The organism is Arthrobacter sp. zg.Y820 (genome assembly GCF_030125555.1).
Classification (GTDB): domain Bacteria; phylum Actinomycetota; class Actinomycetes; order Actinomycetales; family Micrococcaceae; genus Arthrobacter_B.
In genome coordinates this window covers 517,159-571,197 of the sequence record NZ_JASKLX010000001.1, presented here as the reverse complement: position 1 = coordinate 571,197, position 54,039 = coordinate 517,159, and the positions used below count along the sequence as shown (strand labels likewise).

At 66.8% G+C, this 54,039-nt stretch carries 60 protein-coding genes and 4 tRNA genes (2 of these 64 cut by a window edge); 23 read left to right on the top strand and 41 right to left on the bottom strand.

Annotation, left to right across the window (positions count from 1 at the left end):
• The 5 genes from rplA to QNN99_RS02675 all read right to left on the bottom strand — a co-directional run.
• Window positions 1–257 carry the 5' portion of a 50S ribosomal protein L1 gene (gene rplA / locus QNN99_RS02695; RefSeq protein ID WP_229964865.1) on the bottom strand. 451 nt of this gene lie to the left of the window's left edge, so only the first 257 of its 708 coding nucleotides appear in the window; it begins with the start codon at window positions 255–257; its stop codon lies beyond the left edge, outside the window.
• Window positions 258–401: 144 nt separating this feature from the next.
• Window positions 402–833 (bottom strand): 50S ribosomal protein L11, encoded by a 432-nt coding sequence (rplK, locus tag QNN99_RS02690; protein WP_229964864.1) that lies wholly within the window; start codon window positions 831–833, stop codon window positions 402–404.
• 129 nt (window positions 834–962) lie between these two features.
• On the bottom strand, window positions 963–1,799 hold the full coding sequence (gene nusG, locus QNN99_RS02685) for a transcription termination/antitermination protein NusG (RefSeq protein ID WP_229964863.1): 837 nt from the start codon (window positions 1,797–1,799) through the stop codon (window positions 963–965).
• A 95-nt stretch (window positions 1,800–1,894) separates the two neighbouring features.
• Entirely contained in the window at window positions 1,895–2,161 is a 267-nt protein-coding gene (gene secE, locus QNN99_RS02680) for a preprotein translocase subunit SecE (RefSeq protein WP_229964862.1), read from the bottom strand.
• Between the two features lie 97 nt (window positions 2,162–2,258).
• A tRNA-Trp gene (locus QNN99_RS02675) sits at window positions 2,259–2,331 on the bottom strand.
• Window positions 2,332–2,644: 313 nt separating this feature from the next.
• On the opposite strand from QNN99_RS02675, the gene QNN99_RS02670 reads away from it, so the two are divergent.
• Window positions 2,645–3,865 (top strand): pyridoxal phosphate-dependent aminotransferase, encoded by a 1,221-nt coding sequence (locus QNN99_RS02670; protein ID WP_229964861.1) that lies wholly within the window; start codon window positions 2,645–2,647, stop codon window positions 3,863–3,865.
• 33 nt (window positions 3,866–3,898) lie between these two features.
• Here QNN99_RS02670 and QNN99_RS02665 read toward each other — a convergent pair whose 3' ends face one another.
• Together QNN99_RS02665 and QNN99_RS02660 are read right to left on the bottom strand one after the other, a co-directional pair.
• Window positions 3,899–4,570 carry a LuxR C-terminal-related transcriptional regulator gene (locus QNN99_RS02665; RefSeq protein WP_229964860.1) on the bottom strand — a complete coding sequence of 224 codons (672 nt, stop codon included), beginning with the start codon at window positions 4,568–4,570 and terminating at the stop codon, window positions 3,899–3,901.
• Entirely contained in the window at window positions 4,567–4,932 is a 366-nt protein-coding gene (locus QNN99_RS02660) for an ATP-binding protein (protein WP_331461754.1), read from the bottom strand. Before QNN99_RS02660 ends, QNN99_RS02665 begins: the two co-directional genes overlap by 4 nt.
• A 35-nt stretch (window positions 4,933–4,967) precedes the next feature.
• On the opposite strand from QNN99_RS02660, the gene QNN99_RS02655 reads away from it, so the two are divergent.
• The 4 genes from QNN99_RS02655 (at window position 4,968) to QNN99_RS02640 (ending at window position 7,359) form a co-directional block, all read left to right on the top strand.
• Window positions 4,968–5,153 (top strand): hypothetical protein, encoded by a 186-nt coding sequence (locus tag QNN99_RS02655; protein ID WP_229964859.1) that lies wholly within the window; start codon window positions 4,968–4,970, stop codon window positions 5,151–5,153.
• Window positions 5,154–5,212: 59 nt separating this feature from the next.
• Window positions 5,213–5,452, top strand: coding sequence for a PspC domain-containing protein (locus tag QNN99_RS02650; protein ID WP_229964858.1), 240 nt, complete (start codon window positions 5,213–5,215; stop codon window positions 5,450–5,452).
• 118 nt (window positions 5,453–5,570) lie between these two features.
• Window positions 5,571–6,599 (top strand): 6-phosphofructokinase, encoded by a 1,029-nt coding sequence (locus QNN99_RS02645; protein ID WP_229964857.1) that lies wholly within the window; start codon window positions 5,571–5,573, stop codon window positions 6,597–6,599.
• Window positions 6,600–6,639: 40 nt separating this feature from the next.
• Window positions 6,640–7,359 carry a GNAT family N-acetyltransferase gene (locus QNN99_RS02640; protein ID WP_229964856.1) on the top strand — a complete coding sequence of 240 codons (720 nt, stop codon included), beginning with the start codon at window positions 6,640–6,642 and terminating at the stop codon, window positions 7,357–7,359.
• Between the two features lie 18 nt (window positions 7,360–7,377).
• On the opposite strand, the gene QNN99_RS02635 is transcribed toward QNN99_RS02640, so the two are convergent.
• From QNN99_RS02635 to QNN99_RS02620, 4 genes are all read right to left on the bottom strand, one after another.
• Entirely contained in the window at window positions 7,378–7,776 is a 399-nt protein-coding gene (locus QNN99_RS02635; protein WP_229964855.1) for an ankyrin repeat domain-containing protein, read from the bottom strand.
• A 55-nt stretch (window positions 7,777–7,831) separates the two neighbouring features.
• Window positions 7,832–8,923: a CAF17-like 4Fe-4S cluster assembly/insertion protein YgfZ gene (ygfZ, locus tag QNN99_RS02630; protein WP_229964854.1), complete on the bottom strand. Its 1,092-nt coding sequence runs from the start codon at window positions 8,921–8,923 to the stop codon at window positions 7,832–7,834.
• 52 nt (window positions 8,924–8,975) lie between these two features.
• Entirely contained in the window at window positions 8,976–9,575 is a 600-nt protein-coding gene (locus QNN99_RS02625) for a heme-binding beta-barrel domain-containing protein (protein ID WP_229964853.1), read from the bottom strand.
• A gap of 272 nt (window positions 9,576–9,847) precedes the next feature.
• Complete coding sequence (locus QNN99_RS02620) at window positions 9,848–10,594, bottom strand: hypothetical protein (protein ID WP_229964852.1); 747 nt, start codon at window positions 10,592–10,594, stop codon at window positions 9,848–9,850.
• Window positions 10,595–10,737: 143 nt separating this feature from the next.
• Between QNN99_RS02620 and QNN99_RS02615 the strand changes: the two genes are divergently transcribed.
• From QNN99_RS02615 to asd, 8 genes are all read left to right on the top strand, one after another.
• Complete coding sequence (locus QNN99_RS02615; RefSeq protein ID WP_229964851.1) at window positions 10,738–11,448, top strand: winged helix-turn-helix transcriptional regulator; 711 nt, start codon at window positions 10,738–10,740, stop codon at window positions 11,446–11,448.
• Between the two features lie 111 nt (window positions 11,449–11,559).
• Window positions 11,560–12,543, top strand: coding sequence for a mycothiol synthase (gene mshD, locus QNN99_RS02610; protein ID WP_229964850.1), 984 nt, complete (start codon window positions 11,560–11,562; stop codon window positions 12,541–12,543).
• Between the two features lie 95 nt (window positions 12,544–12,638).
• Window positions 12,639–14,864 (top strand): RNA degradosome polyphosphate kinase, encoded by a 2,226-nt coding sequence (locus tag QNN99_RS02605; protein WP_229964849.1) that lies wholly within the window; start codon window positions 12,639–12,641, stop codon window positions 14,862–14,864.
• 5 nt (window positions 14,865–14,869) lie between these two features.
• On the top strand, window positions 14,870–15,919 hold the full coding sequence (locus QNN99_RS02600; protein ID WP_229964848.1) for an NUDIX hydrolase: 1,050 nt from the start codon (window positions 14,870–14,872) through the stop codon (window positions 15,917–15,919).
• Between the two features lie 92 nt (window positions 15,920–16,011).
• Window positions 16,012–16,539 (top strand): ferritin, encoded by a 528-nt coding sequence (locus QNN99_RS02595; RefSeq protein ID WP_229964847.1) that lies wholly within the window; start codon window positions 16,012–16,014, stop codon window positions 16,537–16,539.
• Between the two features lie 64 nt (window positions 16,540–16,603).
• Window positions 16,604–17,407 carry a thymidylate synthase gene (locus QNN99_RS02590; protein WP_284015512.1) on the top strand — a complete coding sequence of 268 codons (804 nt, stop codon included), beginning with the start codon at window positions 16,604–16,606 and terminating at the stop codon, window positions 17,405–17,407.
• 31 nt (window positions 17,408–17,438) lie between these two features.
• The gene (locus QNN99_RS02585) at window positions 17,439–18,122 is read left to right on the top strand and encodes a dihydrofolate reductase (RefSeq protein WP_442860464.1); all 684 of its coding nucleotides are present in this window, start codon (window positions 17,439–17,441) and stop codon (window positions 18,120–18,122) included.
• Between the two features lie 10 nt (window positions 18,123–18,132).
• Entirely contained in the window at window positions 18,133–19,272 is a 1,140-nt protein-coding gene (asd, locus tag QNN99_RS02580) for an aspartate-semialdehyde dehydrogenase (protein ID WP_229964846.1), read from the top strand.
• A gap of 17 nt (window positions 19,273–19,289) precedes the next feature.
• On the opposite strand, the gene QNN99_RS02575 is transcribed toward asd, so the two are convergent.
• Window positions 19,290–19,481, bottom strand: coding sequence for a hypothetical protein (locus tag QNN99_RS02575; protein WP_229964845.1), 192 nt, complete (start codon window positions 19,479–19,481; stop codon window positions 19,290–19,292).
• Between the two features lie 103 nt (window positions 19,482–19,584).
• Here QNN99_RS02575 and QNN99_RS02570 point away from each other — a divergent pair, with 103 nt between their 5' ends.
• Window positions 19,585–20,049, top strand: a complete 465-nt coding sequence (locus tag QNN99_RS02570) for a hypothetical protein (protein ID WP_229964844.1) — start codon at window positions 19,585–19,587, stop codon at window positions 20,047–20,049.
• A gap of 4 nt (window positions 20,050–20,053) precedes the next feature.
• Here QNN99_RS02570 and QNN99_RS02565 read toward each other — a convergent pair whose 3' ends face one another.
• From QNN99_RS02565 to QNN99_RS02525, 9 genes are all read right to left on the bottom strand, one after another.
• On the bottom strand, window positions 20,054–21,130 hold the full coding sequence (locus tag QNN99_RS02565; RefSeq protein WP_229965053.1) for a UDP-N-acetylmuramate dehydrogenase: 1,077 nt from the start codon (window positions 21,128–21,130) through the stop codon (window positions 20,054–20,056).
• Window positions 21,131–21,135: 5 nt separating this feature from the next.
• On the bottom strand, window positions 21,136–21,567 hold the full coding sequence (locus QNN99_RS02560; RefSeq protein WP_229964843.1) for a MaoC family dehydratase: 432 nt from the start codon (window positions 21,565–21,567) through the stop codon (window positions 21,136–21,138).
• 4 nt (window positions 21,568–21,571) lie between these two features.
• Window positions 21,572–22,021: an FAS1-like dehydratase domain-containing protein gene (locus tag QNN99_RS02555; RefSeq protein ID WP_229964842.1), complete on the bottom strand. Its 450-nt coding sequence runs from the start codon at window positions 22,019–22,021 to the stop codon at window positions 21,572–21,574.
• Entirely contained in the window at window positions 22,018–22,248 is a 231-nt protein-coding gene (locus QNN99_RS02550) for a hypothetical protein (RefSeq protein ID WP_229964841.1), read from the bottom strand. Before QNN99_RS02550 ends, QNN99_RS02555 begins: the two co-directional genes overlap by 4 nt.
• Before the next feature lie 61 nt (window positions 22,249–22,309).
• Window positions 22,310–23,236: a DUF2797 domain-containing protein gene (locus tag QNN99_RS02545; RefSeq protein WP_229964840.1), complete on the bottom strand. Its 927-nt coding sequence runs from the start codon at window positions 23,234–23,236 to the stop codon at window positions 22,310–22,312.
• Window positions 23,237–23,395: 159 nt separating this feature from the next.
• A complete protein-coding gene (locus tag QNN99_RS02540; protein ID WP_229964839.1) occupies window positions 23,396–23,962 on the bottom strand; it encodes a type 1 glutamine amidotransferase domain-containing protein in 567 nt (188 codons plus the stop codon).
• A gap of 142 nt (window positions 23,963–24,104) precedes the next feature.
• A complete protein-coding gene (locus tag QNN99_RS02535; protein WP_229964838.1) occupies window positions 24,105–25,559 on the bottom strand; it encodes a MinD/ParA family ATP-binding protein in 1,455 nt (484 codons plus the stop codon).
• 224 nt (window positions 25,560–25,783) lie between these two features.
• Window positions 25,784–25,857, bottom strand: a tRNA-Met gene (locus QNN99_RS02530).
• Window positions 25,858–25,936: 79 nt separating this feature from the next.
• Window positions 25,937–26,008: transfer RNA gene (locus QNN99_RS02525), tRNA-Thr, on the bottom strand.
• Window positions 26,009–26,470: 462 nt separating this feature from the next.
• Here QNN99_RS02525 and QNN99_RS02520 point away from each other — a divergent pair.
• The gene (locus tag QNN99_RS02520) at window positions 26,471–27,844 is read left to right on the top strand and encodes a protein kinase domain-containing protein (protein ID WP_229964837.1); all 1,374 of its coding nucleotides are present in this window, start codon (window positions 26,471–26,473) and stop codon (window positions 27,842–27,844) included.
• A gap of 185 nt (window positions 27,845–28,029) precedes the next feature.
• Here QNN99_RS02520 and QNN99_RS02515 read toward each other — a convergent pair whose 3' ends face one another.
• The 4 genes from QNN99_RS02515 to QNN99_RS02500 form a co-directional block, all read right to left on the bottom strand.
• Window positions 28,030–29,943, bottom strand: a complete 1,914-nt coding sequence (locus QNN99_RS02515) for a DEAD/DEAH box helicase (RefSeq protein WP_229964836.1) — start codon at window positions 29,941–29,943, stop codon at window positions 28,030–28,032.
• Window positions 29,944–30,298: 355 nt separating this feature from the next.
• A complete protein-coding gene (locus QNN99_RS02510) occupies window positions 30,299–30,961 on the bottom strand; it encodes an MOSC domain-containing protein (protein ID WP_229964835.1) in 663 nt (220 codons plus the stop codon).
• Window positions 30,962–30,987: 26 nt separating this feature from the next.
• Window positions 30,988–31,485: an NfeD family protein gene (locus tag QNN99_RS02505; protein WP_229964834.1), complete on the bottom strand. Its 498-nt coding sequence runs from the start codon at window positions 31,483–31,485 to the stop codon at window positions 30,988–30,990.
• Window positions 31,486–31,534: 49 nt separating this feature from the next.
• On the bottom strand, window positions 31,535–32,833 hold the full coding sequence (locus QNN99_RS02500; RefSeq protein WP_229964833.1) for a glycosyltransferase 87 family protein: 1,299 nt from the start codon (window positions 32,831–32,833) through the stop codon (window positions 31,535–31,537).
• 128 nt (window positions 32,834–32,961) lie between these two features.
• On the opposite strand from QNN99_RS02500, the gene QNN99_RS02495 reads away from it, so the two are divergent.
• Complete coding sequence (locus QNN99_RS02495) at window positions 32,962–34,143, top strand: amidohydrolase (protein WP_229964832.1); 1,182 nt, start codon at window positions 32,962–32,964, stop codon at window positions 34,141–34,143.
• Window positions 34,140–34,583 (top strand): hypothetical protein, encoded by a 444-nt coding sequence (locus QNN99_RS02490; RefSeq protein ID WP_229964831.1) that lies wholly within the window; start codon window positions 34,140–34,142, stop codon window positions 34,581–34,583. Before QNN99_RS02495 ends, QNN99_RS02490 begins: the two co-directional genes overlap by 4 nt.
• 27 nt (window positions 34,584–34,610) lie before the next feature.
• On the opposite strand, the gene QNN99_RS02485 is transcribed toward QNN99_RS02490, so the two are convergent.
• Together QNN99_RS02485 and QNN99_RS02480 are read right to left on the bottom strand one after the other, a co-directional pair.
• On the bottom strand, window positions 34,611–35,759 hold the full coding sequence (locus tag QNN99_RS02485) for a cystathionine gamma-synthase (protein WP_229964830.1): 1,149 nt from the start codon (window positions 35,757–35,759) through the stop codon (window positions 34,611–34,613).
• A gap of 13 nt (window positions 35,760–35,772) precedes the next feature.
• Window positions 35,773–37,152, bottom strand: coding sequence for a cystathionine beta-synthase (locus tag QNN99_RS02480; RefSeq protein ID WP_229964829.1), 1,380 nt, complete (start codon window positions 37,150–37,152; stop codon window positions 35,773–35,775).
• Window positions 37,153–37,277: 125 nt separating this feature from the next.
• On the opposite strand from QNN99_RS02480, the gene QNN99_RS02475 reads away from it, so the two are divergent.
• The gene (locus tag QNN99_RS02475) at window positions 37,278–38,267 is read left to right on the top strand and encodes a DNA-3-methyladenine glycosylase family protein (protein ID WP_229964828.1); all 990 of its coding nucleotides are present in this window, start codon (window positions 37,278–37,280) and stop codon (window positions 38,265–38,267) included.
• Window positions 38,268–38,284: 17 nt separating this feature from the next.
• Here QNN99_RS02475 and QNN99_RS02470 read toward each other — a convergent pair whose 3' ends face one another.
• The 5 genes from QNN99_RS02470 to QNN99_RS02450 all read right to left on the bottom strand — a co-directional run bounded on the left by QNN99_RS02470 (window position 38,285) and on the right by QNN99_RS02450 (window position 42,857).
• On the bottom strand, window positions 38,285–39,883 hold the full coding sequence (locus tag QNN99_RS02470; RefSeq protein ID WP_229964827.1) for an ammonium transporter: 1,599 nt from the start codon (window positions 39,881–39,883) through the stop codon (window positions 38,285–38,287).
• 313 nt (window positions 39,884–40,196) lie between these two features.
• Window positions 40,197–41,414, bottom strand: coding sequence for a formaldehyde dehydrogenase, glutathione-independent (fdhA, locus tag QNN99_RS02465; RefSeq protein WP_229964826.1), 1,218 nt, complete (start codon window positions 41,412–41,414; stop codon window positions 40,197–40,199).
• Window positions 41,415–41,685: 271 nt separating this feature from the next.
• On the bottom strand, window positions 41,686–42,084 hold the full coding sequence (trxA, locus tag QNN99_RS02460; RefSeq protein ID WP_229964825.1) for a thioredoxin: 399 nt from the start codon (window positions 42,082–42,084) through the stop codon (window positions 41,686–41,688).
• A gap of 182 nt (window positions 42,085–42,266) precedes the next feature.
• Window positions 42,267–42,348, bottom strand: a tRNA-Tyr gene (locus QNN99_RS02455).
• A gap of 125 nt (window positions 42,349–42,473) precedes the next feature.
• Window positions 42,474–42,857, bottom strand: a complete 384-nt coding sequence (locus QNN99_RS02450) for a hypothetical protein (RefSeq protein WP_229964824.1) — start codon at window positions 42,855–42,857, stop codon at window positions 42,474–42,476.
• Window positions 42,858–42,985: 128 nt separating this feature from the next.
• Between QNN99_RS02450 and QNN99_RS02445 the strand changes: the two genes are divergently transcribed.
• Window positions 42,986–43,477: a YajQ family cyclic di-GMP-binding protein gene (locus tag QNN99_RS02445; protein WP_229964823.1), complete on the top strand. Its 492-nt coding sequence runs from the start codon at window positions 42,986–42,988 to the stop codon at window positions 43,475–43,477.
• A 344-nt stretch (window positions 43,478–43,821) separates the two neighbouring features.
• Window positions 43,822–43,977 (top strand): hypothetical protein, encoded by a 156-nt coding sequence (locus QNN99_RS02440; protein WP_229964822.1) that lies wholly within the window; start codon window positions 43,822–43,824, stop codon window positions 43,975–43,977.
• Between the two features lie 118 nt (window positions 43,978–44,095).
• Here the strand turns inward: QNN99_RS02440 and QNN99_RS02435 are convergent, their stop codons facing one another.
• The 3 genes from QNN99_RS02435 to QNN99_RS02425 form a co-directional block, all read right to left on the bottom strand.
• Window positions 44,096–44,773, bottom strand: coding sequence for a histidine phosphatase family protein (locus tag QNN99_RS02435; RefSeq protein WP_229964821.1), 678 nt, complete (start codon window positions 44,771–44,773; stop codon window positions 44,096–44,098).
• A 45-nt stretch (window positions 44,774–44,818) separates the two neighbouring features.
• Window positions 44,819–45,691: a zinc metalloprotease HtpX gene (htpX, locus tag QNN99_RS02430; RefSeq protein WP_229964820.1), complete on the bottom strand. Its 873-nt coding sequence runs from the start codon at window positions 45,689–45,691 to the stop codon at window positions 44,819–44,821.
• Window positions 45,692–45,858: 167 nt separating this feature from the next.
• The gene (locus QNN99_RS02425; RefSeq protein WP_229964819.1) at window positions 45,859–47,130 is read right to left on the bottom strand and encodes an MFS transporter; all 1,272 of its coding nucleotides are present in this window, start codon (window positions 47,128–47,130) and stop codon (window positions 45,859–45,861) included.
• Between the two features lie 122 nt (window positions 47,131–47,252).
• Between QNN99_RS02425 and QNN99_RS02420 the strand changes: the two genes are divergently transcribed.
• On the top strand, window positions 47,253–47,996 hold the full coding sequence (locus QNN99_RS02420) for an MBL fold metallo-hydrolase (RefSeq protein ID WP_229964818.1): 744 nt from the start codon (window positions 47,253–47,255) through the stop codon (window positions 47,994–47,996).
• Window positions 47,997–48,011: 15 nt separating this feature from the next.
• Here QNN99_RS02420 and QNN99_RS02415 read toward each other — a convergent pair whose 3' ends face one another.
• Together QNN99_RS02415 and QNN99_RS02410 are read right to left on the bottom strand one after the other, a co-directional pair.
• Window positions 48,012–48,809 carry an esterase/lipase family protein gene (locus tag QNN99_RS02415; RefSeq protein ID WP_229964817.1) on the bottom strand — a complete coding sequence of 266 codons (798 nt, stop codon included), beginning with the start codon at window positions 48,807–48,809 and terminating at the stop codon, window positions 48,012–48,014.
• On the bottom strand, window positions 48,806–49,561 hold the full coding sequence (locus tag QNN99_RS02410; RefSeq protein ID WP_229964816.1) for an alpha/beta fold hydrolase: 756 nt from the start codon (window positions 49,559–49,561) through the stop codon (window positions 48,806–48,808). The genes QNN99_RS02415 and QNN99_RS02410 overlap by 4 nt, the downstream gene beginning before the upstream one ends.
• Before the next feature lie 91 nt (window positions 49,562–49,652).
• On the opposite strand from QNN99_RS02410, the gene QNN99_RS02405 reads away from it, so the two are divergent.
• Both QNN99_RS02405 and QNN99_RS02400 read left to right on the top strand, forming a co-directional pair.
• Window positions 49,653–50,102 carry a Fur family transcriptional regulator gene (locus QNN99_RS02405; RefSeq protein WP_229964815.1) on the top strand — a complete coding sequence of 150 codons (450 nt, stop codon included), beginning with the start codon at window positions 49,653–49,655 and terminating at the stop codon, window positions 50,100–50,102.
• Between the two features lie 35 nt (window positions 50,103–50,137).
• Window positions 50,138–51,628 (top strand): catalase, encoded by a 1,491-nt coding sequence (locus QNN99_RS02400; protein ID WP_229964814.1) that lies wholly within the window; start codon window positions 50,138–50,140, stop codon window positions 51,626–51,628.
• A gap of 185 nt (window positions 51,629–51,813) precedes the next feature.
• On the opposite strand, the gene QNN99_RS02395 is transcribed toward QNN99_RS02400, so the two are convergent.
• The 4 genes in view from QNN99_RS02395 to crtI are tightly spaced (each overlapping or abutting the next) and all read right to left on the bottom strand, a layout consistent with a single transcriptional unit that may run on beyond the window.
• Window positions 51,814–52,701, bottom strand: coding sequence for a prenyltransferase (locus QNN99_RS02395; protein ID WP_442860462.1), 888 nt, complete (start codon window positions 52,699–52,701; stop codon window positions 51,814–51,816).
• Window positions 52,698–53,078, bottom strand: coding sequence for a lycopene cyclase domain-containing protein (locus QNN99_RS02390; RefSeq protein WP_229964813.1), 381 nt, complete (start codon window positions 53,076–53,078; stop codon window positions 52,698–52,700). The genes QNN99_RS02395 and QNN99_RS02390 overlap by 4 nt, the downstream gene beginning before the upstream one ends.
• On the bottom strand, window positions 53,075–53,425 hold the full coding sequence (locus tag QNN99_RS02385; RefSeq protein WP_229964812.1) for a lycopene cyclase domain-containing protein: 351 nt from the start codon (window positions 53,423–53,425) through the stop codon (window positions 53,075–53,077). The genes QNN99_RS02390 and QNN99_RS02385 overlap by 4 nt, the downstream gene beginning before the upstream one ends.
• On the bottom strand, window positions 53,425–54,039 hold the 3' portion of the coding sequence (gene crtI / locus QNN99_RS02380) for a phytoene desaturase family protein (protein WP_229964811.1). Its footprint extends 1,017 nt past the window's final position; only the last 615 of its 1,632 coding nucleotides appear in the window; the start codon falls outside the window, past its right edge; the stop codon is at window positions 53,425–53,427. The genes QNN99_RS02385 and crtI overlap by 1 nt, the downstream gene beginning before the upstream one ends.

Below are 54,039 nucleotides of genomic sequence, written 5' to 3'. Positions count from 1 at the left end.
TGCTCTGCCTTTTCGCCCGTTGCGAAAACCAGGACGCGGGCGGTCTTACCCGTACCGTGGGGCAGGTTGACCGTGCCGCGGACCATCTGATCGGCCTTGCGGGGGTCAACGCCCAGACGGAAGGCAACCTCTACAGTCGCATCGAACTTGGACGGGTTGGTTGCCTTCGCCAGCTCTACAGCCTCAACCGGTGCGTACAGCTTGTCCGCATCGATCTTGGCTACAGCTGCTTCATATGCTTTGCTGCGCTTTGCCATCTGCTTTTTCTCCTTGTGCAGTCGTGGTCTGTCGGACCGCGCTCGGCCCTGCCACACGCCGTCGTGCCCGATGGCACGATCAGCTTTTTATGAGTGTAAATGTTTGGTCGGCGGGCGGACCCGCTTTCCGGAAGTGCGGGCTGATTAGCCTTCTACGGTGATACCCATGGAGCGGGCGGTGCCGGCGATGATCTTGGCGGCAGCCTTCACGTCGTTGGCGTTGAGGTCTTCCATCTTCATGGTGGCGATCTCTTCGACCTGGGCCTGCGTCAGGTTGGCAACCTTGGTGGTGTGCGGGGTTGCGGAACCCTTGGCGACGCCGGCGGCCTTCTTGATCAGCTGGGCAGCCGGAGGAGTCTTCGTGATGAAGGTGAAGGAACGGTCTTCGTAGACCGTGATTTCCACGGGGATGACGTTGCCGCGCTGGGATTCCGTTGCAGCGTTGTACGCCTTGCAGAATTCCATGATGTTGACACCGTGCTGGCCAAGTGCCGGACCAATCGGAGGAGCCGGGTTGGCGGCACCTGCGTTGATCTGCAGCTTGATGAGGCCGGTGACCTTTTTCTTGGGGGCCATGAAAGGGTCCTTCTCTAAATTATGTTCCCGGGGAACAGGAGCGTCCGTCCGGGTTGGTGGCCGCCATGGCGTGGCGGCCGGACGCTGCCGGCAGGGTAAAGCGGACCTGCAGACAACGAAGTCTTTGTGCTACTGCAGCTTCGTGACCTGGCCGAAGCCAAGGGTCACCGGAGTCTCGCGCTCGAAGATGGTCACGAGGACCACCAGCTGCTGGGACTCGGGCTTGATCTCGGAGATCGTGGCCTGGAGCGTCTCGAACGGGCCTTCGTTGACCGTTACGGGCTCGCCGACCTCGAAGTCCACTGCGTAGTTCGAAGACTCCTGCGCGGGCTTGCCGGCTTCGGTCTTCGGGGAAACCACTGTGTGCTCCAGCATGGAGTAAACCTCTTTGAGGCTCAGCGGCACCGGGTTGTGGGCGTTGCCCACGAAGCCGGTGACGCCGGGAGTGTGCCGGACAACGCCCCAGGACGCGTCGGTCAGTTCCATGCGGACCAGAACGTAACCGGGGATGCGCACCCGGTTGACGATCTTGCGGGTCGTGTTCTTGATCTCGACGACTTCCTCCATCGGAACCTGGATTTCGAAGATGTTCTCTTCCATGTCCAGGGTCTGGATGCGGGTCTCGAGGTTTGCCTTGACGCGGTTTTCGTAACCTGCGTAGGAGTGGATGACGTACCAGTCACCCTCCTGGCGGCGCAGCTTGGCCTTGAAGGCCTCTGCGGGATCTTCCTCGGGCTCTTCTGCAGAATCATCTTCTGCGGAGCCTTCAGATGCGGAGTCGTCGGAGACTGAGTCTTCGGAGTCTGCGGAATCAGAGTTCACGGCCTCATCGGCGGTATCGGCGTCTTCTGCCGTCACATCGCCCTCAGCGGTGGCCTCGGCGGCGTCCGCTGCGGTCGTTTCATCCTCGGCATCCAGATCAGCGGTTTCGTCATTGATCTGTGATTCGAGTTCTTGCTCGGACACGTAGATTCCTGCTTTCTTCTTCAGAGCTCTATGGGGTTTGTCACTAGCTCAAAGGCCTGCGGTTCCTGCCCTTGGGGCGGAACACAGGCAGGGCGCTAGCTCTCGCCGCTGCCTTCACCGAAGATCCACAGTGCTCCTGCACCAAAGACAAAATCCAGAACTGTCACGATAACGATCATCACGACCACAAAGGCCAGGACCACGAGGGTGTATCTCAGCAGTTCCTTGCGGGTGGGGGTAACCACCTTTTTCAGTTCAGCAACAACCTGACGCAGAAAGAGCGTTATGGCCGCGAAGAAGCCGCGCTTCTTGGGCCCGCTGGAGGGGTGTCCCTTGGAGCTGCTGGCAGCTGTCTCGGTCACCTTTCGCCTCACTCATCTGTTCGGTTCACAGTCGCAGCGCGTGCTGGGACTGCTGCTTCATGAAGGACTGCTGAGCTGTCGTGATGACAGTCGTGCGCAGGGCAGACAGGACTCGAACCTGCAACCTGCGGTTTTGGAGACCGCTGCGCTACCAATTGCGCCACTACCCTATGGAGGAAATCAACTCTACCGGTAATACCCCTCGTCAGCGAACCGGCGACGGGCACAAACCAGTGTCGAGACTTCAACACCGAAGGTCTAGTCTACTCAATGTTTCCGGTTCCGTCGAACCGGGCCGCCAGGGGTGCGCTGCGGCGTCATTTTCCCGGCCGGATCCCGCCGGATCGCGCCGCGCTGCGCCGACCTTCCGGCGCTCTTTCCGCGCTGATTCCGGCGCCGCCCCGACCGCAAGAAACGGCCGGGACCTGCCCCTGCACCTAAACTGGGAGGAAACACGCCACCGCAACCACAGACGGGAACGTCATGCCTTCCACCGGCCGTATTTCAGAGCGCATCGCCTCCATCGCAGAATCCGCCACTCTTGCCGTAGATGCCAAGGCGAAGGCCCTCAAGGCCGCCGGACGCCCCGTGATCGGCTTCGGGGCCGGCGAACCGGACTTCCCCACCCCGGAGTACATTGTCGACGCCGCCGTCGAGGCCGCCCGCACCCCCCGTTTCCACCGTTACTCCCCCGCCGGCGGCCTGCCGGAGCTGAAGAAGGCCATCGCGGCGAAAACCCTGCGTGACTCGGGCTACTCAGTGGATCCGTCCCAGATCCTGGTGACCAACGGCGGCAAGCAGGCCGTCTACGAGGCCTTCGCCACCCTCTTGAATCCCGGCGACGAGGTCCTGCTGCCCGCCCCGTACTGGACCACCTACCCCGAGGCCATCCGGCTCGCCGGCGGGGTTCCCGTCGAGGTTTTCGCCGGCCCCGAGCAGGGCTACATGGTGACCGTGGAGCAGCTCGAGGCCGCCCGCACCGACAAGACCAAGCTGCTGCTCTTCTGCTCCCCCTCCAACCCCACCGGCGCCGTCTACCCCGCCGAGCAGGTCGCGGCGATCGGCCGGTGGGCAGCCGAGCAGGGCCTGTGGGTGGTCACCGACGAAATTTACGAGCACCTGACGTACGACGGCGTGGAGTTCACCTCCATCGCGACCGCCGCGCCCGAGCTGGGCGACAGGGTGGTTGTGCTCAACGGCGTGGCCAAGACCTACGCCATGACCGGCTGGCGCGTGGGTTGGATGATCGCCGCCGCCGACGTCATCAAGGCGGCCACCAACCTCCAGTCGCACCTGTCCTCCAACGTTGCCAACGTCTCCCAGATGGCAGCGCTGGCCGCCGTGTCGGGGCCGCTGACCGCCGTCGAGGACATGAAGACTGCCTTCGATCGCCGCCGCAAGGCCATGGTCTCGGCGCTGAACTCGATTGACGGGGTCGTCTGCCCCATGCCGGAGGGCGCCTTCTATGCCTACGCCGACGTCCGCGGACTCCTCGGGCGGGAATTCCCGGGCAGCAACGGGCCGGTGCGGCCGCAGACCTCAGCGGAGCTGGCCGCACTGATCCTGGAGACGGTGGAGGTGGCGGTGGTCCCCGGTGAGGCATTCGGACCGTCGGGCTACCTCCGCCTGTCGTACGCCCTCGGCGACGAGGACCTGGCGGCAGGCATGTCCCGGCTGCAGGAATTTCTGGGCCGGGCCCAGTAGCTGCACCGGTCCTCCTCCCGGCCGCCTGCTGCCCTAGAGCAGCCGGCGGTCGGCGGCCCACCGGCTGATCTCATGCCTGCTGGATAGCTGGAGCTTGCGCAGTACCGCGGACACGTGGGTTTCAACCGTTTTTACGGAGATGAAAAGTTCCCGGGCCACTTCCTTGTAGCTGTAGCCGCGGGCGATCAGCCGCATCACTTCCAGTTCCCGGGCCGACAGCCGGTCCAACTCGTCATCGACTGCGGCCACGGTGCCGGTGCCGAACGCGTCCAGGACAAATCCCGCCAGCCGCGGTGAGAACACAGCGTCTCCCCCGGCAACCCGGACCACGGCGTCGGAGATCTCCGCTCCCGAAATGGTTTTGGTGACGTAGCCGCGGGCACCGGCGCGGATGACCGTCACCACGTCTTCCGCCGAGTCCGAAACACTGAGTGCCAGGAAACGGGTGCTGCCCAGCAGATCCCGGCAGCCGGCGATCACTTCCGCGCCGCCGCCGCCGACCCCGCCGGGCAGGTGCACATCCAAGAGGACGACGGCGGGGCGGTGGGCGCGGATCGCGGCGATCGCCGACTCCACGGTGTCCGCTTCCGCGACAACCCGCAGTCTGCCGTCCAGGTCCGCTTTCAGCCCGGACCGGAAGATGGCGTGGTCATCAACGACTACAACATTGATGCCTTCGCCGGTGATGGTGGTGGTGCTTGTCATGGATGCTCCGATGCCTGGTTGGTGTTGGTGCCCGCTTCCGCCCCGGGCCGGGACAGCGGCAGCGCCAGCCGCACTTCCGTCCCCTCCGGTCCGCTGCGGATGAGGGCGGTGCCCCCGTTGCGCCTCATGCGTCCCACAATGGACTCACGCACGCCGAGCCGGTCCGGGGGCACTGCGTCCGGATCAAAACCTGTCCCGCGGTCGCGGATGAAAACCTCGGCGCGGTCCGCCGTGCACTCCACATAGACGGAGACCGGTCCGCCCGCGTGCTGTGCTGCGTTAACAAGCGCGGCCCGGGCGGCCTGGGTCAAAGCTTCAGTGGCAGCGTCCAGCGGCGCATCCCCCACCGTCACCACCTCCACCGGATATCCGTATTCGTCCGCGGACCAGCACCATAGTGTGGGGCCTGCTCCTCACGGTCACCGGCGTCCTGGTCCTGGCCTGGCTGCTAACCGACATAGCGTTCGACCCGCTGGTCGTCCTGCTCGGGCTGACGCTCGGCACCGGCGCAGCCCTGCTCGTCGGCGGCGCGGTCAGCGCCTACGGGGGACGGAACAGCGGACGAAACAGCGGAGCGCAGTAACTTTTTCACCCCGGGCGGAACCGCCCTCCAACTTCGATTCGAAGAGGCAAGCTGAAACCATGAACCGATTCTTTAGCATTCTGCATTCCTCCCCCGTCCGCAGGACCAACGGCTGGGCAGGCGGCGTTTGCGCCGGCGTCGCCCAGCACTTCGGCTGGGATGTCGCCGTGGTCCGGATAGCCGTCCTGCTCAGCTTCCTCCTGCCGTTTGTGGGTGTCTGGACCTACCTCGCCGCCTGGCTGCTGCTGCCGAAGACCGACGGCAGCATTGCCCTGGAACGCCTGATCAACAGGCGCTAGCTGCCCATTCCCGGCTCCGCGGCTCCGCAGAGCACCGTCCTGCAGTGGCCGGCGGGCGGGGGTGGCTAGAATCGAGGCTGAGGATCCACCAGCCCCGCAACGGAACCAGAGGTTAATCATGAAGATCGGCATCCTAACCAGTGGGGGCGACTGCCCCGGACTCAACGCAGTCATCCGCGGAGCCGTCCTGAAGGGGATCAAGATCCATGGTCAGGAGTTCGTTGGGTTCCTGGACGGCTGGCGCGGCGTGGTCGACGGCGACATCATCGATCTGCCCCGCGCCAGTGTCCGCGGCATTTCCAAGCAGGGCGGAACCATTCTGGGAACCTCCCGGACCAATCCCTTCGATGGCCCCAACGGCGGTCCGGAGAAGATCAAGGCGACAATGGACCGGTTGGGAATCGACGCGATCATCGCGATCGGCGGCGAAGGCACCCTCGCAGCGGCGCAGCGGCTCACCGATGCCGGCCTGAACATTGTCGGCGTGCCCAAGACTGTGGACAACGATCTGGATGCCACCGATTACACCTTCGGTTTTGATACCGCCGTGCAGATCGCCACCGAGGCGATCGACCGGCTGCGGACCACCGGTGAATCCCACCACCGCTGCATGGTGGCCGAGGTCATGGGCCGCCACGTGGGCTGGATAGCACTGCACTCGGGGATGGCAGCCGGCGCCCACGCCATCCTGATCCCGGAGAACCCGCAGAGCCTGGACCAGATCGCCGAATGGGTCACTCAGGCCCGTGACCGCGGCCGTGCACCGCTCGTTGTCGTCGCCGAAGGATTCGTGACCACCGACATGGAATCCCCGCACTCCGAACGCGGCCTGGATGCCTTCGGCCGGCCGCGGCTGGGCGGCATCGGCGAACTGCTTGCCCCGGAAATCGAAGCCCGAACCGGGATCGAGACCCGCGCCACGGTGCTGGGACACATCCAGCGCGGCGGAGTTCCGACGGCGTATGACCGCGTGCTGGCCACCCGACTGGGCATGGCCGCCATCGACTCCGTCATCGACAAGCTCTGGGGCACCATGGTGGCCCTGAACGGCACCGACATCGTCCACGTGGGCTTTGAGAAGGCGCTGGACAACCTGAAAACGGTCCCCAAACACCGCTACGACGAAGCCTCCATCCTCTTCGGCTGACTTCGCGGGCCGGGGAGCGCTCCGGTGTAGTTTGGAACGTATGAACTTGGATCCGGGAACGATTGCGATCATCCAGCTCGCCTGGTCCCGCCGCCTCGGCCTGGCCGATGATGCGCTTGCCGAAACCGGGAGAGGCAGCCGCATTTACAGTGTGCAGGAACAGTCGCGGCGGGTGTCCTTTGTGCGGCTGTTCGGCCGGGAGGTGTTCTGCGGGCCCGAGTGGGCGGCGGACCGCGCCCGCGGCAAGAGCACCGAGGAGCTCAGCCGGCACACCGCGCTCGCCAGCCTCTCGATGGAGTACGGCGGGCGTACCGTCGGCTCGGAGCGCCTTTGTTTCGCCGATTCCTTCCCCGGGCCGGTGGAGCCTGCCGACGAAGTCGCGGTGGCCGAGGACCAGGCGCTCGCGGTGCAGCTGGAGCGCCGGTGCCCGCCCGACGACGTCGCTGCAGCCGGCTTGTCCGGCAAGGAAACGCTGTTCATCGTGGTGGATGACAGCGCTGAGGAACCGGTGCCGCTGGCCGGAGCCGGTTACAGCATCCGGGACGGGATACTCGCGGACATCAGTACGCTCACCGCGCCGGACGCGAGGCGCCGGGGCCTGGGACGCTACGCCACCTCAGTCGCAGTCGAAGAGGCCATGGCGGAAGGCCTGATTCCGCAGTACCGGGCACCGCTGGACAACATTGGCGCTGCCAGGACCGCTGCCGGCGCCGGATTTGTCGCCGCCGGCATCCGTTCCGAGGTCCAGCTCTCCGCCTAGGCGCCGCCCCGGCCGGGGTTATGGCAGCAGATCCAGCATTTCCTGCCGCTTGAAGAAGCCTGCCGTATCACGTGCACTGGGTGAGCCGGCGTCCGGGTCCGCTCCGCCTTCCAGCAGGATGCGGAAGATCCCGGTGTAGCCCTTGAATACAGCACCCGCCAGCGGGGTCTGGCCCCGGTCATTCTGCGTATTCACATCGGCGCCCCGTTCCACCAGCAGGGCAGTCAGGTTCTCGTGGCCATGGTAGGACGCCAGCATCACCAGGGTGTCACCGGAGCCGTTGGTGAGATTCACCGGCACGCCGGCGTCCAGAAAACTCCGGATCCCGTCCGTATCGCCGGCCCGCGCAGCGTCGAACACCAGACCCGCCAGTTCAATGATGTCGTCGTCAATCTCTGGACGGGGTTCCGGGGTCATCATGGATCTCCTCTGAAGGGTGTGTTGGTCTGACGTCTTTTGCCGCTGGATGCGGCTATGCCCGTGGCGGGCGAAGGAAGCCGCCGGCCCGGCCGACGACCTGCCCGGCGTCGGGCGCCACGATGATCTCCTGTGCGGCGGCGTAGGGCTCGCCGCCGTCGTTCACCATCAGCGGGGCGGCAGGATCCGCTGACCGCTTCACCACGGCCAACGCCACCGCGCCCATCTCATAGTGCTGGGCCACTGAGGTCACAGTGCCCACCTTCCGCTCCCCCAGCAGCACTTCGCTGCCGGGCGCCGGCAGGGTGTGCTGGGAGCCGTCCAGCTGCAGGAACACGAGGCGGCGCGGCGGGTGGCCAAGGTTGTGCACCCGGGCCACGGTCTCCTGGCCCTTGTAGCAGCCCTTGGCCAGGTGCACCGCAGTCCGGATCAGGTCCAGCTCGTGCGGAATCGTCTTGTCGTCGGTCTCGGCGCCGAGCCGCGGGCGCCACGCGGCTATCCGCAGGGCCTCGGAAGCCATGGTGCCGGCCAGCGTGCGGCCGGAGGCCTCCACGGCCTGTTCCAGCTCGGCGGCAGGAATCAGGTACTCGTGCCAGGGGCGGTCGCGGCCGGGATGGGCATCCTCCGGCACCCCGGTATAGGCAAAGCCTCCGGGCCCGATGTTCGGCCAAGGATCAGTCCAGCACAGGTACTGCTCCCACGCCGGGACCGGTGCCACCGAGGCTGCCACGGCCCACTCGGCGCTGGCATCCGCCACTTCCACCCGAAGCATGAACTTCATCCGTTCGAGCCAGGCGGACAGGACCGGAGCTTCCGCCGCTTCCACGATCAGCCAGGCGGTGTCACCGTCGTCGAGGATCCGGGCGTCATGCTCGATCCGTCCCTGGACGCTCAGCAGCAACAGTTCCGAGCTCATTCCGGGCTGCAGGCTGCTGACGTGCTGCGAGGAGAGCGTGTTCAGCCAGCTCAGCCGGTCCGGGCCGCTGACGGTGACCACTCCGCGGTGGGACAGGTCGACGACGGCGTTGCCGCGGGCCAGTTCCCGCTGTTCGCGCAGGGGGTCGCCGTAGTGTGCGGCGACGCCGGCATCCAGGCCGCCGGCTTCCACCGCACCGTGGCGGGACAGGAGGGGGCTTCGATAAGTCATAACGGGTGCAACGTCCTTGCGGGTGCGGCTATTCCGCCGGGCAAAAGGTGTCTCAGGAGTTTTTCTTGAGGATGGCGGACGCATGGGCCGTCAGGGCGTTGCCGCCTTCGGCCACGTCCCAGCGCCAGTACAGGTCCCCGTTGACCAGCCCGAAGATGCGCGTGGCGGCTGTGTATTCCTTGGAATTCACGCCGCGCATCACCATGTCGGTGGTCAGAGAGATCTGCGGGCCCTTGATTTGGCCGTAGTACAGCTCAGCGATGCCGCCGGGATGGACGATGGTGGCCGTGATGTCGAAGCCGCCGGTGTCGTTGCGGAGTTTTTCAACCTCGTCGGCGCTGCGCAGGGCCGGGACGATGTCCGCGGGGGTGAGCCCGGGGCCGCCGTCGGCGTCGTTCAGCGGGCGGTCCAGCGCCCAGAAGCCGGTCTCGACCGCGAGTGGCCGCAGAACGGTGCCTTCCTCGTCGGTGAGCCAGCTTTCGGCCTCATACTTCAGGTACGGCAGGCCGTTCTGACTGAAGGTGACACGCTGCGAGAAGTACTCGGAGTCTGCCTCGCCCTCCCCGAGCCGGCCGGAGCCTTCCCAGGTGCCAAGCAGCCAGGACAACGGCACGAGCTCAGGGGTCAGATCGGTGGGAATCTCCATGGGCATGGCGCTGACCTGTTCCTTCGGGTTGCTGAGAGGTTACTTCTGCCCTTTATACAGGCGGCTGACGACTAGGCCGGCGAATGCTGCCATGCCGACGCCGGTGATGCCGAGCAGAACGAGAAAGAAGATTTCGAGGGCTAAGAGCGGATCCATAGCTACATCCTAACCCGCAGCCGCGGGCGTTTCCTTCCATGACATCCCGGTGGCATCCCGCATGACATCTCCCATGACATCCCCGTGCCGGGAAACCGGAACGCGCGGCAATCCGGCAGGGGTCAGGGTACGAGGAGCCGGGCCAGGAAATACACCACGGAGCCCAGCGCGAGAATCGGCGCCAGGGCCAGGGCGAGCCGGCCCCGGCGGGTGGTGATGTCGCGGGAGAGGACCAGCCGGCGCACTGCCATGATCACGGCGGCGCCCACGGCACCCATCAGGGCTGCTGACAACGCGGGAACATCGGCCTCGGGCTGCAGGACCCCGGCCAGCGCCCCGGCGAGGGCGCCCGCGGCGACGCCCAGCGGTGCTGCGATCCGGTCCGGCACTGGAATAAGGCTGGCGGCCAGGGCCGCCACGATGCCGGCGGCCGCCATGGTCAGGCCCGCCGGACTGCCGTCGGTACCGGCCAGCCGGTCCGCTGCAACCCAGCCGGACCCCATCACGGCCAGGAGCACACCGGCGATGTTGCCGATGGTCGATTCCAGCCGGTGGGCCTGGCCGGTGCCTCGCAGCAGCTGAATGAGGAAGATCGCGCCCACGCCCACGGCGGCGATTCCGGGCAGCCAGGTCAGCAGGGCAGCAGCCGGGGCAACAAACGCCGCAGCGCAGGCCCCTGCGCCGGCCAGCGCCAGCACGGCGCCCTGGGTTTTTTTCGCCGGCACATCCAGCAGGTGCGGCCAGCCGATGCCCATGACAACTGCCAGAAGGCCGGTCATCACCGCAACGGCCGCCACCGACCAGTACGAAGCACCTACGATGCCAATGAGGGCTGCTCCCGCAAGCACCGCTACGCTCCAAAGTTTCACTTAAGCCATCCTGCCTTATTACGCCGCGCAGAAGAAAGCTACAGGCCGGGCGTTCCCGCATGGTTATACTTTCAACACCTTCGCCTCCTGCGGATGCGGTCAAGCTTGTGCCCAACGATGTGCGCCCAACTTTCGGAGGATCCATGTCGCACATTCTGCTCCTGACCAACAGTCCGGGCCCCTCAGTGGATGTCCTGCCTGCCCTCGGGCTGTTGAACCACAAGGTCCAGGTTGTTCCCGCCGAGCCCACGGCGCTGCTGGAAACCGATCCCAGCGACGTGGTCCTGGTTGACGCCCGCAAGGACCTGGTCGGTGCCCGGTCCCTGACCCAGCTGCTGAAGGCCACCGGCCTCGACACTCCCCTGATCCTTATTCTGACCGAGGGCGGAATGGCCGCCGTGGCGGCGAACTGGCTCGCCGACGACGTCATCCTCGACACGGCCGGGCCCGCCGAGCTGGAAGCCCGGCTCCGGCTGATGGCGGCCCGGGTCCACTCCACGTCCGAGGCTGCCAGCACCGAAATCCGCGCCTCCGGCGTCGTGATCGACGAGGCCAGCTACACCGCACGGGTGAACGGCACGGCGCTCAACCTGACCTACAAGGAATTCGAGCTCCTGAAGTACCTGGCGCAGCATCCCGGCAGGGTTTTCACCCGTGACCAGCTGCTGCACGAGGTCTGGGGCTACGACTATTACGGCGGCACCCGGACCGTGGACGTCCACGTGCGGCGGCTGCGCGCCAAGCTGGGCACGGACCACGAGAACCTCATCGGCACCGTCCGCAACGTCGGATACCGGTTCACCCGCTCCCGCCTGGCCGAGGACCCGGCACCCGCAGCGAGCCAGGACGCCTGACCCCTCCGTCCCCGCGATGCCCGTCCCCCGCGACACCCGAGGTCCGGACGGGCCGCGGCCGCTTTGAGCCGTCCGGGTTGCCCGCCGGCCTCCGGGCGTTAGGCTTCTTCAATGAGAGACGAACGAGTATTGCCCTGGACCGTCACCCTCACCAAGGGAACGCCCGATCCGGAACTCCTGGCCCAGATCCGTGAGCTCGCCTCCGCCGCCAACGACGCCGACGGCAATCCACCGCTCTCGGAGCAGACACTCGTTGATCTTCGTTCCGCCGAAACGGATCCCGGCTCGCTGTTGGTTTTTGCCACCGTCGCCGAGGACGAGTCCCCGGCGGCCTCGGCCGCGAAGGCCCTGGCCGGCGTCGCCGTGCTGATCCGCGGACGGGACGGAGAACCCGGCGTCCTGGAGCTGGTGGTTCATCCCGCATACCGGAGCAAGGGAGTGGGCGCCGCCCTGGCAGCCGCGGTGCAGGAACAGGTGGGCGAAGGCTCGTTCCCCGCGCCCCAGGCGTGGTCGCACGGCAACCATGAAGCCGCCGTCGAACTCGCGCAGCGCTTCGGCTACCGCCCCGTGCGCGAGCTCCTGCGCCTGCGCCTGACCCACGGCGGCGAGGCTGCCGCCCTGCCCCCGGCCGACCTGCCAGACGGCGTGTCGCTGCGGTCCTTCCGGCCGGGCACCGACGAAGACGCCTGGCTCGCCGCCAACGCTGCGGCATTTGCGCACCACCCCGAGCAGGGCGGCATGACGCGCGCCGACCTGCAGGCGCGGATGGCGGAAGACTGGTTCGATCCGGAAGGCTTCCTCCTGGCGGTCCGCGATGACGACGGCGCGATCCTCGGCTTCCACTGGACCAAGGTCCATCCCGGCGCGGGCGGCCATCCGCCGATCGGCGAGGTGTACGTGGTCGGCGTCGTTCCCGCCGCCCAGGGCATGGGACTGGGCAAGACCCTGACCGTCGCGGGCATCCGGCATCTTCAGGACGCCGGGCTGCAGGCAATCATGCTCTACGTGGATGCCGACAACGAAGCCGCCATGGCGCTCTACAAGAGGCTGGGGTTCGTCCGCTGGGACACCGACGTGATGTACGCGGCCGGATGAGCCGGAACAGCTTGTAATGTTGATTCGACGGCTGTGTCCGCCGGGGAACCCCGGGAGCACGGTCCGAACCGCCGCCAGTACTGCAGGGAGAGACCATGGGATCCGATACCGCCGCCGAACCGCATTACACTTTCGGGTCGGCTGAGTCCATGTCTGCGCCCCGGGCCACCGAGGACCGGATAGACATTCCCGACTTCGGCCCGGCGCTGGTGCCCGAGGGGGACATCAGTCCGGAACGCTTCCTGGACCGCGAGATCAGCTGGCTGCACTTCAACGCCCGGGTCCTGGAGCTGGCCGAGGATCCGGACCTGTACCTGCTGGAACGGGTCAGCTTCCTGTCCATCTTCGCGTCCAACCTCGACGAGTTCTTCATGGTCCGCGTTGCCGGCCTGAAGCGCCGGATTGCCACCGGCCTGGCCGTCCCCTCGGCGGCCGGGCTGAGTCCCATTGAACAGCTGGAACACATTGTCGAAGCCGGCTACCGGCTGCAGCAGCGCCACGCCGAGGTCTTTTCGCGGCAGATCCGGCCCGCCCTGGCCGAGGAACAGATCTTCCTGGTGGGCTGGGACGAGCTCGACGACACGTCCAAGGCGTACCTGCACCGCCAGTTCGCCTCCAAGGTCTTTCCGATCCTCACGCCGCTGGCCGTGGATCCGGCGCATCCCTTCCCCTACATTTCCGGGCTGTCGCTGAACCTGGCCGTCGTCGTCCGCAATCCCGTCAGCGGCAAGGAATTCTTCGCCCGCGTGAAGGTGCCGGACCAGCTGCCGCGCCTGATCTCCGTGGACGGCCCCCGGGCCGGCAACGTGGCGGGCCGGGTGGCCCGCTTCATTCCGCTCGAAGACGTGATCGCCGAGCATCTGGACCAGCTCTTCCCCGGCATGGACGTCATGGAACACCACGCCTTCCGGGTGACCCGCAACGAGGACCTGGAGGTGGAAGAGGACGACGCCGAGAACCTCCTGCAGGCGCTCGAAAAGGAACTGCTGCGCCGCCGGTTCGGCCCGCCCGTCCGGCTTGAGGTCACCACCGACATCAATCCCAGCATCCGTGAACTGCTGGTGCGCGAACTCGGCGTCGAAGAGGACGAAGTTTATGCCCTGCCGGCTCCGCTGGATCTGCGCGGCCTGGCCGGCATCAGCCGGATTGACCGCGCCGACCTGCACTATCCCAAGCAGGTCCCGCACACCAGCCTGCACCTGAAGGAATCCGAAACCTCCAAGCCGGCCGATGTGTTCGCCGCCATGCGCCGCCGCGACATCCTGCTGCACCACCCGTACGATTCCTTCTCCACCTCGGTTCAGGCCTTCCTGGAGCAGGCCGCCGCGGATCCGCGCGTCCAGGCCATCAAGCAGACCCTGTACCGCACGTCCGGGGACTCCCCCATCGTTGACGCGCTGATTGACGCCGCCGAATCAGGCAAGCAGGTCCTGGCCCTGGTGGAGATCAAGGCGCGCTTCGACGAGCAGGCGAACATTTCCTGGGCCCGCAAGCTGGAGCAGGCCGGCGTCCATGTGGTGTACGGAATCGTGGGCCTGAAAACCCACTGCAAGCTCTCCCTGGTGGTCCGCCAGGAAGTGGACGGGCTGCGGCGCTACTGCCACATCGGCACCGGCAACTACCATCCGCGCACCGCCCGGTACTACGAGGACCTCGGGCTGCTGACGTCCAACGAACAGGTGGGCGAGGACCTGACAAAACTCTTCAACCAGCTCTCCGGCTACGCCCCGAAGTCAACGTTCAAGCGCCTGCTGGTGGCTCCCCGGTCGGTCCGGTCAGGCCTGATCGACCGCATTGAGCGGGAAATTGCCAACAAAAAAGCCGGGCTGGCCGCACGCGTGATCATCAAGGTCAATTCGATGGTGGATGAGGCGATCATCGACTCCCTGTACCGGGCCTCGCAGGCCGGCGTCCGGGTGGACGTGATCGTGCGCGGCATCTGCTCGGTGCGGCCGGGTGTTCCGGGACTGAGCGAGAACATCACCGTCCGTTCCGTGCTGGGCCGCTTCCTCGAGCACTCCCGGGTCTTCGCGTTCGCCAATGCCGGGGATCCGGTGGTGTTCATCGGTTCGGCCGACATGATGCACCGCAACCTGGACCGCCGGGTGGAAGCCCTGGTGCAGCTGGCCTCACGGGAGGACGTCGCTGACCTCATCTCCCTCATGGACCGCTACATGGACCCCGGGACGGCGAGCTGGCACCTCGAGAAGGACGGCATCTGGACCCGGCACCATAAGAACGAGGAGGGGGAACCGCTCCAGGACGTGCAGTCCTGGCTGCTGGCTTCCCGGTCCCGCCAGCGCGCCGCCGCCCGCCGTTGATGGTCATGTCCACTGAACCCGGAACCTCGGCGGACGAGCTGATTCAGCCCCAGGGCGAACGGACCCGGCCTTCGGGTGCCGGCGGCTGGCCCGACGGCGAGAAAACGCCGGGCGAGGGCGGCACCGCGGCGGAGGCCATTCGAGTGGTGGCCGCCGGCGCCCTGTGTTGGCGCACCCGGGACGGCCGGCTCGAGGTCCTCATGATTCACCGCCCCCGGTACAAGGACTGGTCCTGGCCCAAAGGAAAGCTGGACGACGGGGAAACCACTCCCGAATGTGCGGTGCGGGAGGTCCGGGAGGAAGCCGGGATCCGGATCCGGCTGGGCATTCCCCTGCCGGCCCCTGTGTATCCGGTGGCGTCGGGCATGAAGATTGTCCATTACTGGGCCGCTCGGATCCAGGACGGCAAACCGGTTCCGGACGGCAAGGAAGTGGACGGCGTCCGCTGGTGCAGTCCGGAGGAAGCGCACGCCGAGCTGACCAATCCCTCCGACAGGCTGCCGCTGCATGCCCTGGAAGAGGCCCATGCCGAGGGCAGGCTCCGGACCTGGCCGCTGATTGTTGTCCGGCATGCCAAGGCGAAGCCGCGCTCCTCCTGGACCCGGGCCGAAGGCGACCGGCCGCTGGCGGCAACCGGGCTGCGCCAGGCACAGGCCGTGTCGCGGCTGCTGGCCGCGTGGCTCCCGGACCGCGTGGTGTCCAGTCCCTGGGTCCGCTGCGTGCAGACGGTGCGTCCGTATGTGAAGGCAAGGTCAGTGAAGTTCAAGACCGTGGATGCCATCACCGAGCGCAGCGCCAAGCGCAAGCCGGGGAAGGCACGGAACGCGGTGGAGGCGCTGTTCGACAAGGGCAAGCCGGTGGTGCTGTGCACCCACCGGCCGGTGCTTCCCCTGACCTTCGAGGTCCTGTCCCGGCACATGCCCACCGGCCTGTCCATTGGGCTGCCGTCCAAGGACCCGTTCCTGGCGCCGGGTGAAGCCGTGATCTGCCAGGTCAGCGCAACCGACGAGGGAAGAATCGTCTCGCTGGAACGCTTCCGGGCCTTCGACGACTAGCTGGGGCCCGATCCGGATAGGCTTGGCCCGCCCCAGGCGAGCCAAGCCTATCCGTGCTTTTTTCGGTGCACCCGGCGGCCTAGGGTGGGGCCATGAGCACATTCACGGAACTCCTCGAAGCCCAGATCGGCCACGAATTCAACGCCTCCCAGCAGTACGTTGCGATGGCAGTGTTCTTTGACGGTGAAGACCTCCCGCAGCTGGCCCGGCACTTCTACGCCCAGTCGGTGGAGGAACGCAACCACGCCATGATGCTGGTGCAGTACATGGTGGACCGGGACCTTCCCGTTCGCATTCCCGGCATCGCAGCGGTGCGCAACGACTTTTCCACCGTGGTGGAACCCATAAGCCTGGCCCTGGAACAGGAAAAGCAGGTGACCCGGCAGATCGAGGCGCTCTTTGCCGCGGCGCGCGCCGAAGGTGATGCCCTCGGCGAGCAGTTCATGCTGTGGTTCCTCAAGGAACAGGTGGAGGAAGTTGCCTCCATGTCGACGCTGCTGACGGTTGCCAAGCGGGCCGAGAACCTCTTCGACTTGGAGAACTTCATGGCCCGCGAGCAGATCGGCGACAGCGGCCGGCACGACGCCGCGGCACCCGCAGCCGCCGGCGGCGCGCTCTAACCCTCAGAAGCCAGCGAGGACGGGCGGCAAACAGCCAAGTGCACAGACGAACTAGACTGATGCAGTGACTATTCCTACCCCGTATGAAGACCTGCTCCGCGACGTCATGGACCACGGGACGCAGAAATCCGACCGCACCGGCACCGGCACCCGCAGCGTTTTCGGCCGCCAGATGCGCTTTGACCTGCAGGATTCCTTTCCGCTGATCACCACCAAGCGGGTGCACTTCAAGTCGGTGGCCCTTGAGCTGCTGTGGTTCCTGCGCGGGGACTCCAATGTCCGCTGGCTGCAGGAGCGCGGCGTGAAGATCTGGAACGAATGGGCGGACGACGACGGCGAGCTGGGCCCGGTCTACGGCGTCCAGTGGCGCTCGTGGCCGACGCCGGACGGGGGCTCCATCGACCAGATCGCCAAGGTGGTCGAGAGCATCCGGACCAATCCCGATTCCCGCCGCCACATCGTCACCGCCTGGAACCCGGCCGAGGTGGACAACATGGCCCTGCCGCCGTGCCACGCCCTGTTCCAGTTCTACGTGGCCGACGGGAAGCTCTCCTGCCAGCTGTACCAGCGCTCCGCCGACCTGTTCCTCGGGGTGCCGTTCAACATTGCCTCTTACGCGCTGCTGACCCTCATGGTCGCGCAGCAGACCGGCCTGGAGCCGGGAGAGTTCGTCTGGACCGGCGGGGATGTCCACATCTATGACAATCACGTGGACCAGGTCCGGGAACAGCTCAGCCGCGAGCCCTTCCCCTATCCGCAGCTGCGCCTGGCGCGGAAGCCGGACTCGATTTTCGGCTACGCCCTGGAGGACTTCGAGGTCCTGGACTACCGGCACCATCCCGGCATCAAAGCTCCGATTGCAGTCTGAGAGGCGCGCTCCCTTGAGTAACTTGAGCAGCTTGAGTAATTCCACCGGCGGCATCCGCTACTTTCCCGCCGGCGGCGCAGAGGCTTCCCCCGAGGGGCAGGACCTGAGTTCGGCGCTGGCGGAGCATGTGCCCGCGGATACCCGGGATCCGCTGATCGGCCTGATCTGGGCCCAGACGATCGACGGGGTGATTGGCCGCGACGGCGGCATGCCGTGGCACCTTCCCGAAGACCTGGCGCACTTCAAGGCCACCACTGCGGGACATCCGGTCATCATGGGGCGGCGGACCTGGGAATCCTTCCCGCCCGCCTTCCGCCCGCTGCCCGGCCGCACCAATATCGTGGTCAGCTCCAGCGACACGCTGGCTGCGGAGATCGCGCCGTCCGGCGCCGTCGTCGTTCCCTCGCTGGAGCAGGCGCTGGACACCGCTCGCCGCAGTCCGGGCAGCGGGGAAATCTGGATCATCGGCGGCGCCCGGCTCTGGGAATCGGCTGTGCCGCTCGCCGACGCCGCGGTGGTAACGGTCATCGATGCCAGCATCGAGGGCGACACTTATGCGCCGGGGCTGGGACCGGACTGGACGTTCACCGCCGTGAGCCCGGCCCGGGGATGGTTTGCCGCCGCCAACGGCACCGCGTACCGGATTGCCTTGTGGGTCCGCGCCCGGACGTCCGACACCGTCACCGATCAGGACGGGCAAGCCGAACTGCCCTAAACTGGGAAGCATGACTTTCGCAGCTACCTCAGTTCCCACCGCGGGCTTCATCGGCTGGCGGGGCATGGTCGGTTCCGTCCTCATGCAGCGCATGCAGGACGAGGGCGACTTTGACCTGATCAACCCCGTGTTCTTCTCCACCTCCAACGCGGGAGGCGCCGCGCCGGCCTTCGCCGACGGTGCGGGAAAGCTTCAGGACGCGTACGACGTCGAGACGCTGGCCAAGCTGCCGATTATCGTCACCGCCCAGGGCGGGGGCTACACCTCCGAGGTCTACCCCAAACTGCGCGACGCCGGCTGGGACGGGCTCTGGATTGACGCTGCGTCCACGCTGCGGATGGAGCAGGATTCGATCATCGTCCTGGACCCGGTGAACCGGAACGTCATCGACGCCGGCCTGGCGCGCGGCGTGAAGAACTTCGTGGGCGGCAACTGCACTGTCTCCTGCATGCTGATGGGACTGGGCGGACTGTTCCGCAACGGCCTGGTGGAGTGGGGCACCTCCATGACCTACCAGGCGGCTTCGGGCGGAGGCGCCCGGCACATGCGCGAACTGCTCAACCAGTTCGGATCGCTGAACTCCGTCGTGGCGGACAATCTGGCCGATCCCGGCTCCGCCATCCTGGACATCGACCGGGCCGTCCTGGCCCAGCAGCGGAACCCGGACCTGGACGCCTCGCAGTTCGGCGTGCCGCTGGCGGGTTCGGTGATCCCTTGGATCGATGCTGACCTGGGCAACGGGCAGTCCAAGGAAGAATGGAAGGCCGGCGCGGAGACCAACAAGATCCTGGGCCGGGAAACCGACGGGCGGATTCCGTTCGACGGTCTGTGCGTCCGGATCGGCGCGATGCGCTCGCACTCCCAGGCGCTGACGCTCAAGCTCACCGAGGACCTGTCCGTCGCCGAGATTGAACGCATCATCGACGCCGACAACGAATGGGCCAAGGTGGTGCCCAACACCAAGGAAGCGTCCATGGCGGAGCTGACACCGGTGGCGGTCAGCGGAACCCTGGACATTCCGGTGGGCCGGATCCGCAAGCTGGAAATGGGCCCGGAGTACATCAGCGCCTTCACCATCGGTGACCAGCTGCTCTGGGGCGCTGCCGAGCCGCTGCGGCGCATGCTCAAGATCGCCACCGGCAACCTCTAAAACACCGGGTTTTTCGGTTAGGGCTCAGGGTTCCGCCGGCCCGCGAAGCGGACCAGCAGGAGAACCAGGGCCACGCCCGCAGCCACTACCAGGGCGGCGAGTGGCCAGGGGGCTCCGCCGTCCAGCATCCGGAAAGCCGTCCGCAGGGCGACCAGGGCCACCAGGAAACCCGCCGGATAGACGGCCAGCGGCCATCTCCCTCGCGCCATCTGCTGTCCTTCCTGCCGGTGCCGGGGCGGCGGACTGCGCCGGCGGTTGAGCTTGAGGCTACCCCTTCCGCCCAGTGTCAGTGGCAGGTGGGACGGTGTTCCCATGGAGCAGAAACCGGCAGGCCAGCAACCCCTGGAATCCATTGATTCCATCCTCGACAGTTTTTTCGCGTCCAGCTGCATCGGCAAACAGATACCCACGGGCGTGCGGTATCTGCGGGTGGGGGCGCATCTGCGGGATTACCTCGAAATGGAAGGCGAGCGGATTCTCTGCGCCGAAGACGCCGAGCTGCTGGACCTTGAGCGGTCCCTGGATCCGGACTCGGCCTTTGCCCGGCTGTTCGGAGCGGAAGTGCTCGCCTACCTGCTCAGCGGCTTCCTGGAACCGGAGTGGCTGCTGCCGGATCTCCAGGACCGCCGGACCCAGATAAGCCTGACGCCGCGGCTGATCCAGTGGCTGTGCAACTGCCGTCTGCTGGATCCCCGCCGGGACCGCGCCGCCATCCACAGCACCCGGGCGGCGGCGGCCTGGGCGCGGCGCGGACCGGCCCGCGGAGGGCCGCGTTAGGCGGTCAGAGGCTGCAGTTGATCAGCAGCGGCTCGGGGTGCAGCCGGATGCCGAACGCGGCCTCCACGCCGTCGGCCACGGCCCGTGCCACGGCCAGCAGGTCTTCGGCGGTGGCGTTGCCGCGGTTCGTCACGGCCAGCGTGTGTTTGGTGGACAGCGAGGCGCGGCCGCCGGCCAGTTCAGTGCCCTGGCCGGTGGAGGGCAGGCCGAACCCCTTGGGAAAACCGGACCGGTCAATCAGCCAGGCGGCGCTGAGCTTGACCATGCCGGGCTGGGACACCGGATAGCGCGGCGCGTCCGGCGGCAAATGAGCGGCCGCTTCCTCGGACACCACCGGGTTCGTGAAGAACGATCCGGTGCTGTACGTGTCGGGATCCGACGCGTCGAGCACCATGCCCTTGCCGGCACGCAGGCGCAGGACCTCGCGGCGCACGTCGTCGGCGGGAGCACGCTCGCCCACCTGCACGTTCAGGGCGCGGGCCAGCTCGGCGTAGCGCACCGGGGCGCTCTCCATGCCGCGGGTCAGCCCGAAGTCGACGGTGAGGACCACATAGCGCGGCGAGCCGTTGACGGTGCTGCGCTTGAGCACCGAGTCGCGGTAGCCGAACTGCAGGTCCTCGTTGCCGAAGGAGACGATGGCGCGGTCCTGCCGGTCCCAGGCGCGGACTCCGGTGATGCTGTGCGAGACGTCGGCGCCGTAGGCGCCCACGTTCTGGACCGGCGTCGCGCCGGCCAGTCCCGGAATGCCGGAGAGTGCCTCCAGGCCGGAGCAGCCCTCGCGCAGCGTTTGCGCCACCACCTCATCCCAGGGGTGTCCGGCCTGGGCCCGGACCGTCACGGTTCCATCGGTGTTGGCGTTCAGGTCCAGGCCGAGGGTGGCGACGTGGACCACCGCACCATCAAAACCGGCGTCGGAAATCAGCAAATTGGAGCCGCCGCCCACGATCAGCAGCGGTTCCTTCGCTTCGTCGGCGGCGCGGACCGCGCCGATCAGCTCGTCTTCGGTTTCCGCGTTGATGTAGCGGCGCGCCGGGCCGCCTACGCGGGAGGTGGTCAGGGAGGCCAGGGGTACCGAGGTCAGTGCGCTCACCAGATCCGTACAACCGCCTGTGCCTTGACCAGGACCTTCTTGCCGTCGTAGGTGACGGTGAGGTCCACGCGTGCGGTGGAATTGTCGGCGTCGAGCGCGCCAATGACGCCGGTGACCTCGACGACGGCGCCGGGTTCCCCTTCAATGTCCTCGACGGGGACGGGGCGGGTGAAGCGGGTCTGGTAGTCGATGACGGCGCCGGGGTCGCCGATCCAGTCGGTCACCAGCTGCACTGCGGCGCCCATGGTGAACATGCCGTGGGCGATGACGCCGGGCAGGTCCACGCTGCGGGCGAAGCGCTCGTTCCAGTGGATGGGGTTGAAATCTCCGGACGCTCCCGCGTAGCGGACCAGGTCGGCGCGGGAAATCTCCAGCGTGGCGGAACCGATTTCCTGCCCGGGAGCGAGTTCGCTCAATGCAATCGACACGGCGTTACTGCCCTTCTCCTCGGACGAGGATTGATGACACGGCGGTGGCGACTTTTTCGCCCTCCGTGGTGGAGATCTCCGAGCGGGTGGTGAGCAGGGCGCCGTCGCCCATGGCCCGGACGGCATCCACGGAAAGCTCAGCGATGAGTTCGTCGCCGGCGACGATTGGCCGGTGGTGGGTGAAGCGCTGGTCGGCGTGCACCACGCGGGTGAAGTCGATGCCGGCGTCGGGGTCTGAGATGAGCTGCGCGTCGGCGCGCTGGGCCACGATCACGGCAAACGTGGGAGGGGCCACCAGATCGGCATAACCCAGGCGCTCGGCTTCGGCCACGTCAAAGTGGGCGGCATGGCTGGCCTGAACGGCGCGGGCGAATTCGCGGATCTTCTCGCGGCCCACCTGATACGGCTCGCTGGCAGGGTAGCTGCGGCCCTGCAGCTCGGGATTAATGCTCATTTGGTTCCCTTCATCCGGCGCCGGGCGTCCCGGGCTCGAACCACCATGCCGGTGAGGTGCAGGCACATGCCCACCACGATCACCGGGGCGGCAATGTACATCAGCAGCTGAGACTCGCTAACGGCGCCGACGACGACCATCAGCACACCGGCTCCCGAGACCACCAGCGCGGAGACGACCAGTTTGCGGTACAGGGCGGAACCGGTCTCCCAGGGAGTGTTTAGCATGGTCCCAGAATACAGGCGCGGCACCTCCCGCCGCGAAACGGGGCCCGGGCCGCCGGCTTGCTCAGAAGAGCGCGGTCTGCAGGGCCGGCAAAAGGGTCCGGTAGGGGCCGGTCTGCAGGCGCCGGCCCTTGAGCCGGGCCAGATTCGCAACGAATGGCGTGTCGGAGCCCTCCACCCGCACCAGCGCCGCGGCTCCCAGCATGGCCTCGATGGACAGACCGTGTTCACCGCTGCCCGGATCCAGCGGGTACGGGGCCGCCCCGGCCGCGCCGAGCACGGTTTGCGCCTGCTCCGGGCGCTGCCAGGCCTCGTCAGCGACGGCGAACCCTTCGATGCCGGAGCCGCGCAGCAGATGACGCGCGGACGCCGCGTGGCGGGAATTGATTCCGTCCAGAAGGTCCGGCGCCAACGGCCGGGTCAGTGCCGCGGTCTTCGCGCCGGCACGGACCGCCTGGACCAGCCCCGCTTCGGCCGTGACCAAATCTTCGAGGATGCGGACCACGCGTCCGTCCCCGGCGCGGGCAACGTAACGCGCCGCCACCGCGCCCTGCTCGGTCAGGCGCAGGCGCTTGTGCCCGTCAGCGGCCGGGCCCACCTTGGTGGTGCCGTCGGCAAAGGTCGCCACATAGAGCCAGTGCGGCTGGGCCAGGTACAGCTTCAGCCCCGGGGACGCGATGCCTGACCGGTGGCTGTTGTGCACCAGCCGCCAGTCGTCACGGGCGAAGCAGGGCCCGCACTGATAGCCGCGGTCCGCCGGAGCGTGTCCCGGACAGGGTTCGTGGAGCCGGGTGTGCCTGTCCTGCACCTTCACGGAGCCGAGGCAGTATTTCAGGGCTCCGCCGTCCCCGGGCAGCACCCGGTAGGCCAGGGCGGTGCCGGCGTCGAGCCGCCGGCGCTCCCGTGCTCCCTCGGGAGTGCTCAGCGCCAGGTACGGGCCGTCGTCGTCCCAGGAAACTCCGGTGCACAGGTACCGGCCGGCAGCAGTCATCGAAGCGGATCTCCAGGTATTCAGCGGGCGGGCAGGACATTTGGCAGCAGGACAATGGGCGGGGAATAGCTTCCCCGCCCATTGTCCCGCTGTCTCATCCCGCCGCGGCGGACCGGCCCCGGCCTGTCGCCGCGATCTCCGGCCGGAGATTGCAACGGGTCAGGCGTGCTGGCCTTCGTGCTCGCCTTCGGCGATTTCCTCGACCAGTTTGTCGTTGAAGGCGGGCAGGTCGCCGGGGTTGCGGCTGGTCACCAGGCCCTGGTCCACCACCACTTCCTCGTCGCTCCAGTTGGCGCCGGCGTTCTTCAGGTCCGTCGCCAGGGACGGATAGGACGTCATGTCGCGCCCCCGGACCACGCCGGCCTCGATCAGCAGCCAGGGGGCATGGCAGATTGACGCCACCGGCTTGTGCGCCTCGAAGAACGCGCGGGCAAAATCCTGGGCGTCTTTGTCCACCCGCAGGTAATCGGCATTGACCACTCCCCCGGGCAGCACCAGCGCGTCATAGTCCGCGGCGTCCGCGTCCGCGACGGTCAGGTCGACGGTGAAGGTCTCCCCCTTGTCGATGCCGTCGAAACCCTGGATGGTGCCGCTGGACAGGGAGACCAGTGTGGGCTCTCCGCCGGCAGCCTTCACGGCTTCCCACGGGCTGGTGAGCTCCACCTGTTCCACCCCGTCGGTTAGGAGAAAAGCGACCTTCTTGCCGGAAATATCATGCTCAGCCATGTTGCCTCCGTTTATCCTCGATGCTTGGCCGGCGGTTGCCTGAAACGTTCAATGAACCGCCTCGCCGAACCTGGCGGTTCCGCTGCCCCTACCCTAGAAAACACCGCCGACAATAAGCAAGCTGACTATCTTCGCGGGCGGTTCAGCTAACGGGCCCTGTTTCCGACAGGCCCGCGGCCACTGCCGCAGCGGCGGTGAGCCAGGCCCGCTGCGTCGCCGAGCGAAGCGAACCGTACCGGATTTGCCCCTTCCGCAGCGCAGCGTCGTAGGGAATGGTGACGGTGGCCCGGGCCAGCGGCTCAAAGCCCTGCGCCACCGAGCGGATCTGGGCATCAGTGCCGTTGCGGTTGGACTGGCTGACGATGACGACGGCGTTGGCCGCCAGCTGCGCAAACGCACCGCCGCGTTCCTGCAGGGCTTCGAGGAGCAGGGCGCCGGCCTCGGCATGTTCATCCACCGTGGTGGTGGCGATCACCAGCTGATCCGTGTGGTGGATCATCCGCAGCCAGCGCTCGGCGCTTTCATCGTTGCCGGAGTCCATGATGTTCAGCCGGAAGTACTTCGAGGCAACCTCGTGCAGGGCATCAAAGTCCGCCATCGTGATCTTCTGCTCGGAGGCCAGGACGTCGGGCTTCGACCGCAGGACGTCAAACTTGTCCTCGGTTTGGTGGTGCACGAAGCGGGCCAGCAGCGCCGATTGGGCCGCCGGCGACAGCAGGTTGCCGGTGTTCGGCAGCAGGTCCATGACGGTTGCGTCGTGCGGACCCTGCTCGGTGCGCCAGCCCAGGGTTCCCCGGGTTTCATTGTTGTCCCAGGCGAGCACGGGGCCGCCGCCGTTGCGGGCAAACACGGCCGCAAGCATCACCGTGGTGGGCGTTTTGTTGGCACCGCCCTTGCCGTTGACCACGGAGATGGTCCGCGGGCCGGGCCAGTGCTGGCTGACCGCCCGGATGTCGCGGCGCTCCGCCAGCTCGGACTCAGAGGGTGATATCCGCACGCCGAGGCTGGCTATAACGCCGCGGAAGCCTCGGGTGGCGGGAATCCGGGCGGTCTGCGTGTCCAGGAACGAGGCCCGGCGGCGGGCCGGTGCACGGTCGCGCACTTCGGCGCGGGTTGCCGGCGTTCCAGCGGGGGCGGGTTCGGGAGCGGGACGGGCGGCGGGCAGCTCGGGCGTGGGCGGGGCGGCGGGTTCGGCCAGACCAGCAGACTGAACGGGATGGTCCTGCGGTTCCGGGGCTTCCCGGATGGGCGTTGCGGCGGCAGCGGAACCGGCAGCGACCGACTGGAAAACCGGTTCCGGGGGCAGCGGCGGAGGCATCGACGGTCGATCCAGCTCGAGCCCGCCCTCCAAGCGGTACGCGGCAAGGTCACCGTCGGCAAGGCCGCCGTCGGAGGGAAGGGCTCCCGTAAAGTTGCCGCCGTCGTCGGCCCTCTCGTCCGCCCCGCTGAAAATCCGGTCGGCGAATGTGGAGGTTTCAGCCGCCGACCCGCCGTGCCCCGCATTCTGGTGTTCGGTGTGCGCACGCAGCCTTCGCCGAGTGGGCCAGTTCTCCGGGTAATCGGAATCGGAATCGGCGTCGGATGTGTACTCAGTCATGGGTCTGCGTCTTTCGTTCCGGAGGGGGCTTGATCTGGACGATAAGTTTTCGCATGGTACTTCGCCGCTTGGTTCCGGCACCCGCGTAGTGATCGTTCACCGATCTTCGGCCCCCGCCGGATTCGCCTTCCGCGCTGCGGCGCCGGACAGCACACGGGCGAACCCGCTGCGCATCCGGGCACAGAAAAACCCCCGGAATCACAAGGATTCCGGGGGTCCGGCTGTAGCGGTGGGGAGGCTCGATCTCCCGACCTCACGATTATGAGTCGTGCGCTCTAACCAACTGAGCTACACCGCCAAAAAATGAGTGAAGCCCGCGTCCCTAAATTGGCCTCTGCAAAACAAACAGCCTTAGCAACACGGGCCCTCCCATTGAGAGCCCCGACCGGGAATCGATCCCGGGACCTCCATCTTACCAAGATGGCGCTCTACCACTGAGCTATCGGGGCAACGAGTAAATACTTTACCAGCACTTTTGGAGAACGTGAAATCGGGCAAAAACCGCGCCAGCAAAGTGATCCAGGCCACTTCGGAGGAGGCGGGGAATCTGCCCCCGCAAGGCCGTCCGGCCACTCGCTTTCCGGGCCGCCCGCCACCCCTCCAGCGCACCCGCTGCACCTGCTGCCACTTTGGTAATTCTCTGCCACTTTGGTGATTCCCTGCCACTTTGGTAAATCCCTGCCGGTCCGCAGTGGCAGGGATTTAACAAACCGGTCGATTTACGCCAAACCGGAGGGCTTCCACTCGCACCGGTGCCTCCGCTCGGGCCGCCGCCCGGCATCGGTTGCCGCCCACTTCCAGGCCTCCGCCAGCCCTTCAGGGGGCCTTTCCCAGAGCCACCCCAGCCGCCCGTGGCGGGTAAAAACCCCGCGGAATCCTCAGTATGCTTAGGGAACTAGAAAGTAGGTACAGTGACTGATTCCCCAAAGCACCCCGCGGGTGCGCTGCTGGGTGCGCGCTACCGGCTGGTCGAGAAGATCGGCGCCGGAGCGATGGGAACCGTGTACCGGGCCCGGGACGAATTCCTTGACCGCGAGGTCGCGGTCAAGCTGGCCCGCTCCGTTGCCGCCACTCCGGACGAGCAGCGTGAGACCGACGCCGAGGCCAAGATCCTGGCCCGCCTGAACCACCACAGCCTGGTCACTCTGCTGGATGCAGGCACCCACCTCAGCGACACCGGCGTCCAGCAGGTGTACCTGGTCATGGAACTGGTGGCGGGACCCGCCCTGCGCGAGCGGCTCCAGGGCGGCCCGTTGGCCGCACGCCAGGTGGCCCAGTTGGGCTACGACCTGGCAGTGGGTCTTGATTACATGCACGACGCCGACGTCGTGCACCGCGATGTGAAGCCTGCCAACATCATGCTGTTCGACTACCGCGGGGACGACACCCGGCTGCGGGCCAAGCTGACGGATTTCGGCGTGGCACTGGTCGCCCGCGGTCCGCAGCCGCAGAGCGGCACGTTCACCGGATCAGCGGCGTACATGAGCCCGGAGCAGGCCCGCGGCGAAGCTGTGGGCACGGCGTCCGACATCTATTCGCTCGGCCTGGTCCTGCTGCAGTGCCTCACCGGCGTGCCCGCCTACCCCGGGCCGGCCCTGGAGAGTGCCGTGGCGCGCCTCCTGAGGCCCCCTGCCATCCCCGACACCCTCGAAGAGGGGTTCCGGGTGCTGCTGCGTGAAATGACGGCACTGGAGCCGCAGGAGCGGCCTTCCGCCCATGATGCTTCGCTGGCACTGTTTGAACTGGCCGTGGCTCCGCGCGCCCGGCACCGGCAGAGCCCGCCGCTGATCCCCGAAAAAGAAGCGGAACGGCTGGAAGCGGTCCGCCGCTACAACCTGCTGGATACCCCGCCGGACGGCGCCTTCGACCGGATCACGGCTCTGGCCTCGCGGCTGTTCTCCGTGCCGGTGGCCATCGTGAGCGTGGTGGACACCGACCGGATCTGGTTCAAGTCCCACCACGGCACCGACGCCCAGCAGATCGGCAGGGATCCGGGACTCTGCGCCTCCGCCATTCTGCAGGATGATGCCTGGGTGGTCTCCGACGCCCGGGCGGATCCACGGACACTGGCCAATCCCCTGGTCGCCGGCGAGTTCGGCCTCCAGTTCTACGCCGGGGTCCCGCTCTCCACCCGCGACGGTTACAACCTGGGAACGCTGTGCATCCTGGACCGTACGCCGCGGGACTTCACCGACGACGACGTCCTGACCCTCGAGGACCTGGCCGCCATCGTGATGAATGACCTGGAGCTGCGGCTCGAAAGCCAGCGCGCCCTCGTCGGCTGACCGCCCGCGCCAGCGCAACAAGCCCGCACCGAGACAAAGGGCCGCCACCCGCACCGAGACAAAGGGCCGGCACCAGCACAAAAGGAAGGGCGCCTCCGGAAAAATCCGGAGGCGCCCTTCCTTTTGCCTTACGTCAGAGCGGCTGCGCCTGCAGTGTGCAGGCGCTCCGCTGCCGAGCGTGCTGCTTAGTCGCGGAAACGCGGCTGGCGGGTACCGGCAGGCTTGAAGCCGCCGCGGTCGCCTTCGCGCTTCTTGAAGCCGCCACGGTCGCTGCCGCGGTCGCTGGCACTGCGGTCACCGAAGGAACGCTCGCCGTCGCGCTTCTTGAAATCCTTCTTGAAGCCGCCGCGGTCGCCGCGGTCGTTGAAGCCGCCGCTTTCGCGTTCGCGGGACGGCTTGCGGCCGTTGTCCAGCTCGAGGTGGATCAGCTCGCCGCCGATCCGGGTGCGGGACAGGGCGCGCAGCTGATCCTGGCTGAGGTCAGCCGGGAGTTCAACGAGCGTGTGGTCGGCGCGGATGTCGATGCCGCCGATCTGTGCGGAGGAGAGTCCGCCTTCGTTGGCAATGGCGCCAACGATGGAGCCGGGCATAACGCGCTGGCGGCGGCCGACGGCGATGCGGTACGTTGCATTGCCTTCGGTCAGCGGGCGTGTCGGGCCGCGGGAGCCGGTCGCGTCGCCGCGGCCTTCGGAACGCTCGCGCTGGCGGGCCGGAGCCTGCGGAATTTCTTCCATCAGCAGCGGGCGGCCGCCCTGGGCCATGACGGCCAGTGCAGCGGCAACTTCCTCGGGAGTGACGTCGTGGTCGGCCAGGTAGGTCGTGACCAGATCGCGGAAGACCGAGACATCCTCGGATGCCAGGGTTTCGGTGATCTGCTCGGAGAACTTCGCGAGGCGCTTGTTGTTCACGATGTCGATGCTCGGAAGCTGCATGTGCTCAACCGGCTGGCGGGTAGCCTTCTCGATGGCCCGCAGCAGGTACTTCTCACGCGGGGTCATGAAGAGGATCGCGTCGCCGGTGCGTCCTGCACGGCCGGTGCGGCCGATGCGGTGGACGTAGGACTCCGTGTCATGCGGGATGTCGTAGTTGATGACGTGGCTGATGCGCTCAACGTCAAGACCGCGGGCGGCGACGTCGGTGGCAACCAGGATGTCGATCTTGCCGCTGCGCAGGGCCTCGACGGTGCGCTCGCGCTGCTGCTGCGGGATGTCACCGTTGATTGCTGCGGCCAGGTAGCCGCGGGCCTTGAGCTTGTCAGCCAGGTCCTCGGTTGCCATCTTGGTGCGGACGAAGGCGATGACGCCGTCGTAGTCTTCGCTTTCCAGGATGCGGGTCATCGCGTCCAGCTTGTGCGGGCCCATGACCTGCACGTAGCGCTGGCGGGTGTTCGCACCGGTGGTCGTCTTGGACTTGACCGTGACCTCGGCCGGGTTGTTCAGGTACTTCTTGGCGATCTTGCGGATCGCGCCGGGCATCGTGGCGGAGAACAGTGCCACCTGCTTGTCGGCGGGTGTGGTCGAGAGGATCTGCTCAACATCTTCGGCGAAGCCCATGCGGAGCATTTCGTCGGCCTCGTCCAGTACCAGGTACTGAAGGTTGGACAGGTCCAGGGAACCCTTGGAGATGTGGTCGATGACGCGACCCGGGGTACCGACAACAACCTGGGCGCCGCGGCGCAGGCCGGCCAACTGGGGGCCGTAGGCGGATCCGCCGTAAACCGGCAGGACGGTGAAGTTGTCGATGTGCTTGGCGTAGGAAGCGAAGGCTTCAGCGGACTGAAGGGCCAGTTCGCGGGTCGGGGCCAGCACGAGGATCTGGGTGTCCTTGGTGGCGGGCAGGCCGGCCATCAGGGACAGGGCGGGAACCGCGAATGCGGCGGTCTTGCCGGTTCCGGTCTGCGCCAGGCCGACGACGTCGCGGCCTTCAAGCAGGAGGGGGATGGTGGCTGCCTGGATGGGAGAAGGCTTTTCGTAGCCTACGTCTACCAGTGCCTGCAGAACGCGCGGGTCCAGACCGAAGTCGGTGAAGAGAACCTGGTTCTCTTCGGCTTCGGGAGCGGCGGTTGCTGCGGTTTCGGTGTTTTCTACAGAGTCAAGCAAAAGAAATAATCCTCATTCATTGGGACCGCGCGGCCAGAGACGGCCGCAGGACGTAAGTCCGGCGCTATTGCAATCCCATGGCAGGACTTTCCGTCACAGCTGTAGGCCAATTTCACTGGATTGTGACGTGGGCCGGTGTGACGATTTCTTTGCCGGCGCTCCCAAAAGATGAATCTGCCCGCATTCGAAAACGCGAGCCCCAACACAACGTAACTTGCGGTCAGAAACCGCAGGACAATAAGGGAATACCGGAGTGGGGGATGTTTCAAGTGTACGGCATGCGGGGACCCGCCCGTCCATACTGGACGGTGAGCTTGGGCACAGGGGTGGTGAATTGGCGGTTTGAGGGCCGGATTTACGCATTTGCGGCGGCCTGGCGGCGGTGCAGTTTCCGCAGTATTTTCTGCAGTTCCGGCGAGAGCCTGAGCTCCCCGTTGGCCTCTGCCCGGGCCAGCAGCCGGGCCTGTTCGCCCGACACCCCGCGAAAAACATCCCCTGAGGTCACCCCGTGGTTGGGGCGGTGGATGACGGACACGGTGTCCCCGGCACTGATGGTGCCGTTCCGAACGACGCGCAGGTAGGTGCCCACCCTGCCGGCCTCGGCAAACCGGGCCACCCAGCGGGGCTGCTGCATCCGGACGGCGAAGTTCCGGCAGGGCGTCCGCGGGCACGTTACCTCCAGCAGGGTTGTTGCCCCGATTTGCCAGCGCTCTCCGATCACGGCTTCGGATACCGGGATGCCCGCGATGCGCAGGTTTTCCCCGAACAGCCCGGGCATGATCTCCGTGCCCAGCTCTGCCGCCCAATAGTCGGCGTCGTCCTGCGAATAGGCGTAGACGGCCTTGGACTCCCCGCCGTGATGTTTGCGGCTGGCCTGCAGATCCCCGCTCAAACCGAGGCCGTACACCTTAACCGGTCCGGCGGCCGGGCGCTTGTCGATGGCAGTGACGCCCGTGGAATCGGAGGTGGGCAGAAGTTCGTGGACGCGGCAGACCGCCAGCAGGGTTCCGGAGCTCATGCGGATCATCCTACGATCCGGGCCGGTCAATGCAGCAGATAACCGGCGGCGAAGTTTTCCAACGGCTCGACCACGAGGCGGTCACCGCCGTCGTGGCCGACAATCCGCACCCGGCCGCCCTTGGGGATCTCCACCTTCTCAGTTGTTCCCACGGTGATGGCATAGACGTTCCGGTCAGAATCGATCCGGACCCGTCCCTCCAGGTTGATCCTGCCCTTGTCGAGGCTGTAAAGCGGCCTCGTGACAACTCCCTGCCGGCCGATGTAAGAGGGAGCATCTTTCTTGCGGACTATCTTTTTGTTGTTCCGCGCAGCGGCCGGCAAATGCACCAGGAGGGCGGCGAGCAGGCCCGCTGCCAAACCGGCGTACGGTGAACCCGAAACCGCATGCATCATCCCGCCCACGAGGCAGAACGGCAGTCCGGCCCACCACAATAAGGGCGGAACATTTGCGCGTCCACGCCGGAAATTATTGAGCAGGGCCCAAATGCCGAGGGCCCAGGCCCCGCCCCAAACGTAGATCATTGCGGTCCACCTTTTCGGTCGTCTTTTCGCTGACCGGATTCTACGTCGCTTAGGGCTGGACGTTCTTCACCCGCGGCGGCTCGACACGCAGCTGGACCGGCTGCTTCCACCAGCGCGGCGGACGGTTCCGCCACAGGACCGCGGCCCACCAGGCCATCACTGCAATCCCCCAGAAGACGCCGATGCTGGAGGCCATGAGCCACGGTGCCACCACCTGGGAATCCAGGTTCTGAGCACCCATCAGCCCGCCGATGGACTTGGGTGAGAGCAGGAAAATCGGGAAGGCCGAGGCCAGCAGAATGATGCCGGCGGTGCGCTGCCCGGTGCCCTTCGCCGTGAGGTCGGCGATGTTGCGTCCCAGTACGGGGATGAAGAGGGCCACCCAGACCCAGTGGTGGGACCAGGACACCGGGGAGATGAGCAGCATGAGGAGTGCTGTGGCGGCGACGGCGGTGAACCGGTCGCCGCGGTTGCCGGCCAGCATGATGATCAGCGCTGCGGCGGCCACGGCCAGCAGGGACAGCAGCAGCCAGGGCAGGTCCACGGGAAAGTCGGGGCCGGCGAAGTGCAGGATGGCGCCCTTGAGGCCCAGGTTGTCCACGTAGCCGGCGCCGCCGATGCGGGAGGTGTCAGGCAGCAGATCAACCCAGAAGGTGCGTGATTCCCGCGGCAGGATCAGGAAACCCAGTCCGAAGGTCGCCAGGAAGCCGAAGGCCATGTTGCGCAGGCCGCGCCAGTCCCCGCGGGCCAGGAAGTACAGGCCGAAGACCAGCGGCGTGAGCTTCAGGCCTGCGGCAACGCCGGTGAGCAGGCCCCGTGGCCAGCTGTCGCGCCGGATCAGGAAGTCCGCCATGATCAGGCCAAAGAGCAGAATGTTGATCTGGCCAAACGCCATGGTCTCGCGCCAGGGGCCCAGCAGCACCACGAAGCCGAAGCCCGCCAGCGCCAGCGGGCGCAGCCAGGGATGCTTCAGCACCGCGCGCACGCTGGGCTGCCGGAAAGCGTAGCGCACGCCCAGCACTGACGCGGCGGCGGCAATCAGCAGCGAAATGCCGGTGAAGATGTTCAACCCGAGGCTTTGTCCGAAGGGCGCCAGCACGGCGAACATGAGGGCCGAAAACGGCGGATAGGTGAACAGCAGGCTGCTGCCCTCGCGGTACTGCAGCTGCTTTGTGTAAAGCTCTCCGCCGGCGTCGAGCACGCTCTGTCCGCCGGAGAGGTAAACGCTGAAATCCAGGCCGTGCCGGGGTGAAATAACGAACGCGGCGGTGATCATCGCTGCCGCCGCGAGGAGCGCTGCCAGAGTTGCTGCCAGCCGGACCATCCCGGATCGGGTCTTCAGGCCCATGATTCTCCCTGCACTACAGCCAGCCTAGATATTAACGTTCGCAAGTCTACCGGCGGGGGCGTCCATCTGCGGACTGTCAGGGCGCAGGATAGGCTGGGCGGACTCGATCAGAGAACGGAAGGTTGCTCATGCCCGCACCGGTTATGGCCATCGTCAACGCCCATGTTGTTCCCGTCACCGCGCCGCCGTTCACCGGCACGCTCCTGGTCGCGGACGGCAAGATCCTGGACCTCGGCCCCGACGTCCGGGTCCCGGAGGGCGCGCAGGTGCTTGATGCCGGGGGCAAGTGGCTGCTGCCCGGCCTGGTGGACGCCCACACCCATCTGGGCGTGCACGAGGAGGGTGAAGGCTGGGCCGGAAACGACACCAACGAAATGACCGATCCGGTGATGGCCGGGGTGCGTGCCCTTGACGCGGTGAACCCGGACGATCTGGGTTTCGATGACGCCCTGGCCGGCGGAGTCACGGCGGTGAACATCAATCCCGGCTCCGGCAATCCCATCGGCGGGCTGGCCGTGGCCCTGCACACGCACGGCCGCTATGTGGAGGAAATGGTCCTCCGCTCCCCCAGCGGCCTGAAGTCGGCCCTCGGCGAGAACCCCAAACGGATTTACAGCGACAAGAAGCAGACCCCTTCCACCCGTCTGGGCACGGCGCTGGTCATCCGCAAGGCGTTCATGGACGCGCAGAATTACCTGGGCAAGAACGACGACGACGCCCGCGACCCCCAGATGGATGCCCTCGCCATGGTGCTGCGCCGGGAAATCCCGTGGCGCCAGCACGCCCACCGTGCCGACGACATCGGCACCGCCCTGCGGCTGGCTGACGAGTTCGGCTACGACCTGGTCCTGGACCACGGCACCGAAGCCCACCTCCTGGCCGATGTGCTGGCCGAGCGCGGCGTGCCGGTCCTGATCGGACCGCTTTTCACCACCCGCTCCAAGGTGGAGCTGCGCCGGCGCAGCATGGAAAACCCCGCGAAGCTGGCCGAGGCCGGCGTGGAAATCTCCATCATCACCGACCACCCCGTGGTTCCGATCAACTTCCTGATCTATCAGGCGGCCCTGGCCATGAAGGAAGGACTGGACCGGGAAACCGCGCTGCGTTCCGTCACCATTAACCCGGCCAAAGTCCTGGGATTGGCGGACCGCATCGGGTCCCTGGAGGCGGGCAAGGATGCCGACGTCGTGCTCTGGAGCGGGGATCCGCTCGATGTCATGCAGCGGGCCCTGACGGTGTGGATCGGCGGCCGGGAGGTTTACCGCTACGACACCGAAACCCGCACCCCCGTGGTGGCTGGCCGCCCGTGACGGGAGCTGCACGACGCCGGCCTGCGGGCAGCGCCCGGAACGTTCCCCGCACCCCGCTGCCCGGCATCATCCGGGCCGCCTCGGCAGCCTGGTTCGCCGCCGCCGCCCTGGTGGCCGTGGCCGGTGTTTCGTTCATCGTTTCCGCCGGCACCCAGCACCGCGACGGCGCCGGGCTGACAGTGCTGGGGCTGGTGGTCCTGGCGGTATCGCTGGTTATCGGCTTCTGCGTCTTCCGCCTCCGCGCCGGCAAACGCAGCGCCCGGGAGACCCTCACCACCGTGGGAGTGATCGTGGGGATTCCGCTGCTCTTCCGCGGCCCGGCGCTGATCGCCGTCGGCTCGGTGCTGCTGCTGTGCGTGCTGCTGCTCTGGCTTCCGCAGAGCAGCAGGTTCTTCCAGGAGCGTGAGCCCAAGGCCCGCCGCCGGCTCTTCGGCCGCTAGCAGCATCTGCCGGCGGCCGAAGGCCTCCTACAGCGTCGCCAGCGCCTGCTCCAGGTCAGCGATCAGGTCCTCGAGGTCTTCAATTCCCACGGAGAGCCGCAGCAGGTTCTCCGGCACCGCCAGCTCGGTGCCCTTCACCGAGGCGTGCGTCATCTCGGACGGGTAGTTCATCAGTGACTCCACGCCGCCCAGGGACTCGGCCAGCGTGAACACGCGGGTGGCTTCGGCCACGGTGCGCGCCGCGGCCTCGCCGCCCTTGAAGGACACCGAGACCATCCCGCCGAAGTCCTTCATCTGCGCCTTGGCGAGGTCGTGGCCGGGATGGTCCTCCAGCCCCGGATAGAGCACGCTTTCCACGGCCGGCTGCTCCCGCAGCCACTTGGCCACCGCCATGGCGTTGGAGGAGTGGCGGTCCATCCGCACCCCCAGGGTCTTCAGCCCGCGGGTGGTCAGCCAGGCTTCCATCGGCGCGGACACCGCGCCGACGGCGAACTGGATGAAGCCGATCTTCTCGGCGGCGGCGTCGTCGTTCAGGATGACCGCGCCACCCACCGCGTCGGAGTGCCCGCCGATGTATTTGGTGGTGGAATGCACCACGATGTCCGCGCCCAGGGCCAGCGGCTGCTGCAGGTACGGGGAGGCAAAGGTGTTGTCCACCACCAGCCAGGCTCCGGCGTCGTGCGCGGCCTGCGCGACGGCGGCGATGTCGGAAATCTTCATCATCGGGTTCGACGGCGTCTCCAGCCACACCATCTTGGTGTTGCCGGCGGCGATCGCAGCAGTGAGCGCCCCGACGTCGGACATGTCCACCGCGGCATTGGTGATGCCCCAGCCGGCGAGGACCTTGTTAATCAGCCGGTAGGTGCCGCCGTAGGCGTCGTTGCCCAGCACGATGTGGTCGCCCGGCGCCAGCAGGGCGCGGATCAGAGAGTCCTCGGCGGCCAGCCCCGAGCTGAAGGAATAGGCATGGGCGCCGCCTTCCAGCGCGGCAAGCTGATCCTGCAGGGCGTCGCGGGTGGGATTGGTGCCGCGGCCGTATTCATAGCCGTTGCGCAGGTTGCCGATGCCGTCCTGGGCGAACGTGGTGCTCTGGTACAGCGGCGGAATGACCGCTCCGGTGGTGGGGTCGGGGGTCTGGCCCGCATGGATCGCGCGGGTGTTGAAGCCTTCACTCATGGTTCGCTCCTTGCTAGATGCTCATGTAGGACAGCAGGTCGTGCCGGGTGAGTATTCCCACCGGCGCGCCCTCGGAGGTGACCATGACGGCGTCGTTCTCCTGCAGCTTTTCCTTCGCCGCGGCCACCGAGTCGCCGGCGCCGACCATCGCCAACTGCGGTCCCATATGGTCGCGGATGCTGTCAGTGGGCTTGGCCTCGCCGCGGAACAGCTTTTCCGTCAGCGAGCGCTCATCGGCGGATCCCAGGACCTCGCCGATCCGCACCGGTGGTTCCTGGGACAGCACCGGGATGCAGGAAACGCCGTATTTGTTGAGGATGTTGATGACGTCCAGGACCGTCTCGTTCGGATGGGTGTGCACCAGATCCGGCAGCGAACCGTCCTTCGTGGCCAGCACGTCGCGCACCGAGGCTTCCTGCTCGGCTCCCTGCAGGAACCCGTAGGAGCGCATCCACTCGTCATTGAAAATCTTGCCCATGTATCCGCGTCCGCTGTCCGGCAGCAGGACCACGACGACGTCGTCGGGCCCCAGGTCCCGGGCCGCGCGCAGGGCAGCCACCACCGCCATGCCGGAGGACCCGCCCACCAGCAGTCCCTCTTCGCGGGCCAGGCGGCGGGTCATGGCGAAGGATTCCGTGTCGTTGACGGCAATCACCTCGTCCGGAACCGACGGATCGTAGTTGTCCGGCCACATGTCCTCGCCCACTCCCTCCACGAAGTAGGGGCGCCCGGTGCCGCCGGAGTAGACCGATCCCTCCGGATCGGCGGCGATGATGCGGACCGCGCCCGACGAGCGGTCCGCCGAGACTTCCTTCAGGTACCGGCCGGTGCCGGTGATTGTGCCGCCGGTTCCGGCGCAGGCCACAAAATGGGTCACCGTGCCGTCGGTGTCCCGCCAGACTTCGGGACCCGTGCTCTCATAGTGGCTGGCCGGGGCGGCGGGGTTGGAGAACTGGTCCGGCTTGTACGCGCCCGGGATCTCCCGCACCAGGCGGTCGGAAACCCCGTAGTAGGAATCGGGGCTTTCCGGGGCGACCGCGGTGGGTGTCACCACAACTTCGGCGCCGTAGGCCCGCAGCACGTCGCGTTTCTCCACGCCCACCTTGTCCGGCGTGACGAAGATGCACCGGTAGCCCTTTTGCTGCGCCACCAGGGCGAGCCCGACGCCGGTGTTGCCGCTGGTGGGTTCGATGATGGTGCCGCCGGGCTTCAGTTTGCCCTCGCGTTCGGCCGCCTCGATCATGCGGACCGCAATGCGGTCCTTGATGGAGCCGCCCGGGTTCAGGTATTCCAGCTTCACCAGCACCGTGGCCGCAAGGCCATCGGTCACGTTGTGCAGCTTCACCAGCGGGGTATTGCCGATCAGGTCCAGGACTGTATCTGCATACTTCATGTGCAACACGTTACTTGTTCGGCAGGACCGGTCCAGCTTTCCGCGGAACCCGGCGTAGCAAAAGCCACACGGGCCGTTCCTTACCGGGGCCCGGCAGCGTCAGCGGTGCGTGCGACGATGGAGATATGTCCGTGTCCATCCCGGTGTCCGTGCCGGTGTCCGCTGCCGCGGGAGCCGGAGCCCTGTCCCTGCTGTGGGAGTCCGGCCGCCCGTTTTCCCTGGCCCTGTCACTGGGCATCCTGGCCCACGGCCGGAAGGACCCCTCGGTGCGGCTCGGCCCGGGCGTCGCCTGGCTTGCCTTCGCCACACCGGAGGGCAACGCCACCCTGGCGCTTCGCGAGCAGCCCGCTCCTGCGCCGGGCGCCAGGATCCTCGCCCGTGCCTGGGGTCCGGGCGCCGAGTGTGCGCTGGCCGGCGTTCCCGCGCTGCTCGGAGACGCCGATGATTGGACGGCCTTCGACGAGCCCGGCTTCACCGCCACCCTGCCCCCGGCTGTGGCCGAGACCCGCCGCCGCCATCCCGGCCTGCGTCTGCCCAGCACCGGAAGGATGCTCGACAGCATTGTGCCGGTGGTCCTGGAGCAGAAGGTGACGGCGATGGAGGCGTACTACTCCTGGCGGTACCTGGTGACCAGGTACGGCGTCGACGCGCCCGGTCCGGTGCCGGCGGGGCTGAAGGTTCCGCCGACGGCGGCCCAGTGGCGCCGGGTCCCCAGCTGGGACTGGCACCGGGCGGGCGTGGATTCGCACCGCTCGGGCACCATCCTGCGCTCCTGCGCCGTCACCTCCGGCCTGGAGCGGCTGGCCGCCGTTCCGCTCGGCCCGGACCTGACGGAACGCCTGTGTTCGGTTCCCGGGATCGGCCCCTGGAGCGCCGCTGAAATCACGCAGCGCACCCACGGAGCCCCCGACTCCGTGTCGGTGGGCGACTATCATCTGGCGGCGTTCGTGGGCGAGGCACTGACCGGACGGCGGACCGACGACGCCGGGATGCTCACCCTGCTCCGGCCCTGGCTGGGCCACCGGCAGCGGGTGGTGCGCCTGCTGGTGCTGAGCGGTTTCCGCAAGCAGGCGTTCGGCCCGCGGCTGTCACCGGAAGACCACCGGCGCCGCTGACGGCGCCCCGGACGGGGTTAGTGCGGCTCAATCGCCACCCGGTAGATCGATGACGGATCGGCTCCGAAGCGCTTGAGCACCGACACGACTGCCTCCTCGTGGTCGCTGTCGACAGCCGCGTAGACGCGCAGCCGGTCATCGAAGTCCAGTTTCCGTTTCTGTCCGCGGAAGTTCTCCGTGCGGACCGTCCCGGAGTACACCGCGGCATCCGCCAGTTCCAGTGACCGGGCTCCGGCCATCAGCAGCGCGTCCCGCAGGCCGTCGATCCGGCCCGTGTCCAGCACGGCGCTGAGCAGGTACGCCGGCGGGCCGATGCGGCTGTCCGTGTTCCTGCCGGCGAACAGGCCGTCCTCGGCGCTCCGGCCGCTTGTCGTCGGCCGTGAAATGATCCCGCTCAGCGCGTAGCCGGACGCCCCCTGCTGCACGCGGTCCAGGTCCTCCTGCTCGGGGCCGGGTTCGCGGAGACCTATGGTGCGGCTGATGACAGCGGCCAGAATCCAGCTCAGGACGAAGGAGAACAGCACCACGCAGACAACGGCAACCACCTGGTGCCAGAGAAGCAGTCCCCCGCCGCCGGTGAAGACCCCGTCCTCGCTGACCGCGTTGACGGAGCTGTCCGCGAAGAACCCCAGGAGCAGCGACCCCAGCACCCCGCCCACGAAATGGACGGCAATAACGTCCAGGGCGTCGTCGTAATGCAGGACGTGCTTCAGCCGCACCGCGAAGCAGCACACGCAGCCGGCGATCAGCCCAATGAGCAGGGCTGCCCCGGTGCTCACATACCCGGCGCAGGGGGTAATGGTCGCCAGGCCCGCGATGGCACCGGACGCCGCGCCCACCAAGGTGGAGTTGCCGCTGCTGAGCCGTTCCACCAAAAGCCAGGTCAGCATCGCCGCACCGCCGGCCACGTGGGTGTTGACCAGCGCCTGGGCGGCAATGTCATTTGCCTGCAGGCCGTCTCCGGCGTTGAACCCGAACCAGCCGAACCACAGGATCCCGGCGCCGACCAGCATCATGGGCAGGTTGTTGGGGGAGGTTTTAAGGTTCGGCCAGCCGTGGCGCCGTCCCGCCACCAGAAGGACAGCAACGGCCGCGGCTCCCGCGGAGGCATGCACCACTATTCCGCCGGCCCAGTCCTGCGCGCCCAGTTGCACGAGCCATCCCTTCGGATGCCACAGCCAGCGAGCCACCTGCGGATACACGAGGATGGACCAGGCCGCAAGGAACACGGTCCAGCCGGCGAATTTCAGCCGCCCCGCAGTTGCTCCCGTCAACAGCGCCGGGGTGATGATGGCAAACATCATCTGATACGCCACAAAGGCGAGCGCCGGAATGGTCACCCCCGCCGCCACGGTATGGAACTGCGGGGTATCCACGGTAATGAGGGCAAACGCGTCGAACTCCCCGACCAGCGAGTTGCCCCTGTTGCTGAAGGCCAGCGTGTACCCCACCAGCACCCAGGTGACGGTAATGATGCCCAGCGGAATGATGTTCTGCATCATCATGGTCAGAACGTTCCGGACCGGGACCATGCCCCCGTAGAAGAGCGCCAGGCCCGGAGTCATGAACAGGACAAGGCCTGCACAGATGAGAACCCAGGCGGTGTCCCCGTTCATGGCCGGACTCCCCCGGCTGCGGGCGGAACGGGACAACTGTGGTGATCGGCAGGCTCGCGAGCGGACATGGCATCCCCGTTTCCAACGCTGCATTGGTGAGTATTTGGAGGCCCCCGAGCCGCAGATACGGCTGGAATTCCGGTTCAACGACTGTACGTCCCGGTCCGGAAGCAGCGGAAGACACCCCTTCACCCAGCGCAGCCCAGAGGCCGAAACCGTGCGGTTCCGGCCCCTGGGCTGCGCTGTGGCGTTGTGATGTGGTGGTGTGCCGGCCCTGAGGCGCGGCGGTGCGGGCGGTGCGGGCGGTGAGCCGCTAGGCAGGCACCATCCCGTTGGGATCGATGACGTATTTGCGCGCCACCCCGGAGTCGAACTCCTGATACGACTCCGGCGCCTGGTCCAAGCTGATGGTCGTCGCGTTCACGGCCTTGGCGATCTGCACCTTGTCGTGCAGGATCGCCATCATCAGGTCCCGGTGGTATTTCATCACCGGACACTGCCCGGTGGTGAAGGACAGCGACTTCGCCCAGCCGGTCCCCAGCGACAGGGACAGCGAGCCCACCTTGGCCGCTTCGTCCACGCCGCCGGGATCGCCGGTGACATAGAGACCCGGAATACCGAGCGCTCCGCCGGCGGCAGTGATGTCCATGAGGGAATTCAGCACCGTGGCCGGTGCCTCCGTCCCCGAGCCGTGTCCGTGTCCGCGGGCTTCAAAGCCGACGGCGTCCACCGCGCAGTCCACTTCCGGCACACCGAGCAGCTGCTCGATCTGGTCCTTGGGGTCGCCCTTGGACACGTCAACAGTTTCACAGCCGAAGCTGCGGGCCTGGGCCAGGCGTTCCTCGTTCAGGTCGCCGACGATGACGACGGCGGCGCCCAGCAGCTGCGCGCTGGCAGCGGCTGCCAGCCCCACGGGACCGGCGCCGGCGATGTACACGGTGGAGCCCACGCGCGTGCCCGCCGTGATGGCCCCGTGGTACCCGGTGGGGAAAATGTCCGAGAGCATGGTCAGGTCCAGGATTTTCTCCATCGCCTGGTCCTTGTCCGGGAACCGCAGCAGGTTCCAGTCCGCGTACGGCACCATCACGTACTCGGCCTGGCCCCCTACCCAGCCGCCCATGTCCACATATCCGTAGGCGGCGCCCGGCCGGGCCGGATTCACGTTCAGGCAAATGCCGGTTTTGCGTTCCTTGCAGTTCTTGCATCGTCCGCAGGAAATGTTGAAGGGAACCGAGACCAGGTCTCCCACGGAATGGAACTCCACATCGGGGCCGGTTTCCACGATTTCGCCGGTGATCTCGTGCCCCAGGATCAGGTTCGGCGGTGCGGTGGTGCGGCCGCGGACCATGTGCTGGTCCGAACCGCAGATATTGGTGGTCACCACTTTCAAGATGGCACCGTGAGGCAATTTGCGGCCGATATTGGCCGGGTTGACCCCCGGACCGTCCTTCAGCTCGAACGTTGGATAGTCGATGTCCTGGACTTCCACGACACCGGGTTCCATGTAGGCAACTCCGCGGTTTCCATTCATAGGTCTTCGCCTCGCTCTTATCGTCGTTGACTGTGAGCCTCGCGGGCGGTCGGGATTTCCGGGAGCGTGTCTCGAAAATGCTGCTGGGAAAATTTCGGCTGAGAAACTCTCGGCTGAGAAACTCTCGGCTGGCCCGGTTCCGCTCAAGGTGCGTCCGATCCTACCGCCGCCGGGGTGCCCGGAACAGGGTGCCGGGACGGTTAAAAAAGACCGCGGAGGCTCCCCTTCGGGGAACCTCCGCGGTCTTGCAGTCTGTGCTGCTGAGCGGGTGTTAGCTGACCTGCCCGTCCGAGCCGGCCGCTGCCTGCCCGTTCTCCTGCGCTGCGATCTGTTCGTGGACGGCCTTCATGTCCAGTCCCTTGACCGCGTCCACCAGTTCGCTGAACTGGGAAGCGTTGAGGGCACCGGGCTGGGAGAAGACCAGGACCTTCTCGCGGAACGCCATCAGGGTGGGGATGGAGGTGATGCCGGCAGCGGCTGCCAGGCCCTGCTCGGCCTCCGTGTCCACCTTCGCGAAGGTGATGTCGTCGTGCTTCTGGGAAACGGCGTCGTACACCGGTGCGAACTGCTTGCACGGGCCGCACCAGTCTGCCCAGAAGTCCACGAACACGATGTCGTTTTCCTCAATGGTCTCGGGGAACGTTGCCTCGGTGATGTCAATAGTTGCCATCCTCCAACGCTATCCGGCAGGTGTGGAGATGTCTCTACGTGTTCGCTCAGCGGTGAAGGGTGCGGCTGAGGCCTGAATCATGGAGCGTCCGGGCTGTCGCGGCCCGCCGGGCACGGCCGTTTCCGGGCAAGAAAAAACCCGCTCCGGCCAGTTTCCTGGTGGAGCGGGCTCTTTCCGTTCGGTGGCAGATACTGGATTCGAACCAGTGAAGGCGTTGCCAGCTGATTTACAGTCAGCCCCCTTTGGCCGCTCGGGTAATCTGCCGAACATCTTCGTGATGAAGATTCGCCGCAAGCGACTGCGGCCTAAACAACTTTACAGAACTTTTGCCCAAGATACGAATCGGCGGCGGGAGCGGCTGTTTCCGGAGCCCGCCGCCGCACCCGGCACTACAGTCCGCGGGCGATCCGGGACTGCATCTGCGTGTAAAACTGATCCGCCTGCTGCTGCGTCACGGAGCCCCAGGCGACGGCATTCGCCAGGTCCTGCCGGATGCCCAGCAGCCTTCCCTCATCGGATGTCCTGCGGTCCGTGTCACTGCCCGGCGTGTCACTGCCCGGCGTGTCACTGCCCGGCGAGCCCGCGGCTTCTCCCGGGCGGTCCAGCGGTGCCAGGAAGGACCGCAGCTCCGCGGCGGAGGCCGGTGCGGCGGCAGCCCCCACCCCCGTAATCGATACCGCTGCCAGAACGGATCCTGCGGCCGCGGTGCGGAGCCTGCTCAGATGGGTGCGTCGGGGGCGGGGGGCTTCCGGGTGCTTTCCTGTCGTAGTCACCCCCACACTGTCGCGGCAGAAGATGGGACAAGTCCCGGGATAGCCTGAGTGGAACCTGTGAGGGCTGCCACCGAAGCCCGGAGCTACTAGGCTGGATGCAGGAGAAAAAACTACTGCAAGGAGCGCCCATGGCCAGCGAGTCATCATTTGATGTTGTGAGCAAGATCGACAAACAGGAAGTTGCCAACGCCCTGAACCAGGCGCAGAAGGAACTGTCCCAGCGCTACGACTTCAAGGGAGTCGGCGCCGAGGTGGATTTCAGCGGGGAGAACATCCTCATGAAGGCCAACTCAGAGGAGCGGGTCCTGGCGGTCCTTGACGTCCTGCAGTCCAAGCTGGTCCGGCGCGGCATTTCCCTGAAGTCGCTCGACGCCGGCGAGCCGTTCGCCTCCGGCAAGGAGTACCGGATCGAGGCCTCCATGAAGGAAGGCATCGCCCAGGACCAGGCCAAGAAGATCAACAAGATCATCCGCGACGAGGGGCCCAAGGGCGTGAACTCCCGGATCCAGGGCGACGAGCTGCGCGTGACCTCCAAGTCCCGCGACGACCTGCAGGCCACCATGGCCCTGCTCAAGGGTGCCGACGTGGACGTGGACCTGCAGTTCATCAACTTCCGCTAGACCACACACATATGGCCTAGTCAGGCCTGAATAGTTGGCCTCAGTCCGCACTGAGTCCGCAGGATTATCGAGGACCGCAGCCATCAGACCATCGGCTGCGGTCCTCGTCTTGTCCGCAGCAGTCGGCCAGAGGTGGCTGTAAGTGTTCAGTGTGATTGTTGATTGTGCCTGGGCATGCCCCCGGGCCGACACCTCTTGGACCAATTCTGAGATTCAAGCCGGGCTCCGACGGTCAGCTGAGCCCACAATTTATTCCAGGAGCTCATCGTTCATTCGAAAAGCACAGCGACCGGCCGCAGCTCAGCGGCGCCACATGGGCCGGTTTGTCATCTAGACTCACGCCCATGACCGACTTTGAGAAGTTCCTGAACCTCGTGGCCGAATATCAGATTGCCAAAGACGGCGAGAAATTCCTACGCTCTTCTCCGATGCTCCGCCCAGCTTCTGTCGTTGCGCAGGAAGCCGAAGACGCGCTCCTGGCATACCTGGCCGCGCGATGAGGGCTAACGACTAATCGAACACCGATGACACTGCACGCCTCGTCGTGTGGATCCGAGACCATCGGGGCCACAAAGACGATTGGGCGGCAGAGCCAGAGCATGACCCCTTCGGTTAGTCCTAGAGCAACACGTCCTCGCCGGCGGGGCCGTCCTCGCCGTAATCACGCAGCTCGCGGCCGCCCACCGCCTCGCCCATCCAGGTGAGCAGCTTCCACCGGTCGGGGGCGCCGTCGTCGGCGGGAACGGATTCCATCACGGCCATGCCGGTGTTGCTCAGCGCGCCTTCCACGATGAAGTCAGGTTCCACGTTGTCGGCCCGGAACGTGCACCACGCGCGGATCATCGCGCCGTGGCTGACCACCACGGGCATCGTCAGGCCGGCTGCCTGCAGCTCGGCGATCACGGCGTCGAACCGACCGAAGGTCTCGTGGCCGTTCGGCCCGCCGGGCATGTGCACGTCCAGGTCGCCCTTCACCCAGCTGTAGACGGTCTTGAGGTAGGCGACGACGGCGTCGCGGTCATTGCGCATTTCCAGGCTGCCGGCGGAGACCTCGCGCAGGCCGTCGCGCACTTCCACCGGCAGGCCCAGGGCTGCCGCCAGCGGGGCGGCGGTGAGCTGGGTGCGCACCAGGTTGGAGGCGTACACGGCGTCGATCGGTTCCCCGGCCAGGGCTTCCGGCAGGGCCGCTGCCTGCGCCAGCCCCAGCTCAGTCAGTCCCGGCCCGGGGACCGCCGTGTCGAGGTAATGGTGGACGTTGGACGGAGTCTGGCCGTGCCGGATCAGTATCAAACGCATGGAACCGACCCTACCGGCATCGCCGAAGCGTTCCTGAACATGCGGTCAGGATCCCAGCGGACGGCCGGCCATGTTCTCCAGCCGCCGGATGCGGTCAGGCATGGGCGGATGGGTGGCCAGCAGGCCGCGGACGCCGTTCCGGAACGGGTTGGCGATCATCAGATGTGCCGTGTTCGCCAGCTTCTGGTCGGTGTCCGGCAGCGGGGCGCGCTGGGTGCCGGTTTCCAGCTTGCGCAGGGCGGAGGCGAGCGCCAGCGGATCGTCGGTGAGCTTCGCGCCGTCCTCGTCGGCGTCGTACTCCCGGGTCCGGCCAATCGCCATCTGAATCAGTGAGGCCGCGAACGGAGCAAGGATGGCCATGGCAATCATGGCCAGCGGATTGCCGTTGCGGCGGTCGCCGCCGCCGAAGTAGAGCAGGAACTGGCCCAGCGAGGTGATCACGCCGGCAATGGCAGCGGCCACCGAGGAGGTGAGGATGTCGCGGTTATAGACGTGCATGAGTTCGTGGCCCAGGACGCCGCGCAGCTCGCGCTCGGTGAGCAGGGCCAGGATGCCCTGGGTGCAGCACACTGCGGCGTGCTGCGGGTTGCGGCCGGTGGCGAAGGCGTTCGGTGCCATGGTCGGCGAAATGTAGAGCCTGGGCATCGGCTGGTTGGCGCGGGCCGAAAGCTCGCGGACAATCCGGTACATTTCCGGAGCCTGCTGCTCGGTGACGGGAACCGCCCGCATCGCGCGGATGGCCAGCTTGTCGCTGTTCCAGTAGCTGTAGGCAGTGGTGGCCAGCCCGATGAACAGGAACACCCAGATAAAGGTGGGGCTTCCGGTTCCGCTGGAGAGCAGGGCTCCAATGCCCAGCAGCACGGCGAAGAGCACTCCGAACAGTGCGGCAGTCTTCAAACCGTTGAAGTGTTGGTGCACGTGAAGTTCCTTCCTGAGCGGATCTGCACCGGACCCCGGCATGGTGCCCGGAGATGACCGGATCCGCGAAACGTCAGTCTATCCACCGATATCAACGCTCCATAGGGTGCTCATGTTCCGCGCGGCCCCGGGGCTGAAACCGGGTTCCGGGACAGCGCCGGCTCCGGCTACGGCTCCGGGTGGCGCGCGTCGTAGCGGGCGAACCGCGGCTGCCTGCGGGCCAGCACCCCCACCAGCACCACACACACCAGTCCTCCGATGACCGCGGCCCAGCCCTCGCCCAGGAAGGATGCATCGACGCCGGCCACGAGGTCACCCAGCCGGGGCCCGCCGGCCACCACCACCACGAACACCCCCTGCAGCCGTCCGCGCATGGCATCCGGCGTAGCCGACTGGAGAATGGTGGAGCGGAACACGCCGCTGACCGAATCGGCGATGCCCGCGCAGCCCATGGCGACGGCGGCCGGAATCAGCCAGGCGCTGGGGTCATCCCCCTCGTTGCGGCCCGCCATGACCACCACCGCGCCGAAGGCGGACACGGACAGCCCCCAGGCCGCCACCGACCAGAGCACCGCCAGCCCCTGCCGCCGCACGGCGCCCAGGGGCCCGGAGAACAGCCCGGCCAGGAAGGCGCCGACGGCGGTGGCCGCCAGCAGCACGCCCACCGTCGTTGCTCCGCCTCCGAGCAGCAGGGCGCCGACGGCGGGCAGCAGCGCCCGGGGCTGCGCCATCACCATCGCTGCCAGATCCACCAGGAACGTCATCCGGATGTTCGGCCGGGTCGCCAGGAAACGGAACCCGTCCAGCACGGATTTAAGGCCCGCCTTCTGCACCTCGCCCTCCGGGGGCATGGGCGGCAGCCGGTACACCGCCCACATCGCGGCGGTGAAGGTGACGACGTCGATCGTGTAGGTCCAGCCGTAGCCCACCCGGGCCACCAGGACCCCGGCCAGCAGCGGTCCGACGGTCATGGCCAGGCCGAAGGTGATCATGCTCAGGGCATTCGCCGCCGGCAGCAGTTCCGGCCGGACCAGCCGCGGAATGATCGCGCTGCGGGCCGGATGGTTCAGGCCGCTGGCTCCGGCGTTGACCGCCACCAGGGCGTAGAGCAGCCAGATGTTGCCCACTCCAGCCCAGGCCTGGGCGGCGATGCCGATGGTGGATACCCACAGCAGTACGGAGGAAAGGAGGGCGACCTTGCGGCGGTCATAGGCGTCCACGATCGACCCGCCGTACAGGCCGGCCACAATCAGGGGAATCAGCCCCACCAGCCCCAGGAGCCCGACGTAGAAGCTGGAGGACGTCAGGGAATAGACCTCCAGGCTCACTGCCACGAGGGTCAGCTGGGTGCCGACGGCGGACAGCGCCGTTCCGGTCCACAGCCGCCGGTATTCGGGGCTTTCGCGCAGCGGAGAGAGGTCGGCGAGGAGTCTGGGCATCCGAGCAGTCTAAGCGGCGGCGGCTTAGGTTTCCGGACGACGCTGCCCGCCGGCTCGGGACCTGGGATAAACAGCGTGCTTAGGATAGAGCGGGAAGTGCCGGAACCTACCTTGGAGGTCATGTGTTTACTCGGAACGTTGCGGAAGGAATCCACCGCATCGAGCACGCCTACGTCAATACCTACCTGGTGGAGGACGACAACGGCCTGGCCATCATCGATGCCGGGCTTCCCGGCATGTGGCCGGAGCTCGTCCGGGCAGTGAAGGAACTTGGTTACGGGCCGGGATCCGTCTCCGCCCTGGTGCTGACCCACGCACACTTTGACCATGTGGGCACCGCTGCCCGGATCCGGCAGAAGTTCCGCACACCGATTCTGGTGCACGACGCCGACCGGTACATTGCGGCGCATCCCTACCGGTACGAGCATGAAAACAACCGGTTCCTGTATCCGGTTCGCTATCCGCGGTCGATTCCCTATCTTGGCGCGATGACGGCGGCCGGGGCGCTGAACGTCCGGGGCGTCACCGACGTGCACAGCCTGGGCGGGGACAGCGGAAGCTCCCTTCCCGGCCGGCCCCGGATCCTGCACACGCCCGGGCACACTGCCGGGCACGTGGCCCTGCACTATCCGGAGCGGGACGCGCTGATCTGTGGAGATTCGCTGGTCACGCTCAATCCCTACACCGGAGCCAAGGGCCCGCAGATCGTCTCCGGCGCCGCCACTGCCAACAGTCCGGAGGCGCTGGAGTCCCTGGGCCTGCTGGCCAAGACAAAAGCCCCGCTGCTGCTGACCGGCCACGGGGAGCCGTGGACCGGCGGAGCCGAGGCCGCCGTCCAACAGGCGCTGGCGCGCGGCGCTTCCTAGGGTGCACGGCGGGGCCTAAGCCTGGCCGTCCAACTCCTGCTCCAGCACCGCGAGGAGCCGCGGATCGCCGATGGGCCGAAAGTGCCCCATCGTCTCCAGCCGGATGTTGCGGGCACCGGGCAGGTGGCTGCCGCCGGGAATGTGCGGATCAAAACGGCTGTACACCGAGGTGATGCGGGCATTGATGTCGCTGCTCTCCTGCAGCCGGCGCAGGAACTTGTTGCGGGGCGCAAAGGCGCGGATGGACGGCAGCACAAAGAAGTTGGCGTAGACGGATCCGGAGAAGGGCGTATTGACCGCCACCATCCGGTCCACCCGGCGGCCGCCCTCCGGCAGGAGCATCAGCTGTTTGCCGATCAGCCCGCCCTTGCTGTGCGCCACCGCCACCACGCCGCTCAGATCATGCTCCACCAGATACTCCTGGACCAGCACCGCCATCCGGTCGATCCGGCCCCGGTTGTAGCCCAGCGGCGCCACCGTGTGCACGGGATGTCCGCGGGCGGAAAGGGCCTCGGCGAGCGGACGCAGGAACTGCCAGTTTTCATAAACGCCGGGAATCAGGATGACCGGGCAGCGCTGGCTGCCCGCGGCGGATTCTTTGGACGGAGCCAGGTAGACAGCCGGATCCTTGCGGAACAGAAAACCGCGCACCTGCCAGTACGCCACGTAGGCATAGTCGGCCGCCCAGGCGCGGGCCTGCATCAGCCGGCGGCGCCACCACGGTCCGGTGCCTGCGCTCGTGCCGGCGCTCGTGCCGGCGTTCGTGCCGGCGTTCGTGCTGCCGCCGGGCCTGCCGTTGGTGCGCCGCTTCACTGCCCGGAGGCCGCTTCCCGCAGCAGCGCAGCGGTCCGCGCCGGTTCGGTGAACATGCAGACATGCGGCTGTCCGGGCAGCTCCACGGCAACGGCCCCGGGCCGTGCGGCGGCCAGCTCCTGCAGCCAGCGGGCGGGCACAATCGGATCGCGGCCCCCGCGGATCAGCGTCACCGGCACTTCCACCCCGCCGATGCGCTGCTCGAGCCGATGCCTCACCATCTTGGGCATGGTCCGCAGATACCAGCGAGGACCGGCACGCAGATAGTCGGTGAGCAGCATCCAGTTGACGGCCGGCGGTTCGCGCAGGCAGTCCTGCGCCAGCCGCAGCCCCTGCAGCACTGCGTTGCGCTCGCCGCGGTTGATGGTGGGACTGAGCAGCACCACCGAGGTGACCAGGTCCGGTGCCAGCAGCGCCATTTCCGTCACCACCTGGCAGCCCATGGAATGGCCCACCCATTGGGCGGAGCCGATGCCGGTGGCCCGCAGGGCGTCGCAGTTGACGGCGGCAAAGCCGGCCATGTCCAGGCTGTGGGACGGCTTCGGCGCGGAACCGAACCCCGGCATTTCCAGCGTGTGCACGGTGCAGGTCTGTGCGAGAAGGTCCACCAGGCGGGAGAAATAGCGGCCGGACGCCCCAATGCCGTGCACGAGCACCACGTTCCGGGCGCCGGCGCCGTAGGTGCGGATATCGACGTCGTACCCCCGAATCCGCACGCGCTGATGGTGTGCCTGCGCTTTGATGCTGGCCAAAGGATCTCCCCCGTCGTGGTTTGCGTCTGCATCCAGTGTGCCACCACGGAGCTTATTATGAATTATTCATAATTAGTGGTTAGCTGGGGTCATGACATCGACAGCAGCCCCCACCGAGACCACCGAAACGTGGACCGGAGCGCTGCGTGCCCACGGCCGTCGGGTCACCAAGCAGCGGCTGGCGGTCCTCAACGCCGTCGAACGCCTGCCGCATTCGGTGGCCGACGACGTCGCTGCCGCAGTGCGCGGCGAACTTCCCGACATCAGCCTGCAGTCGGTCTACGTGGTCCTGGCGGACCTGACCGACATCGGCCTGCTGCGGAAGATCGAACCGCCGCACTCCCCGGCCCGGTACGAGACCCGCGTGGACGACAACCATCACCACGCGATCTGCACCGAATGCGGGCGGATCGAGGATGTGGACTGCGCAGTGGGGCACGCACCGTGCCTGACGCCGGACAACACCCACGGCATGACCATCCAGATTGCGGATGTGCTCTACCGGGGAATCTGCGCCGACTGCGCCGCCAAAGCTTCCTGACTCACCTGCTTCACCCCCTTATGGAAAGAGAGAGTATGTCGAATTTCACCACCACCCAGACCGGTACTCCGGTTGCCAGCGACGACCAGTCGCTGAGCGCAGGCGCCAACGGCGCCATCGCCCTTCACGACCGTTACCTGGTCGAGAAGCTGGCCCAGTTCAACCGCGAGCGCATCCCGGAGCGCATCGTGCACGCCAAGGGTGGCGGCGCATTCGGTGAATTCGTTGTTACCGAAGATGTCTCCAAGTACACGCGTGCCGCTGTCTTCCAGCCGGGCGCCGTGACGGAAACCGTCCAGCGCTTCTCCTCGGTTGCCGGCGAGCAGGGCTCCCCCGACACCTGGCGCGACGTCCGCGGCTTCGCGATGCGTTTCTACACGTCCGAAGGCAACTACGACATCGTCGGAAACAACACCCCGGTGTTCTTCATCCGCGACGGCATCAAGTTCCCGGACTTCATCCACTCGCAGAAGCGCCTCCCGGGTTCCGGCCTGCGCGACGCCGACATGCAGTGGGACTTCTGGACCAACTCCCCCGAGTCCGCACACCAGGTCACGTACCTGATGGGTGACCGCGGCATCCCGACGTCGTGGCGCGAAATGCCCGGCTTCGGCTCGCACACCTACCAGTGGATCAACGCCGCCGGTGAGCGCTTCTGGGTGAAGTACCACTTCACGTCCAACCAGGGCAACCATGAAATCGACGGTGCCGAGGCAGAGAAGATTGCCGGCGCCGACGCCGACTACTACCGCCGCGACCTGTACGAGGCCATCGAAGCCGGCAACTTCCCGTCCTGGGACCTGCACGTGCAGGTCATGCCGTACGAAGATGCCAAGACGTACCGGTTCAACCCGTTCGACCTGACCAAGGTCTGGCCGCACGCTGACTACCCGCTGATCAAGGTGGGTACCCACACCCTGAACCGCAACCCGGAGAACTTCTTCGCGCAGATCGAACAGGTTGCCCTGTCCCCCGCGAACCTGGTCCCCGGCATCGACGCCAGCCCGGACAAGATGCTGATGGCCCGCATCTTCTCCTACCCGGATGCCCAGCGTTACCGCATCGGCGCCAACTACAACCAGCTGCCGGTCAACGCGCCGAAGGCTCCGCTCAACAACTACTCGCAGGACGGCGCCATGCGCTTCTCCTACAACACCCCGGAAACCCCGGTCTACGCACCGAACACGCTGGGCGGCCCCGTGGCCGACGCAGCGCTGGCCGGCGCCGGCAGCTGGGAGAGCGACGGCGCATTGGTACGCGCCGCTGCGACCCTGCACTCCGAGGACAGCGACTTCGGCCAGGCCGGTACCCTGTACCGCGAGGTGTTCGACGACGCCGCCAAGGAGCGTTTCCTGGAAACGATCACCGGTGCCGTCTCCGGCGTGCAGCGCCCGCACATCCGCGAAGCCGCGATCCAGTACTGGACCAACGTTGACGCGACCCTGGGCGAGAAGCTGCGCCTGAACCTGGCGACCGGCGACACCACGCCGATCGAAAAGGCTGAGTTCGTGGGCGTTGCCGAGTAACTTCGGTTAGTTCCACACCTCGGGCTTTGCGCCCGAACATCTTTGCCCCTGAACAGTAAGAGCGACCGGTCCCTTCGGGGGCCGGCCGCTCTTGTCTTTCCCGCGAGATGGCAGAAAGTGCACGTCCCAGCGCTCAGAGACGCACTTTCTGCCATCTCGCGCTACCGGGGAGGGGCCAGATCCCGCTACCGGGAGGGCCAGTACCAGATGATCAGCATTGTCACGAGGAAACCGGTGAGGAAGTTCAGCTTCAGGAACCGCTTCCACCCGGCGTTGGCCTGCTCCGAGTCCGCGTCGGAAATCCCCCGGAACGGCAGCAGGTTCAGGATGTAGGGCACCGCCAGCAAACCGCCGAGCGCGGCCGGCCACGGGATGAGCAGCATCAGCAGCCCGCCGGCGAGGTAGGCGGCGGCGGCGATCCGGACCACGGCCCTGGCTCCGAGCACCGTGGCAATGGAACTGATGCCGCCCTCGCGGTCCGGCACCACGTCCTGAACGGCCCCGAAGGCCTGGCTGGCCATGCCCCAGAGGAAGAACGCGCCCAGCACCGCCCACAGCCCCGGCGTAAAGACCGCGCCGGCAAGCACCAGCCCGTAGACCGCCGGTGAGACGAAGTGCGTGCTGGAGGTGACCGAGTCCAGGAACGGCCGTTCCTTGAACCGCAGCCCCGGCGCGCTGTAGGCAATGACGGCAAACACGCTGATGGCAAGCACCAGCCAGGACAGCGGATTGCCCAGCAGGATAAGCGCGATCAGGAACGGCACATTGGTGACGACGGCGGCCCACAGCGTGATCCGGTGGACGCCGCGGTCCAGGACGGCGCCCTCCACCCCGCCCTTGCGCGGATTGTGCAGATCCGATTCGTAGTCGAAGACATCGTTAATGCCGTACATCGCCAGGTTGTAGGGAATCAGGAAGTACAGCGTGCCCAGCACCCAGGTCAGGTCGATGCCGCCGGTGGTGATCAGGTAGGCGGCGGCAAAGGGATAGGCGGTGTTCACCCAGGACAATGGCCGGGACGAGACCAGCAGCATCCTCAGCGTTGATCCCGGGGTCCGGGTTGAGGTGCTCACTGCTTCTCCTCGGTGTCGGTGTCAACTGCAACGGCAGGCGGGGTCGTGCTGCCCGGCTTTGTTCCCAGCAGCAGCCACAGCGCCGGCAGCAGCAGCACAGCCGCCAGCGCGTAGGCGAAGTCTTCCAGCGGAGCGCTGCCGATGAACGCGCCGGAAATCCGGTCCGGGTTGTAGCCGAACAGGCCGGCAGCGATCATCACGTTGTCGAACACCGCGGTGAGGACCAGCAGCACCGCGGCGGTGATCGCCAGTGCGGCCAGCACGCCTTTCCGGCCGGGAACCCCGGGGCGGGCAGCAGCAGTCCGGCGCAGGACGGCGAAAACCAGCACGGCGGCGGCCGGAACCAGGAACACGGCGTTGAGCGCCCAGTACGTCATCGCTGTGCTTCCTGGTGCTGGGTGCGGCGGAGGGCGGCCCGGCGGAGGACCAGCGAGACCAGGCCGAACAGCACCATGGTCAGGTAGCAGAGGAAGGCCAGGAAGAAGACCTCTTCAACGGGCAGGTGCGGAGCCAGGACAACACCGAGCATGATCGGCGTTTCACCGCGGTAAAAGATGTCCATGCCAATGCCGCCCAGGTCCCAGAGCAGGAAAAACGCCAGGCCGATGACCGTCACCAGAGCCGCGCGCCGGGCGTCGGCGAAGAAGAACAGCTTGAACCGGTGGTCCAGCAGCCCCATGCAGGCGATCGAGGCCAGCAGCAGGAGCAGATAGACGGCACCCATCAGGACCGGCTCCGCTGGTTCGGCCCGGGCTCCGGCGTTGCGGCAGGCACCGGCAGCTCTTCGGTGCTGGTGTCCCCGCGGAGCCGTTTGAGCACAAGTTCGGCGCTGATCAGGCACATCGGCAGGCCGATGCCCGGCAGCGTGGAGCCGCCGGCGTAGAGCAGTCCGTCCACCTTGCGGCTGGCATTGGAGCCGCGGAAAAAGGCGCTCTGCTTGAGCACATGCGCGGGGCCCAGGAGCGTGCCGCGCCAGGAATTCAGGTCCTGCACAAAATCCTGCGGCCCCACGGTTCGCCGGACGGTGATGCGGTCGGCCAGATCCGGAATGTCCGCCCACTGGGAAATCTGGGCGATCACGGCATCGGCCATCCGATCAATCCGCTCGTCCCCGCCGCCGTCCAGCCCGCCGGAGCCCAGGGCTGGGTCCGAAGGCACCGGCACCAAGACAAACAGGTTCTCGTGCCCCTCGGGCGCAGCGGCCGGATCCGTGGCACTGGGTCGGCAGACATAGAGCGACGCCGGATCGGGAACCGATTTGTCCCTGCCGAAGATCTTGCCGAAATTTTCTTTCCAGTCCGAGGTGAAGAGCAGCGTGTGGTGGGCCAGGGACGGCAG

What these genes read in the sequence shown, in the direction of transcription:
- QNN99_RS02600 (WP_229964848.1), top strand. Translation starts at nt 14,870, where the DNA reads ATGTCCACTGAACCCGGAACCTCGGCGGACGAGCTGATTCAGCCCCAG.
- QNN99_RS02550 (WP_229964841.1), bottom strand. Translation starts at nt 22,248, where the DNA reads ATGCTAAACACTCCCTGGGAGACCGGTTCCGCCCTGTACCGCAAACTG.
- QNN99_RS02470 (WP_229964827.1), bottom strand. Translation starts at nt 39,883, where the DNA reads ATGAACGGGGACACCGCCTGGGTTCTCATCTGTGCAGGCCTTGTCCTG.
- QNN99_RS02435 (WP_229964821.1), bottom strand. Translation starts at nt 44,773, where the DNA reads ATGCGTTTGATACTGATCCGGCACGGCCAGACTCCGTCCAACGTCCAC.
- QNN99_RS02615 (WP_229964851.1), top strand. Translation starts at nt 10,738, where the DNA reads ATGTCGCACATTCTGCTCCTGACCAACAGTCCGGGCCCCTCAGTGGAT.
- QNN99_RS02570 (WP_229964844.1), top strand. Translation starts at nt 19,585, where the DNA reads ATGGAGCAGAAACCGGCAGGCCAGCAACCCCTGGAATCCATTGATTCC.
- QNN99_RS02400 (WP_229964814.1), top strand. Translation starts at nt 50,138, where the DNA reads ATGTCGAATTTCACCACCACCCAGACCGGTACTCCGGTTGCCAGCGAC.
- QNN99_RS02390 (WP_229964813.1), bottom strand. Translation starts at nt 53,078, where the DNA reads ATGACGTACTGGGCGCTCAACGCCGTGTTCCTGGTTCCGGCCGCCGCC.
- QNN99_RS02640 (WP_229964856.1), top strand. Translation starts at nt 6,640, where the DNA reads ATGAACTTGGATCCGGGAACGATTGCGATCATCCAGCTCGCCTGGTCC.
- QNN99_RS02650 (WP_229964858.1), top strand. Translation starts at nt 5,213, where the DNA reads ATGAACCGATTCTTTAGCATTCTGCATTCCTCCCCCGTCCGCAGGACC.
- QNN99_RS02540 (WP_229964839.1), bottom strand. Translation starts at nt 23,962, where the DNA reads ATGGCTGAGCATGATATTTCCGGCAAGAAGGTCGCTTTTCTCCTAACC.
- QNN99_RS02425 (WP_229964819.1), bottom strand. Translation starts at nt 47,130, where the DNA reads ATGCCCAGACTCCTCGCCGACCTCTCTCCGCTGCGCGAAAGCCCCGAA.
- QNN99_RS02595 (WP_229964847.1), top strand. Translation starts at nt 16,012, where the DNA reads ATGAGCACATTCACGGAACTCCTCGAAGCCCAGATCGGCCACGAATTC.
- QNN99_RS02535 (WP_229964838.1), bottom strand. Translation starts at nt 25,559, where the DNA reads ATGACTGAGTACACATCCGACGCCGATTCCGATTCCGATTACCCGGAG.
- QNN99_RS02495 (WP_229964832.1), top strand. Translation starts at nt 32,962, where the DNA reads ATGCCCGCACCGGTTATGGCCATCGTCAACGCCCATGTTGTTCCCGTC.
- QNN99_RS02445 (WP_229964823.1), top strand. Translation starts at nt 42,986, where the DNA reads ATGGCCAGCGAGTCATCATTTGATGTTGTGAGCAAGATCGACAAACAG.
- rplK (WP_229964864.1), bottom strand. Translation starts at nt 833, where the DNA reads ATGGCCCCCAAGAAAAAGGTCACCGGCCTCATCAAGCTGCAGATCAAC.
- QNN99_RS02440 (WP_229964822.1), top strand. Translation starts at nt 43,822, where the DNA reads ATGACCGACTTTGAGAAGTTCCTGAACCTCGTGGCCGAATATCAGATT.
- QNN99_RS02575 (WP_229964845.1), bottom strand. Translation starts at nt 19,481, where the DNA reads ATGGCGCGAGGGAGATGGCCGCTGGCCGTCTATCCGGCGGGTTTCCTG.
- fdhA (WP_229964826.1), bottom strand. Translation starts at nt 41,414, where the DNA reads ATGAATGGAAACCGCGGAGTTGCCTACATGGAACCCGGTGTCGTGGAA.
- asd (WP_229964846.1), top strand. Translation starts at nt 18,133, where the DNA reads ATGACTTTCGCAGCTACCTCAGTTCCCACCGCGGGCTTCATCGGCTGG.
- QNN99_RS02545 (WP_229964840.1), bottom strand. Translation starts at nt 23,236, where the DNA reads ATGACTGCTGCCGGCCGGTACCTGTGCACCGGAGTTTCCTGGGACGAC.
- QNN99_RS02475 (WP_229964828.1), top strand. Translation starts at nt 37,278, where the DNA reads ATGTCCGTGTCCATCCCGGTGTCCGTGCCGGTGTCCGCTGCCGCGGGA.
- QNN99_RS02555 (WP_229964842.1), bottom strand. Translation starts at nt 22,021, where the DNA reads ATGAGCATTAATCCCGAGCTGCAGGGCCGCAGCTACCCTGCCAGCGAG.
- QNN99_RS02625 (WP_229964853.1), bottom strand. Translation starts at nt 9,575, where the DNA reads ATGCCCATGGAGATTCCCACCGATCTGACCCCTGAGCTCGTGCCGTTG.
- QNN99_RS02645 (WP_229964857.1), top strand. Translation starts at nt 5,571, where the DNA reads ATGAAGATCGGCATCCTAACCAGTGGGGGCGACTGCCCCGGACTCAAC.
- mshD (WP_229964850.1), top strand. Translation starts at nt 11,560, where the DNA reads ATGAGAGACGAACGAGTATTGCCCTGGACCGTCACCCTCACCAAGGGA.
- QNN99_RS02385 (WP_229964812.1), bottom strand. Translation starts at nt 53,425, where the DNA reads ATGGGTGCCGTCTATCTGCTCCTGCTGCTGGCCTCGATCGCCTGCATG.
- QNN99_RS02510 (WP_229964835.1), bottom strand. Translation starts at nt 30,961, where the DNA reads ATGAGCTCCGGAACCCTGCTGGCGGTCTGCCGCGTCCACGAACTTCTG.
- trxA (WP_229964825.1), bottom strand. Translation starts at nt 42,084, where the DNA reads ATGGCAACTATTGACATCACCGAGGCAACGTTCCCCGAGACCATTGAG.
- QNN99_RS02505 (WP_229964834.1), bottom strand. Translation starts at nt 31,485, where the DNA reads ATGATCTACGTTTGGGGCGGGGCCTGGGCCCTCGGCATTTGGGCCCTG.
- QNN99_RS02670 (WP_229964861.1), top strand. Translation starts at nt 2,645, where the DNA reads ATGCCTTCCACCGGCCGTATTTCAGAGCGCATCGCCTCCATCGCAGAA.
- QNN99_RS02635 (WP_229964855.1), bottom strand. Translation starts at nt 7,776, where the DNA reads ATGACCCCGGAACCCCGTCCAGAGATTGACGACGACATCATTGAACTG.
- QNN99_RS02605 (WP_229964849.1), top strand. Translation starts at nt 12,639, where the DNA reads ATGGGATCCGATACCGCCGCCGAACCGCATTACACTTTCGGGTCGGCT.
- QNN99_RS02500 (WP_229964833.1), bottom strand. Translation starts at nt 32,833, where the DNA reads ATGGGCCTGAAGACCCGATCCGGGATGGTCCGGCTGGCAGCAACTCTG.
- QNN99_RS02665 (WP_229964860.1), bottom strand. Translation starts at nt 4,570, where the DNA reads ATGACAAGCACCACCACCATCACCGGCGAAGGCATCAATGTTGTAGTC.
- QNN99_RS02405 (WP_229964815.1), top strand. Translation starts at nt 49,653, where the DNA reads ATGACATCGACAGCAGCCCCCACCGAGACCACCGAAACGTGGACCGGA.
- QNN99_RS02480 (WP_229964829.1), bottom strand. Translation starts at nt 37,152, where the DNA reads ATGAAGTATGCAGATACAGTCCTGGACCTGATCGGCAATACCCCGCTG.
- ygfZ (WP_229964854.1), bottom strand. Translation starts at nt 8,923, where the DNA reads ATGACTTATCGAAGCCCCCTCCTGTCCCGCCACGGTGCGGTGGAAGCC.
- QNN99_RS02485 (WP_229964830.1), bottom strand. Translation starts at nt 35,759, where the DNA reads ATGAGTGAAGGCTTCAACACCCGCGCGATCCATGCGGGCCAGACCCCC.